This is a genomic window from Candidatus Nitrosopumilus salarius BD31, from assembly GCF_000242875.2.
Lineage (GTDB): Archaea > Thermoproteota > Nitrososphaeria > Nitrososphaerales > Nitrosopumilaceae > Nitrosopumilus > Nitrosopumilus salarius.
The window spans coordinates 1-47481 of sequence record NZ_AEXL02000108.1; the positions used below are offsets into that span (position 1 = coordinate 1).

A 47481-nucleotide genomic window follows, 5' to 3' on the forward strand; every position below is an offset into this window, starting at 1 on the left:
TAGAGGACAATCATCATAGACGTCATTGATTCCATCATTGTCGGAATCAACTACAAATGATTTTGAAACAGAATCAGGACAACCGTCATCGTCTTGGAATTTGTTCCAGGTTTCTGGGCTAGTTGGACATGCATCTATTGCGTCGGGAATTCCATCGTGATCCCTATCACTATTTGAAATATAATCATCTGGGCAACCGTCTAAATCAAGAATTCCATTATAGGTTTCTGGTTGGTTTGGACAATGATCTTTATAATCATTAATTCCATCACCGTCTGAATCTGGAGATCCTTTGTTATCTGCTACATAATCAGGACATCCATCTTCATCTTGGAATTTGTTATAAGTTTCAGGAATCAAAGGACATTTGTCAGAATTATCAGGAATTCCATCAAAGTCTGAATCTCCACCATTAATGAAATCAGGGTAATCAGGACAACCGTCATCATCTTGGAAGCCGTTGTATCGTTCTCTTGTAAGAGGGCATTGATCTACAGAATTTAAAATACCATCAAAGTCTGAATCAAGTTCTGATGGGTTATCTGGACAACCGTCTTGATCTAGATAACGATTCCAAGTTTCTGCAGTATCAGGACATTGATCTAATGAATCTCTAATTCCATCACCGTCTGTATCCATTACAGCTACATCAGGACATCCATCTTGATCTAGATATCCATTCACAGTTTCTGATTCAAGAGGACATTTATCATTTAAATCAGGAATACCGTCACCGTCATAGTCTGGTGTTCCTAATCCAGGTACACTATCAGGACAACCGTCTGTATCTTGGAAACCATTGTAAGTTTCTTTAGCAGTTGGACATTGGTCTAAGTTATCTGGAATACCATCTCTATCTCTGTCAGTGGTAGAAGTAGTATCAGGACAACCGTCTCTATCAAAAACACCATTGAATGTTTCTGGTTGGTTTGGACATAAATCGTAATAATCATTAATTCCATCACCATCAGTATCTGGAATTCCTTTATCGGATGTAACAAAATCAGGACAACCATCTAAATCTTGGAATCTATTGTAAGTTTCTTTTACTTGAGGGCATTGATCAATGCTATTAGGAATTCCATCAAGGTCTGAATCAACATCACTAGAATAAGGAGGAATGTCAGGACAACCGTCATCGTCTTGGAAGCCATTGTATCTTTCTGGATCTAACGGACATGCATCATCAACATCCATTATTCTATCACCATCAGCATCATTTAATGTACCATCAAATGCAGGTATTGAATCAGGACAACCGTCATAATCAGCAAATCTATTGAATGTTTCTGGTTGGTTTGGACATATATCAAATGGATCTGCAATACCATCGCCATCTTTATCACTAAATGTAGTATCTAAAGCAACATCAGGACAACCGTCTGTATCCCTATAACCATTAAAAACTTCTGGTTCTTTTGGACACAAGTCAATTTTATCTTGTATTCCATCATTATCAGTATCAATAAAAGATGAATCCTTAACAGAATCTGGACAACCGTCATCGTCTTGGAATTTATTGTAAGTTTCAGCACTTAATGGACATTTATCTAAATAATCTGGTACACCATCTCTATCTCTATCACCAGAACCATATGTATCAGGGCAACCGTCTATATCATCAATGCCGTTGAATGTTTCTGGTTGGTTTGGACAGTTATCAAATCTATCAATAATTCCATCACCATCTGAATCTGATGCTCCTCCAGAACCGGTTCCTGGAAGTGTATCAGGACATCCATCTTCATCTTGGAATCTGTTGTAACGCTCTTTAAGATTTGGACATTGATCAATATGATCTTCTATTCCATCATAATCTTCATCATACCATGGAACAAAATTTGAAGGACAACCATCTATAGTACTTTCATAATCTTCTTGTAAATTTGGACATTGATCAACTGAATCATCAACACCGTCTTTATCTAAGTCATCAGCAGCAAAAACTGAACTGATGGGCATACTGGTTAAGGTAGCTACAAGCAATAATAGGAATGATAACGAGTGTATTTTTTTCAATGCCTAAAAATACCCCGAGGATCCAGTTATTAAACCTCACTCTGAAATAGACTAAGAATTTCACGAGTTTTAAGAAAAGTTTCCATGTCAGACAAAAATCTCGATCAATTTAAGTAAAACAAATCAAGATTTGAATTCATGAGTTGTTCTGGAGAAACAATTGAAGATGACGATCGTTTAATTCAGATCAGGCCGGCTATATCTGAGCAGTTAAAAAAAGCAAAATATGGTGTTGCGGATCATTCAACCGTAGAACTTTGTCATTGGACAAAAAAATCTTTCAAGCATGAGGGAAGTTGCTACAAACACAAATTTTATGGAATTTCAACTCATCGATGTATGGAGTTTTCTCCAGCTGGAATGCATTGTGAAAATCGATGCGTGTATTGTTGGAGACCAATGGAATTTTACGATTCACTGAAAATGGAAACAGAACATGTTGCAGAACCTAAAGAAATTCTAACAAAGCTGATGGCTGAAAGAAAAAAACTGATTAATGGATACTATGGAGATTCAAGAAACGATAAACAGAGATTAGATGAATCATTATTGCCAAGTCACTATGCAATTTCGCTTTCTGGTGAACCTACAATGTACCCTAAACTACCAGAACTTATCAAATATCTAAATTCTTTAGAGTCAACAAAATCAATTTTTCTTGTAACTAATGGACAAGAGCCAGACATGATTCAAAGATTACAAGATGAGGATGCATTACCAACACAATTGTACTTGTCAACAAATGCTGCAGATTATGATTCGTTTATTAGAATAAACAAGCCAAAATATGATGATTCATGGGAAAGATGGAATAGAACACTTGATATGTTAAAGAATTTGAATACAAGGACAGTTTTAAGAATTACTTTGATTAGGAATTACAATGATCAAAAAGAAGTAATTCCAGCGTTTGCGGAAATGTTTAGAAAAGCAAGTCCTCACTTTATTGAAATAAAATCATATATGCATATTGGACGTTCAACTAATAGGTTAGAGCATTCAAATATGTTAGAAATGGAAGAAGTAAAAAAATTTAGTGAGCAAGTTGCAAAACAAAGTAAAATATTTTCAATAATGGATGAAAGTATTGTTTCAAGAATTTCAATTTTACAAAATAATGAACGATTTATTGATCGTTGGATTTCAACTTATACAAATACCAATTAGAAAATTTTTTCAGTGCCTTGAATCTGTGAGATAATTCATTTTTGTTATTTATTTCAGCAAAAGTTTTTTTTGAATTATGTGGGATAAAGATCGGATCATATCCCCAACCTTTTCCTTTTTGAGATTTTGATATTGTACCATCAAGTTTTGCATCAAAAGATTTTGATATTGTTTTATCGCAATAAGTAATGATTGAAACAAATTTTGCTTTTCTATTATTTTTTAAAAGATTAAGAATTCCTTTGTTTCCAACAGTTTTGAAAACATATGATGAATATGGACCAGGAAAACCTCTAAGTGAATCAATGAATAAACCATCATCTTCAATAATCACAGGTTTTCTAAATTTAGAGTAAGCATCTCTTGCTTTTTTTAATGCAATTTCATGAAGGGAATTAGATTGTATTTCTTCCAAATTCAATTGGAAAAAACCAAGTTTTATCTCAAAAGTATCTAGAATATTTTTCGCTTCTAAATATTTATGATTATTTGATGATACAAAAAATAGATCAAACGACTTCTGCATACCTACCACGACTTTCTATATCTGAAACTAGTTTAGTAATTTTTGTAAAATATTCATTGCCAACTACAGATTTGTATCCAAGTAAGAAATTTTTCCAAGATTGCTTCATAATTTGAGCATGTGCGCTGTTTAGAATTTCTTTAATTAATCTCAAATCAACTGCATGATCTTCTGATTTTATTGTGTTTTGAGATAAACCAAAATCAATGACAAAAACAGTGTTTTTAAATAAAATGAAATTTGAAGTAGTCAAGTCACCATGCATGACACCATGTTTATGCATTGTACCAACTAATTTTCCAATAGTTTTTGATGATTCAATGATTTTGGAATCAGCCAAATCATGAACAGGCTTACCAGGAATTTCCTGCATCATGATAGAGGAGTTGTCCAAGTTTACAAAATACACCAGAGGTGTTGGAATTCCAAACGATTTTACAAAAGATAACATTTGGGATTCCTTTATGGTTCTTTGTTTACGTATTTTTGAATCAAGTATAGGATTACGATAATTTTTCATTTTTCTAATTTTAAGAATTGCTTTAGAATTTTGCCATTTGGTTTCATAAATGTCAGCCTCTGCACCTTTCTTCAATAATTTCATTAACATTATATCCGAAAGAATTCAATAAAAATTAATCATGGATGAAGGGGAAAAAAGAATAAAACAAGAAGATTGCAGTGAAGACAATTTGGGCGCTGGAATTCTCACATTGACAAATAAGAGATTAGCATTTGACAAAACTAGTGCAAGAATCATGGATTTTTCAAAAAATTTTGGAGAGACGATAATAGAGTTTTCACTAGATAAAGTGATAAAAACATGGAAAGAAGGATTATTCATAAAAAAAGTTTGTTTTACTGTAAAAACAGATGAAGGTGAAAAAACTTTCAAGTTTGGAGTCTTTAATACAAAAGATTGGCTAAAAAATATAGATAAGGCAATTTCTGAATTCAATAATCAATTTTAACTGAATCTAATCTCCATGATTGTGTAACAAAAGTATCTTTTAGTAAAGTGCCTTCTTTAACCTGAGATTCCAAAAGTCCAGTCCAACATATTTGGCTGCCGCAATCACCAGCATAACGTAATGGAACCACAAAAAACTTACACCCATGTCTTTTGCATACATCTTTAAGCATTTCAGATAACCTTTTGTTAGCTGCAACACCTCCAACTATCATCAATTCTTTTTTACGTGTAAAAGATAATGCTCGCTCTACTGTTTCACTGATCATTGCAAAAGCAGTTTCTTGAAGTGAGTAGCATGCATCAACTTTACTTTTTTTTGCTACAGTCTTTGTTGCGGACAATAAACCTGAAAAAGAAACATCATTTCCCTTTACAGAATATGGTAATTCAACATAATTTGGAGAAGTAGAGGCCAGTTCCTCGATATTTTTTCCACATGGAGAAGCAAATCCAATTGATCTGCCAAACTGATCAAGAAGCTGACCCAATGTGATGTCTAGGGTTTCACCAAAAACTCTCCATTGCTTGTTAAGAAATGCTAAGAGCATAGTATGTCCTCCAGATACTAAAAGTACCAAAGGATTAGTTGCACCAGTCAGTAATTTTCCTAATTCAATGTGACCAATTGCGTGATTTACAGGATATATAGGAATTTTATAAAATGATGACAGAGATCGTGCAACAACTGCACCAACACGTAAACATGGACCTAATCCAGGACCAGCTGCATATGAAACAATATCTATATCATTGATTTTTGCATTTGCCTCTTGTAGACACTCAGATAATACCAAAGAGCTATTTTCAATATGATGACGTGAAGCTTCTCGTGGATGAATTCCTTCCCCATCTGCGGGACGATAAATTTTTCTAATATCTGAGAGAATTTTTCCTTTTTTTCCCTTTTTTTCAATTATGGCACATGAAAATGTATGAGCTGTACTTTCAATACCCAATCCTAACATGTTATCCCCTACTTAGCGTAGAGATTATTTTAATCACATCCCCGTTCTTTAGTTTTTGATCTCCACTAATCCTTTGTTTGGTTTTACAATCAATTGCATGTAAAAATCCCTTTGCAATATCTGCATGAATTAAGCCTGCCAAATCTTTTGCAGTAGAATCTTGAGGTAGTAATTTTGTATCAGGTAAAACAATGCCATCTTTGTTGGTTAGTTTTGTTTCATCCTCTACAGGATAAACTACAATAAACTTTAGAGAATCAAATACAGCAGTGTTGAGGATTTTTTGAATTCCAGTTGATTGAATTTTAGATAACACTGACTTTACTAAATCAAGTGCTTTTTGTTGTGCTGGTGCAATTTCTTTGCCTTCAACAATTGTAAAGTTTTCATCACCAGGAGAATAGTTAATGATTCCAGCTTTTGTTGCTTTACGTAATAATAATTCAGTTTCAGCACTACAAGGAACAACAGTTTCTGGGATTTTTTTTAGAATTTCAAGATCTTTGCAGAGATCTGCTTTATTTGCTGCGATGATCATAGGTTTTGTATCTTTTCTTAATTCTTTAACAAAAGTTTGAATATCAGATTCTTGCCAGTCTTTAGGATTTTTAGCAACTAGTCCTAATTTTTGCAATATTTCATGTACTTGGTAATCCTTAATTCCCAATCCAGTAAATCGTTTTGCTATACCATCAGTTAGTTTTGCTCTTTTTTGATCTATCTCACGGGTTATCTTATCCCATTCTCTTTTTAGAATATCTGCAAACCATTGATCAAATTCATCTTGAACAAATATAATATCTTCTAAAGGATCATGAGTTCCAACTGGAATTGGTTGTCCTTGAATATCAGTAGCTCCTGCAATGTCAACTACATGAATCAAAACTTCAGCTTGTCTTGCATCATCAAGGAATTGATTACCTAATCCTTTTCCTTCATGAGCACCTGGAACTAATCCTGCAACATCAATGAGTTTTACAGGAATCAAACGTGTACCGTTAACACATAATTCATTTTCATGTTTAATCTTAAAATGCTTACAGGCACAGTCAGCTTTAACAAATGCAACACCCACATTTGGTTCAATTGTTGTAAAAGGAAAGTTACCAGATGCCACTTGTGTTTCAGTGGCTGCAGAGAAAAATGTCGATTTTCCAACATTTGCTTTACCTAGTAAACCAATTTGCAATATTGTAAAAAATCTAATTCTACTTATTAGTATTGAGAAATCATTTAATTCAATTGATAATGATTTGATATGATGTCAATAGTGATTTCTGGAAATCCAGGTACGGGCAAACATACCATTGCACAACAAATTGCTCAAAAGTTGAATTTATCAATTATCGATATTAATCAAGTTGCAAAGAGTGGGGAGTTATTTGAAAAAAATGATGATACTAATGATGTGGATCCTGAAAAACTGAAAAAAATTCTTCAGAATAAAATTTCTGAAAAAAATCTGATTGTTGGTCATTTGGCACCATATGTTTTAGATAAAAGTCAAGTGAAAATAATGATTATTTTAAGAAGAGATCCCTATGAATTGGTCTCAGTCTACAAGAAAAGAAAGTACACGGATAAGAAGATCAAGGAGAATGTCGGAAGTGAAGTATTAGGCATAATTGCACATGATGCGAGAAGTAAATTCCATGAGAAAATGTTTCAAATTAACAACAGCGGGAAAAGCATTGAAGATGAAGTTGAGAAAGTTATGAGTTTAATTTCAGGTGATAAAGCAAGTGAAGAAGTAGATTGGCTTGATTTGGTAACAAAAAATAATGATTTGGAAAAATTTTTTGGTGATTGATTAAATAACGCCTTTTAGTTTGTCTAGTTACTTGTTTGAAATTTCTAAAACGGATCTTGCTGGAAGAATCGGCACATTATACACAAATCATGGAAAAATTGAGACGCCTGCATATGTTCCTGTTATTCATCCTGTTAAACAAACAATCCCATCCAAAAAAATTCAAGAGATAGGATTTGATTTAGTTATTACAAATGCATACATTACAAAAAACAACTATGGTGATGAAGCAATAAAAAAAGGAATTCATCAGATCATAGATTTTGATCGTGGAATCATGACAGATTCTGGAGGATATCAAGTACTAGAATATGGAGATGTCAAAGTACTGCCACCAGAAATGGCAAATTTTGAAAAAGGAATTATGACAGATTTTGCAATTCCACTTGACAAGCCAACAGGATTTGGAATGCCCATTAAAAAAGCAGAAGAGTATGTCAAGCATACTCTCAAAGTTTCTAAACAAACTCTTGAAGAAAGTGAAGATAATGGTCAAATTTGGATTGGTCCAATTCAGGGAGGAGAGCATTTTGATCTAGTTGCAAAATCTACGAAAGGTTTAGTCGAAATGGGTTTTCAAATGCTGGCATTGGGAAGCCCAGTTGAATTTATGGAATCATATGAGTATAGACTATTGGCACAGATGATAGTTGCAGCAAAAAAACAAATGCCACATTCAATTCCTTTACATCTTTTTGGAGCAGGTCACCCACTAACAATACCATTTGCAATAGCTTTGGGATGCGATACATTTGATTCAGCATCATACATGCTTTATGCTAAGCAATTAAGATACATCACAGATGACGGAACACGTTATTTGAAAGATATTTCGGTATTTCCATGCAATTGTGAAATATGTACAAAATACACCCCTGATGAATTTAGACAATTAGAGGAAACTGAAAAGATCAATGAGCTAGCAATTCATAATTTGTATTCAATAAAACTTGAGGTAGATAAGGTAAAACAAGCAATCCATGAAGGGAGATTATGGGAATATGTAATTAAAAAGGCCAGAGCCCATCCAAAATTATTTGAAATGATTGAAGTTATGACTGAAAATTCGGAATTTCTAGGTTTGAGTACACCAAAATTCAAGGAAAAGGCCATCTTCTTATTTAGTAAAGAAGATCAATTTAGACCAGAAGTTCAATCATACCATAACATGGTTAGAAAATTCAAAACAAAGAAGAAGAAACTTGTAATCACAAAAGAATCCAATACAAAACCAGGGTATTTATCTCATCAATATGTCGGATTAAAAAAGAAGTTCAAAGATTTTGACACCATTCAAGTATGCCAATACAATCCACAGTTAGGATTAATGCCGATTGAAATTTCAGACATATTTCCAGCCGCACATCATGAAACGTCTAGAGTTAATTTTGATCCAAAAGAATTTCCAACTTTTGAAAAGACATGGAATGTTTTCTTTAGCAATAATACATTTTCAGAAATACATTATGACAAAAATGATGAATTCCTAAAACACTTTGTAAAAACATTGCCAAAAGAAATCAAGAAAAAATCATTGGTTTAATTAAAAATAAGAAAAAAGAATGTGCTAAAAGATTCAGCTTATAGTGCTGCGTCTTCTGCCCAACCTTTGATGAAGATACCGTTTTTGTGAAGAGGTACTGGTTGTCCAGCTGTGTAATTCATTGGTCTCATCCAAAAGATTGATTTTGTTGGGCATACACCGATGCATGCACCATCAGAAATACATCTTTCTGGGTAGAAAACAAATGCTTTACCTCTCTTCCAGCCTTCAACTGGTTTTACTCTAAGGACATCAGGACCAAGAGTTGTACAGATTTCTACACATAGTGCACATCCGATACATCTTTGTTCATCAATGTCTGGAAGTATTGCTATTGGCATTACAATGATAACTTTGCTTGGTGACTATTTAAACCATGATTGAAATTCATAACTCTGTTATGAAACTGATCTTTGAAAAATTCATGCGCAGAATCCATATTAGAAATTTAAAAAACAAAAAGATAACGTGATTAACACGTTTATTTTCTCATTGCGTCGATTTGACCAGAGGTTACCCAGTCAAGTAGTTCTGCAGATGATGGATTTAGGTCTGCTCTCTGTTTCATCAGATTGTTAACCCAGATCCAGTTTAATTGGTTTAGGAGTGGTTTGTTTGCTTCGTCACCAGCACGTGTTTTAGCGACGACGGCTTGATCTTGTTGTCCTAACCATTCTTGGAAGCTTCTTCCCATGAGGATCGAATCTTAGCTTACACTAATTAAAGCTTTTGTAGATTCCATAATAGGCATAATGATCGGGTAAACTCTAAGAAGGTATTAAGGGAGTTGAAAATTTATTTTAATTCTTGGATGTTAAAGTTTTAGGAGCTGCAAATGAAGTTGGCAGATCTGGTTTTTTAGTTAATTGTAATGGGACAAAACTACTACTTGATTATGGAGTTTTATTTGGAAGAAGGGGCTCACCACCTCAATACCCCCTTCATGTAAAACCAAAAGATTTGGATGCAATCATCATTACTCATGCTCATTTAGATCATTCAGGAAATGTCCCATCGCTTTTTGTCAGTGGCAATACAGATGTTTATGCTACACCCCCAACATTTGATTTATCAAAATTATTGATTGAAGATATGTTAAAAATTGAAAAAAATTCCCATCCATTTGATCTGCCTGAGGTAAACAATATGATGAAAAATGCAAAGGAGATAGGATATAAACAAAAAGTCACCAAAGGTAATGCAACTTTTGAATTAAGAGAGTCAGGACATGTGATAGGAGGAAGTACAGTCTTGGTAGAATCAGAGAAAAAACGACTTTTCTATACTGGCGATATTAAAACACACGGCTCCAGAATGCTACGAGAGATGGATTTGGACGTGGGAGAAATTGATTTACTAATCACTGAGAGTACATATGCCAAAACTGAACAAAAGCCAAGAAAGGAATCTGAAGCTGAATTAATAGAATTTGCAAATGAAGTAATGGATAGAAAAGGGATATTATTTATCCCATCATTTTCAGTTGAACGCTCTCAAGAGATTGCATGTATTTTAAGAAGTTCAAATTTCAAACATAAGATCATCATGGATGGAATGGCATTAAAAGTAAATGAGATTATGTTTAGACATCCGGATTACCTAAGAGATCCGGAAGTGTTTTCAGATGCCATAAAGCATGCAACCTCAATTAGAGAACATTCAGAAAGAAAACGCGCAATGGAAGAGCCTTGTGTTGTAATTTCACCAGCTGGAATGTTGGTTGGGGGGAACGCAGTTTATTATTTACAACAATTATCATTTGACAGTAAAAATGGAATAGCGCTAGTTTCATATCAAGGAGAAGGTACACCAGGCAGAAAATTGCTTGATACAGGCACAGTTTCAACTAGAGGTAAAGATCTCAACGTTACTGCAGAGGTAAAGCAATTTGAATTCTCAGGGCATGCAGATAGGAAGGAATTATTTGATATGATTAAAAATATCAAGGGAAATCCAAAAGTTTGGGCGGTACATGGAGACACTGAATCATGTGAGATGTTTGCACAAGAAATTCACGAGAAATTTGGTTTAGAAACATATGCACCTAAAGTTAATGATGAAATAACCATCTAAGATGCAAAAAAGTTTTACAATAAATGTTGAAAATTCAATAAATAGTGGCCAAGTGTTTCTTTGGAAAGAAAATGATCAGTATTGGTATGGTGTAAACGGTCAAGATATTCTTAGAGTGGATAAATTAGGAAAAATCAAATCCTATCAAAATTCCAAAACAGATTTTTTTAGAAAAAAAGATAACATGGAGAAAATAATAAGTTCAATTTCAAGAGACAGCACAACTAAAGAAGCAGTAAAAAAGTATATAGGACTTCGATTACTTGATCAAGATCCTTTTCAATGCTTGATTTCATTTATTGTATCATCAAACTCTAACATTCAAAAAATAAAAACAAGTTTAGAAAAAATATCAAAAAAATTTGGAACTAAAGTGCAGTTTGAAAATCAAGAATTCTTTTTGTTTCCAAAACCAGAAAAGTTAGCCAAAGCATCAATAAATGAAATTACAGATTGTGGTGTTGGGTATCGTGCAAAATTTATCAAAGAAGCAGCAAACATGAGTTTTTTGAAAGAAATTGATTTTGAATACCTAAAAAAATCTAATTATCATGACGCTAAAGAAAATATTTGTCTAGTACCAGGAGTGGGAAACAAGGTAGCTGATTGCATATTGTTGTTTTCTTTGAACAAGTTAGAGGCATTCCCATTAGATAGATGGATGATAAGAATTTTAGAAAAATATTATTCAGTTCAATTTCAAATTACAACTAAAACAATTACAGATAAGCAATATGATCTTCTTCATGAAAAAATTGTAAAACACTATGGACAGTATGCCGGGTATGCACAACAATTTCTCTTCAAAATGGAAAGAGAGAATTACAAAAAGAAGTGGCTGTAAACCCTTAAAATGGTAATTAATTGCTAGGTTTTTGGGCCTATAGCTCAGCATGGATAGAGTGTTGGACTTCTAATCCAATGGCCAAGGGATCGAAGCCCTTTGGGCCCATTTAACAAAATTATTTATTTCAAGTTACATGTGATTTTTTGTGAAAGACATAGAATTCAAACTAAATTCAACTGACATTCATCCAAATTCCGAAATCAAGGGATTAATTTCTGTATCATATCCAGGAAGATATGACGGAGTAGTAATTAACACTCAAATTTTAGATTCAAATGAGCATATAGTCTACAAAGGATATAATGGAAAGAAAATATCACAGAATGTTTCAAGACTATTTATCAATAAAGATGCAATGCCTGAAAATAAAGCAGAGTTTACTGCATTAATAAAATTTGAACCAAAGCAAGAACACGAAATTAAATTCAGAGCATCAATTATCGAACAGCATAAAGAAATTGAAAGTCAGATAATTTTTGCAAAGTATTCAGTCTAGAACTTGTTTAGCTCAATAGTGATTTTTCCTGTCATCCATGGATGTGGTTGACAATGATATGGAATCTCTTGAGTCTGAGTAAATAGGAATTCATATGTCTCACCAGGCTTTATAACGCCTGGAGAACCAAACTCTCCACTATATGCATCAGAATATGGCACATCGGGAGTTACTGTATGTGCAGTATCATCGTTATTTTGCCAAATTACTTTGTTATCAATCTCTAATTGTACAGATGCCTTATTTGGAACATAGTTTTGATTTCCTTCAATAACTGCACCGGGAGCAATTTCAATAACAAAGTCTTTTTCAGGATGTAAGATGTGCTCAGATACAGATGGTTTTGCCAGAGATTCTGGAAGATAAAATGAAGTGTAAAAAACTACAGATGCAGACATGCCAATTATTAGTGCAATCATTCCAATTCCATACGCGTGGCTTGATGTAGGGGCACTCATAATTTTTTTGCCTCGCTCAAGTTATTATAAAGTTTGTTAAGGAATTGTGAGATCATGGTTTGTTAAGATCTCCAGAACCAATATTTGGATTAACATTTGCATCAACTCCCAAATCAGCTTGAGTTTTTGGGACAGAAACTTCTGGAGCTAATTCTTTTGGTGTTGATTTTTCTTCTGAAGTTGCATCTCCTTCGGGGGTTTTGCCTTGTTGAGTAGAAACTTCAGGTTCCATTAGTTTTGGCTTTTCATCCGAAACAGGAACTGGTACGGGTGGAGGGGCATTCTTTTGCTGACTCATGGCATATCTGTACACATGGAAGAATGCTGCAAATACAAGTAGAATTATTCCAACAAAGAATAATGACACGTTCTTCATTCCAGTAAGAGCTGCGTTATATGCTGCAATATTTAGGAATACTTGGAATGCAAGTAATGCAACAAGTAACCAATTAATCCATTTTTCAGTAAGATTGATACTAGCTACCTTCTTTGGACCAGTGCTTTTGGCAAGCTTGGCTTTTCTTTCTGCCTCATTTGCAAGTTTGATCATCATGTAACTAAATCCAAATCCTAATGGTACCATTAAGATCATTGTAGAGTAGAAGAATATTGGATCAATTACCAAACGTTCTACTAATGGCTTTGCAATGTCAGGTGAAATATAGAATCCCCAGTAAGTTGTAACCATAATTTGAGCAAGACTAGTAATTCCAAATGCAGTCATAAATGGTCTGTCTCTCCATGAGAATTTCTTGTATCTGTCAATAAACGGAACCAGTACAAACGATATGAGGAAAATCAACGGCCACAGTAATCCTGTAACAAATTTGTCATACTGTGTCCTCATGAATGCGTAGATTCCTGTAAGATACCATTCAGGAACAGTCACACCAGGCGGAACCGTGGGTTCAAACTTGAATCCCAGATCAATTGGAAACACACCACCGGTAATCAGAATTGCACCACCAATTGCCATTACCATTGGTACATCAAATACTAAAAATCTTGGGAAGTGCACTGCCATCAACCCAAGCATTACAATTGGCAAGAGGAATACATGTTGTGCGTAGAATCTTAATACAAAGTCCGAAAATCCACTACCTAATGCAGCATCACGAATTGTTGGCCCAGCTACCGGGATGGACGTAGTTAATGATGCCGCAATACTAATTGCAAGTTCTGCTCTTTCACTAAAAATCACATCGTATCCAGTAAACGCTTCAAGAATAGTAACTACACCAAGAATGACACCAGTCATCCACAAAACTTCATTTCTAATTTTGTATCTTCCACTAAAGTATTGATAATACATGTGAAGAACTGCTAATAGCACCATTGCATTTGATCCATGATAGTGAATATTTCTAATGTGGAAACCAAATGGTACTTCATCGTTAATGAATTGAACACTATCCCAGGCTCTATCCAAAATCGGTTGATAGTAAAACATGAGTAATGCCCCTGAAACTCCAAGAATGATAAAGACAATGAAGGTAAGCATTCCTAAGAATCCAAATGGACTTACAAATCTTGCAGGAAATGAAAACTTGATTGCAGTAAAGATTGTTCTGTCTATGCCATCCCAAAGCCAGTAAAGAAACGCAACTGCGCCAGTTCTTCTTTTAAGCGAAACGGCCATATCCAATTACTCCATTTTCATTTGCGGTAAACTTTGGTGGTAAAATAAATACAAATCCATCAGAATCAATTTCAAAAGTTAATTGTGCTAAAGTGTTTGAAGGTGCAGCTTGCACTGATGCAGGGCCTACAAAAGCTGTTCCAGTAACTGGATCATACATACTACCATGACAAGGACATTCACCTCTTTTTCTTCCTTCATCTGGCCAATACTTCCACAGACACCAAAGATGAAGACACACCATACTATATGCTCGAATAGCAGATGCATCATTTTTTCCACCTCCTAACTCTTCAGGAAGTCTGATGAACTGCCATTTACGAAATGCTTCTGCATCAAGTGCCGCATCACCAGTTGAAGGATATGTGATAACTTCAGCATGATTAGCTGGAAAAGTATTGATATTGGCCTGAGTGCCATCAGGTAAAATTACTGGAACTTTTTCAAGAGATGCAGAGTTTGGGTTTGGCATATAATTTCCAAATGGGACAAATGGTGCAAAAGCCAGTCCAGTACCAGCAGCACCCATCAATTTCAGAAAGTCTCTTCGGGATAATCCACTAGACTTTTTTGTCCCTAGTTCTGACATTCAAGCTGTCGTACTCGCCAAATTGCTTATAAACCTTGTTTAGTTATTTAGGTGGTTTTTGTCTAATGATAAAAATGAAAGCAATTCCGATCGCAATTCCTATGACCACACCAATTGCAATACCGTTACCAAATGATGAATCAGGATATGTAATGACTTCATCAACTTTGGGCGGGGTTTTTGTTTCATTGATAATTGTGATATCTTCTTCAGTATTTGTGACAGTATTAGATGGAGTGATTTTAGTCTCCTCATCTATATGAATATCTGAAATCATTTCTGGTGAGATGTTTGTGAATTTAGCAGCTAGTGTAATTGGTTCAGTTATTGAATCACCTCCAAACAAAGTTGAATGTGTTAATAGTGTGTATGTCCCTGTTTGATTAATTGGAATGTAAAGTACTGTTGATGTGTCATCTTTATTTTTAACTGGATAGAATCCTCCACCCTGACTAAAAATTGAATTGCCTAACCAATCAAGTGAAGCCCAATCAAGAAAATGACCAAACACTCCAGATGGAACATTAGTTTGTATTATTTTTCCTGTAGGATCCATTACAAAGACAGATAAGTTTGTGTCATCACTAGTCCATGAAATTTCAATTGCAGCAGAGTTAATAGATTCATTTTGAATATCAAAATAATATTGTCTCCAGTCTCCTGCCATGTATCTATTAGCCATGTCAAAGGCACCTTTAGTGTATCCATTTCCATAAATAACATCACTACCTTGTACACCTTTAATTAAAATTGTAGAATCGTTTTCAATTACTGGTTGTTTGACTGCAAAAGATATCGGAGCATTAACAGTGTGCCTATCACTTTTAAAATTCAAGAATCCTTGATAAACTCCAGTTTGATAATCATCAGGTACAATTAATGTTACATCAACTGTAGCAATTTCTTTTGGAGGAACAGAAATAATTTCTGATTCTGACCATACTATAGGCCATTTTTCTTTTTCATAATAGCTTGAAGAGATTGTATAATCCATCGAAGTTGAATTTTGTTTTGTGTCACCTAACCAGTAAGAATATCTAGTTGGAACTGGATAAACTCCTACAAGTGGAATGCCTTTAAATTGTTCAGCAGGTTCTGAAACTCTTAATTCTTGAACAGTTCCCCATGAACCAGCTCTATTTACCAGAGATAATTCATCACTGGTAATTTTTGTATCGTTGTTGTTGTCAATCCAATCATACAGATACAATGAAGCAATTTTGATGTCATCTGCATATACATCAGATGTATTATTCATAAAATCACTAAATTGAAAATTTAGATTTAGAATCATTAATGAAGATTCATCAGGTATTGGTTTGTCTTTATTAAAAAAATCACCAAGTTTGGAACTTGAATTAACGTCAGATAAGTTTACATAATTTGGAATGAATTTATCAGTTTCATTCAATATAGAATCATGTTGGCGTAGAATCGTCGTTCCATTGAATTGTGTATTAGATATCAGAGACAAAGTTTGAGGCATCACACTAATTGATAAAGTATCATTAGTAGGATTTTTAATTGTAAATACGGTAGTAGTTCTTTCACCGGGTAGTAATTGTCCAGCAAACCAACTAGTCATAGGAAATGAATGTGTTGGTAGTTGAAATTTTTCAAATCCTATTGCCGTTGAATTTATCTGTTCAATAGACGGGTTGAGAATTTTTTTGATATTATTATAGGAATCGTCATTATACACAATGAAAACACCATCTTCACCATGAACGAAATTTAATGCAGATTCAATATTTGTCAAACCAGAGCCTTGAGTAAATGGATCACTGTTTAGATCTGTGGCAGTAGACATTAGAATATTTTTGATCAAAAAAGGATCATAGTCTTGTGATTGTTTTTTCATTTCTTCAATCAATATTGCAGCACTTCCAGAAACTAGTGGTGCTGCCATACTAGTTCCACCAAATAATGAAAACGATTCGTCTTTGGAATCCTTTTTAGTTTTCAATACACTTGAAGGCGTAAAACCGTGAGCACCAATACTCATTACATCAGGTTTTGGATCTCCAATTGAACTTGGACCCCTACTGGAAAAATCAACTACATCATTTGAGTGATTGGTTGTATTTCCAAATCTTGGCTGGTCTTTGAATGGACCATATCCAACAAATACATTGTTAGTAGTAGCCCCAACAGAAATTCCAAATGGTGATGCATTTGGCAATCCAATTGTTCCATATCCATGTCCAGAATTTCCAGCACTTGAAACAATTGTCACGCCAGGATAAGCATCATCCAAAGAATTTGGAGTTGTCAGTACACTAAGAACCATAGACAGTATATCCATTCCAGGAGATGTCTTAAAAGAAGGAAAATTTGATACGCCCCAGCTATTAGAAATGATATCAACACGCGGTTTGCCAGAAAACTTCCAAGTATGATCTTTGTTTTCAAATCCTGCAGACCATAACCATCCATATACAGTATCACCTAACCATAATGCTTTTACAGGTACAATTTTTGCATCAGGAGCTACACCAGTAATTGTATATCTTTTTGAATTATTGTAAATGTCATATGTCTCTTGACCACGTGAAGTAATTGATGCAGTACTTGACGTGCCATGTCCCATAAAATCAGTCATCAACCCAAAGAATTCACCATCTGAATCAAATGCTGGCAATAGTGTTCCATTTATTGCATTTAATGTATCATCGATGTCAGTAGAATTATTTCTAATTACTCCATATACATCAAGAACTTGTGCTCCAAATGTTCCTGCACTGTAATCATTTTTTCCATCATTATTGGAATCATAAACAAGAAATTCTTTTCCGCTGCCTAACACAATTGGTTTTTCATCAGTAAAATCAAAATCATAGTTTGGTTTTTGCCCTGACTTTAAATCAAATCTTGTATAATCTTCCCAAGATGTACTCATATCAGGAATCATAGTATCATATACTCCAGGTGTAAATGAATCAACAACTAAAACAGGAACTACTTGTATTCTAGCCATTGGTCCTTCTAATCCTCCTTGATAGATTACCCCAAGATGGTATATTCCACTTTTTGATTTTATGTAATCTTTATTGCTATTTCCAATTTTCATATCATGATCTAGTGTACCATTAAAAATTACAGAGTTTCCAAGTTGAGGGAAAAATGAATTATAGATGGGAATTTTACTGCCTTTACCACCTTGAGATACATCTAGGAATACGCCATCTCTTGTAACATATGCAGATGATGTCATGTGAGAGGGTATTGGTTTGCTATAATTTCTAATAATTTCGTTATCATCAATATATGCAAAGAAGGTTGCATTAGTTAGAACAATTCCTTGCCCATCAGGGTCAAGCATGATAGGATGATTGGCTTTATCTCTTGCAACTGAATGCTGAATATCTGGATTTGAGAAATCAACACCAGTATCGACGATTGCAATTACGGTGCCATTTCCTGTTGCGTTAAATTTTTTCTTAGCCATATTTGATCCAGTAATATCACCAATTCGCGAAACATCTGAAATCTCATTATCGGATAAATGAAAATCTAATTTAGAATCTTCAATGATGTAATAACCCTGTGAAGCCAAATTTGATGCAGAGTTTTCAGAAAGAACAGATACATAAAAAAATCCATTATCAGATTTAATCCCATATATTGAACTAGTTTTTAAAAAATCATTATTCTGTAAATCATTTCCAAAAATTAGATATCTTTTAAAATCATTTTCAGTAAAAAAGTTTGAATCAATTTCTACAATACCAGAATCAAAAATTAATGGATTTTGAACTTCATTTGTAGTCAAATCACCAGAAATAAATCCATATGAATTAGTAACGGTTGATGAAAGAAGAATTACAAAAAAGAAGATAGCCGCTTTGGGCATTAGTTAGTTTTCTTTTCTAGTGTTATTATAACTATCTTCTTCGTGCAAGAATTGCAATCTGGAGTGCAACAATAATTCCTATTGAAGCTATAATTGGAAATAATAAAGAATTGAGTTGATTCGAAGCTTCACTGATAAATTCTACAGATGTTGAAATTGTGTCAGTGCTTTGATCAATATTAGAACTTGCCTGTTCCAAAGTAGTTCCAAATCCTTCAATTTCTAATTTCAGAGTATCAAGCTCACTTGATGTTTCATCTAAGATAGAATTTAATTTAATTATTTGCTGAGAGATTCCACCAAGATCTTGACTTAGAACGTTAGTTGCAGCTGAACCGTGAGATGTAGTTCCTTGACTAAATGCAACTACATGAAATACATGAGTCCCTTCTTCTCGCGGAGTATAATCAACATAATACAGTCCTTGATGAAGAGTCTTAAAAGAACTAGATAATGGAACAGAAATACCGGATGGTAAATGAACATGTGTTGTACCTAATAATTTAGAAGGATCGTCTCCAACCAATAATCCATCACTAGTTATTTGTACAAATACTCTAATTGGCTGATTAATTGCTGCAGTTTCAGGTGCAAACACCAATGTATTTACAGTTCTTTCTATGGGTACGTCTACTAGATCAGTTGTAGCAGAGAACTTTACATCAATTTTTTTAGATATGCCATTTTGCTCAGTGCTAATTACTTCAACAGTATATGTTCCATATGGGAAATTTGTTGAGGGGTTTGGCCATTTTAATAAATCATAATCAAACGAACCATCAGAATCAGTAGTTATCTGATCAAATTTTGAAATTGTTTCATCTGGAGCAAAAAGTCGGATGATCAAATTTTCATTTGGTAATCCTTTGCCATAAACTTGCAAGTTATGTTCAGGAGAATACACTTTGCTGTTTGTAAACAAATCTAATTCTGAAAATGAATCAGAGACATTTACAATTAAAAAAACAATCAAAAAAGAAAATAGTATTTGAAATTTCATTTTAACTTATTGTTAATGTTCTCCTAGATATTGCTTCTGGAAATTTATCTATAACTTACGTTAAGTGTGATTCAAAAAAAAGAAAAAAAGGGTAATGTGAACTAGTTTTATCTTACAGTTATCGTTGTGGATACTGGTGGTGATAATGCCGTAGGATTATCAACAGACTCCCAAACAAATGCAGTTGCACTATAAGTGCCTGCTTCAGTTGGAATCCATGATAATGCTGGGCTGAATGATTGACCAGCAGATAGTGAACCTGTAATCCATGCTAGTGAGACTGTAACACCGTTACCATCCTGAATCTGTACCAAGTATGCAAATTGTTGCTCTCTATCCTGACCATTTGCTAAGTCAGCACTGATTTGCACCTGTTGGTCAACGGAAACAGTATCTAAACTGTTACCGAATGCATCAACTGTTCTCAAGTTAGCAGCTGGTGCTCTCTCGAGTGGTGGTACAACAGTACCGATTAGGGAAGTGGCAGTGATATCAAGTTCATCTGCAGTTGTGTATGGATTAGGTAGTGTATTGTCTTCATATGATGCAGTGACAGTGTCACCTTCTGAAACTCTGAGTCTGTGACCAGAAGATTCATCGGTAGTTGTGAAGAACACAGTACCTTCGAATATTCCAGTTGCCTCATTAGTTTCAGTCACAGTAAGATCAATACCTCCGGCGTCGGAGTCAGACCAGGTGTCAACATCGAAGTTGTCAACTGATTCTGGATCTAAGTTCATGTCTGGGTCAATAACTCTTACAACACCTGTTCCGCTTGCTGGATAGCTTGCTTCAAGCCACTGAACTTCACCAATGTTCCATCTGATAAGTGCTGAACCGACTACAGTTTCATCCTCTGAGAATTCAAAGGAGACAGTAAGTCCGTCATCATCATCAGTTTCTAGGTATCCATCGGTTGGACCACCACCAGTTGCTGGTGTGGTTCTTGGATTAGTATCATCACCTGTTACGCCATCTGCATCGTGAGCAAATCCTGTTAGGATTACTTCACCAGTGAAGATGCCGGTGTCAGTACCAGTTTCGACGAGTTTGTAGTTCTTAAGATTGTGTCCTCTGGTTGAGACCTTTATTGGGTCTTTATCAGTATCTCCAATCTCATCAACTAAGTTACTGTCAAAGTTGTGATCTGGTGCGACAATGGTAATGTATACTTTATCAGTCCATGTGTAAACTTTTTGGTCAAGCTCTACAGTTGCTCCGAAGTTTGAAGTGAATATTGTCAAGTTGACATCTTCATCTTCATCTCCTACATAGTCAGATCCGGATGGACCCCAGTCCGTATACTCGAGGACAATTTCTTCTCCTCTTTCTAGGTTATCACCATCTAATACAGAAGGAATCTCGACGACTATCTGGAAGATACCAGTAGAGTCACCTGTTTCTCTAAAGTTAAGTGGTTCTGGGTCGAATGCTGCTCCTTGTCCGTCTGCGTCACCCATGGTGACGGTTGCGGCATCAGAGTCCCATTCAATCAAGTCCAAGTCATATGTCTCAGCCTGATCATTGTCCAAATCTAAGTCTGGTTCAATGAGGGTCAAGATCATGTCGGATCCAATAATATACACAGATTTGTCAGATTGTAATACACCGTTTCTTAGGTCAAAAGTAGCAGAGTCTGTTACAGTATTGACATCACCTGATGCATCAGCTGGGTCAGTGTATTCTACTTGGAGAATATCTCCTTGTAAGATACAATAATTGCCAGATGATGCGGCTACGTCAAATCTGTCTGTTACTGGGTTATTACCATTATCGGCAACGCCGTTAAGTGGAATAAAGTTATCAGTAACAGGACATGTGGTACTTTCTGGACCGTCGGTATATCTAATTAAGATGTCAGATTCAAATATTCCTGCATCTGGTGCGATTTCGTTCATTGGACCAAATTGTCTGGCTCCTTGTGGGTACTTTGTACCAGCATCAATTCTACCATTCAAAGCGGCATCACCACCTGCATAGCCTAGTACGACTGAGTTAGCACCTCTGATAACAGAGAGTTTCACTGGTCCTACTGGAGTTGTACCTGTAGTGTTTTGTGCAATGAGATCTTCACCACTTGCGGATGTATCAAAGTCTGGATCATTAACTCTAACGTGGACAGTTAAGCCTCCTTTTGCCAAGAACTCACCTGATTGCAATCCAGCAGTAGAACGGCTGGTACCTGCGGTATCCATACCGGTCTGGTGGATTGGGAAGAGAGATCTTCCAGATGGAGTGGTTGCTGTATTGGAGTCAAATCTAGCCGGAGTACCAAATGGTACTGGATAGACTGTTCTGTCTAGACTGACTGAACCAGTGTTAGCACGAACTCCTGCGCTATCACCGACTTCGATGACTTCACCAGATGCATCTCTAAAGTCAACATAGTTGACTTCAATGTCGAGACCGGTGACAGATTCAGAGCTTGTTGCTCCAGATCTACACCATGCAGTTGGGATTTGGAAGTCGCCAACAAAGATACCAGTTTCGGTTCCGGTTTCAATTAATGTGAAACCAGTTGCACCTAAACCGGCGTCAATTCCTGAGGCTAAGCCACAAGAGTTGGCTGCTGTCCAACGTTCGTCATCAAAGGTGACATCTAGTAATCTACCAAGTTGTTCACCGTTAGATAATGCAATAGAGGTACCGCCAGATGTGGAGTTTCCACTTCCTACAGCATCTCTATTTTCATCGTTTGCGGTTGTAACTACGGTATAGATATCAATAAGATCAGAGTCTACGTTAAGATCTAAGTCTTCTAGTGTGATTGTAACTGTGTCAGCATTCTTGTAAGAGCTTTGGTCAAATGAAACAACACCTGAATGTGATGGAGCTTCTGCTTGATCAGCAACTTGTGTAACAACACCATCGGCACCTAAGTCGTTATAGTTGACTCTTGGTGAATCCTCATCTGTCAAATCTTCAATTACAATGAAACTTGGGTCATTGGCAATTGGAGAGAGGCCTAGATAAGTATCTTCGTCGAGGATGTTTAGTTGGTTGATCATGATGTATTCCAAGCTACCTTCAAAGGTACTTGTATTATCACCTGTTTCTTCAGCTTCAATTCTGATTAATTGGTTAGCAATTCTTTCGCTTGCTTCCAAGCCATCATTTGTGAAACCAAATGAGAAAAAGTCAGCAACGATTGCTTCTTTAGCATCTGGAGTGAATCCAGATGATTGGGCAATCAATAAACCGACATTGTTATTCTCAATAGCAGAGCCCTGTACAAACAATTGATTGTTAATTGAAGATCTGACTGTAAGGTCTCCACCTAAGGAACTTAGGCTTTGAACATCTACATCATCAGCAATCAATATAGCACCAAGTCCAGTCTTTGTAACGTTACCTGCGCCAGAAGCTCCTGTATCAATAATGATTTCAGAAGTGCTGTTTAGTAACCATACATCAACGGTTCCAGTGGATGACAAACCTCTAACATCTAAGTTAAGGAAGTTAAATCCATGGAAGTCGCCTGTGGAATTGGCATTATTAATTGATTTTCTTAGTTCTCCAATTGTTGTTTCAAAGTCGATGACTGTAGCGTTAACATTAGATGATGTAGTTGCAGTGATGATTGCTCGTTCACTGAATTTTTCTACACTAACTGTTGATGTTACGTTATCAAATCTTGCTGAGGTTGATCCTTGTGTCCATACTTGGCCAGCGGATACACCTGTTGCAGTAAAGTTGGTATAAGCAACTTGTGCTGCAGTTGAAGAGCCTGTACCTGCTTCACCAATAGTAAATGGATCTCCAGTTGTTAAGGCTGGGATTAATTGTACATTGGTATCAAACAAGTCTAAGTCTTCATCAGCGCGACTGTTTTTGTTTGCATCACCATCTACAATGATTACTGGAATCTCTTCACCAGAGTTCCATTCATCATCTGTTGGTTGTATATCGACTGTTGCAAAGCTAAATCCTACAAGTACTGTTACTGGGCTTTCATTGTAATCAATAGATGCAGAGGTTCCCCTTGCTGCATTGCTAGTGATTTTAAGCACTGATGTATCTGATTCATCATATGTACCAAATACACCACTGTTTGGACCTTGTTCTGTGATTGTTACAGGAACTGAGCCAGTACCTAATTGTGCTGTTGCAGCTGTTACGCCAAATGCGGTTGCATTGTTGACAGAAGCAGTTGTGTTCAGTTGTGTTAGGATTGAATCATCGTTGTCCTGGATTGTAAGAACTGGGTTAGCTGCGTTTTGTACATTTGGATTAACCAATAATCTACAATTATCTTCACACATAAGTGATGATAATTTAGAGTTAATGTTAATTGCTGCACCGCCGCTGCCACCATTTTCATTGAACACTTGGTAGTGAGGACCAACACTTGTAGTGTTAGCTGCTCTAGTACCAAATGTCCAAGAGTCTTCATCAGTTGGGTCAATGTTTAGCCATAGATCAGTAATAGTTGCGTGAATTTGTGCATTCTGAGGATACTTGGCTCTATCTAAAGATACGCTGGCAAATTGATCAACAGTGTCAAAAGTAAGTGTTGTTGATTGAACACCACCACCTTTTGCATACTGTACGACAACGTTACCACCTGCACTTAGAGAATAGAGTTGAATGAAAGGCCATACTTCTTTGTCAATACCAATTTGTCCAACATAAGTTGCGTTAGGGAAAGACACTACGTCTTTCTGTTCACGGATGACATTTTGATTGTCACCTGCTGTAAAGTCAGCAGTACATGCTGCTGTAAGTGCACCACCTGTTGCTGAACCTGTAGCTGTACCACCTGTAACACCTGCGCCTACTGCGATACCAACGGAGTCGGTAACAGTAACTGCTGCTGATGCACCTGGTGGAGCTAGATCTGTAGTATTGTCACAGAATGTACCAAAGTCGAGACCTGCACCACTTGTTGTAGCGGTAGAGTCTGCGATTTGGGCTTGGTCTCTATCAGCAAAGTAACCATACCAGTTACCATCAACGGCTTGAACCATTCTCAGGGTCTTGCCGTTTACTGTAACGTCTGGTTCACCTTTTGCTTGATCAGTATCATTAATATCAGAATCAATCACGACGACCTCAATTACTTGAGGTCCTGACATGTAGTTATCAAACTGTGAGTTTTCTGCGGAAACAAATAGGTTAGCGTTGGCTGCAAATGCTGCTGGCATCATAGATGGAGCAACAATTGTCATACCACCGGCTAACATAATTGTCATTAATGTAAGACTAGTTATTTTACGTCCTATTTCGTTATTCATGTTATTGGTTTTTTTCACTAAAATTTGTATTTAAGGCTAATGGACAATTTGTCCACAATTATGACATTTTTTGTGATTATTTCATTATTTTTTAATAAATTATCTATATTCTATATTTTCATTGATAAAAATTATAAATATCATTATGATTATTAAATTGATCCAAATATTTTACATTATTTTTATAGATTTATGTAATTTTTACAGACTAGATTAAGCCTTGATTTCCTTTCCCAAGAGACTTTTGTATAATTCAATGGCCTCAGGTTCATCCTTTGGTCCAACTATTACGGCAGAACCCTTCTTCATAAAGCTTACAGATAATTCATTAGTTCTCATGGATAATCCCAAGTCCCCCTGATTTTCAATAATGAATCCTTTTTGCTTTGCTATACTAGTTACAGCATTTACATCAACATCAAATGTTTCAGTGGGTGTAATGGAATAAGTTCTCTTTCCTCTGTTTCTACCACATAGTTCTTCTAAAATTAGTTCTTTTCTTGGAATAACATCAAGTTTTCCTGTTCCACAAATCGGACACTCTTCAGCTCTGAATGTTCTAGTGCTGTTAAAATCAAGATTTTCCAAATCAATATGTAAGATTCTCTCAGACAGACTTGGTTTTTTTCCAATTATTATTTTTACAGCTTCTGCAACTTCTATTCCACCAACAATTGAAAGTATTGATGGGTGCACTCCTTCAATACTACATGTTGGCATTGTATCTTCATCCAATTCAGGAAACATACAATAGTAACATGCAGATTCTTTGGGCAATATAGTGAACGCTTGTCCTGAAACTCCAACTGCAGCTCCTGTAACAAATGGAATTCCAAACTTCACACATGCTTTGTTTAATGCATATCTAGCATTAACGCTATCAAGTGCATCAATCACAACGTCACATCCTTCAACTACTTCGAGTGCAGTATAATCATTAACGGATATTGCTAGAGATTCTATTTTACAGTCAGGGTTTAGTTTTTGTAATTTTTTTGCAGCTACTTCAACTTTAACTTGACCAACATCATCTTCATCAAACATTGTCTGTCTATGTAAATTTGATAGTTCAATTACATCTCTATCAACAATACGCAAAGTTCCAACACCCATTGCAGCCAGTCTTGATGTTATGGGATTGCCCAAACCACCAGTTCCAACAACACATACTTTGGAATTTTTTAGTTTTAATTGTCCTTGATAACCAATCTCTTCAAGCATAACTTGTCGTGAAAATCTATCAAGTTCTTTTGTAGATAATTCTTCTGAACCACCAGCTACTGCAGGTAAGATATACACTTCATCTCCATCTTTAAGAATAGTGTCCATACCACTAGAAAATTTTGCATTCTTTCCGTTAATGTAGATATTTATCAATGAACGTGGGGTTCCATCACCTTCCAAAACTCGCCTCTTAAAATCATCACCCATCATATTAGAGATTTTTACAAATGCATCTTGTAGCGAGTCCGCAGAAATTTCTGTTTTTTTCTCACCGCCACTTTGATTGAGTACAGATGGAATAGTAAATACGATGTTTGCCATTAGTTTACTACCGCCGAGATTTCAGATATGTCTGCTTTCATTACTGTGGGTTTTTTCAAAACTTCCATTATAGCCTCTGTTGCTTTCAAACCATTACCAGTTACATAACACACTACTTTGTCATTTGCATCAATCTTCCCTTGTTCCACCATTTTCTGAAGCACAGACACTGATACCCCACCAGCTGGTTCTGTGAATATTCCTTCAGTTTGTGCAAGGAGTAAAATTGCATCAAGAATTTCTTTGTTATTACATTCTTCTGCAAATCCATTGTATTGAGCTAAACGTTTCAAAACATATCTGCCATCACCAGGATCACCTATAGCTAAACTTTTTGCTATAGTATCAGGATTCTCAACTGGAATTACTTCTTTAGAATTTTTCTTGAACGCATCAACAATAGGAGCACATCCATGTGGTTGTGCTGCGATCATGTGCATGTTGGATACATCATTTAACAATGACACAGTTTCTAATTCCTCAAATCCTTTGCAAATTGCATTAAGCATTGCGCCACTACCTACTGGAACTATCAACTGATCAGGCACTTGCCATCCAAGCTGTTCTGCAACTTCAAATGAAAATGTTTTAGAGCCTTCCACATAATGAGAGCGCATGTTGATATTTACTATGCCAATTCCCTTACTATCACCAATTTGAGCTGCAATTCTGTTTGCATCATCATAGGTTCCATCAACTGCGATGTAATTTGCACCATATGATAATGCCTGTGCAATTTTTGCCATTTCGATATTACTTGGTGCAAATACATGACATGGCAATCCAGCCTTTGCTGCATGTGCTGCAGTGGCTGATGCTAAATTACCAGTAGACGCGCAACCAACAGATGAGAGTCTAAATTCCTTAGCTTTTGATATTGCGACACCTGCAGGTCTGTCTTTGAATGAAAATGTTGGATTTACAGAGTCATTTTTTATGTAAAGATTGTTTAGTCCTAATTTTTTTCCAAGATTATCAGCCTTAATGAGAGGAGTCATTCCTGTACCAATGCTTACAATGTTTGATTTATCTTCTATCGGTAATAATTCAAAATATCTCCAATAGGTATGCACACGATTAGAGAATGTATCTTTTGTAATTGTAGGAAAGTTATATTTTACATCCAGGGGTCCAAAACACTCATCACAAACATATTTGAAGGCAGTATCATAGTCTTTTTTGCATTCTCTGCATTGGAGTGAGGTTCTAGTCAAGATCAATTTTTCCTTTAATAAGATAGATAAAAAATCCTAATATCAAGTTAAGTGTTACTTAATTCAACTCAATAAAAATATAGTGTGAATCATCTTTGACAGTACAAAATAGGAAATTAATGTATATTTTTCAAGGAAAAATTTGGAAAATCTAAATAATTATGAATATTTCAAAAATGAGAAGGTTTTTAGAGATTTTTAAAAAATTATCAGCATGAACAAGGGCATAATAATTGGAATTATTGCAGTTATAGGGGTTTTAGTTGTTTTAGGAGTTGTACTTTCATTTGAAAAATCAGATACTATGGAAGTAGAAGATGTATTGAATAAAGAAATAACACCAGAGGAGGAGACAACACCAGAAATTCAGGACAAATTAGATGAGATTGAAAAGATCAATCTAGAAAATGAATACTCGCCAAAGCCAAGAGAATGGATTACATCAGGACCATTTCAAATTGATCGAAGTGAATATCTTTTGGGCGAGAAAATTTTTGTACTGATAGGTGGACTAAACTATGATGAAAAAGGACAAATTGTTTTTCTCAGACCATTAAACAGTACACATTATTCTGTTTATTGGACAATTCCATTTGATGGTGCGAAGAAACCAGCATTTAATTATTATTTGCAACCACAACTATCAAAAAGTAATGGATATTGTACAGTAGACGATTTTATTGGTGATTGGAGAGTTGTTTTTAGGGGCACTGATTATCCAAATTTAGAATTTAAAATAACTAAAGATATTCTTCCCGGTGAAGAAAGTAATTACCAATCAGTATGTTAATTTATTATTCCAAATTATTGTGAAAACAAACTTTCTCACCAGTATGGCAAGCAGGACCTGCTGGTTCAACAAGATAGATGATTGCATCTGAATCACAATCAACTAGGATTTCTTTTATTTTTTGAGTATTACCAGATTCTTCTCCTTTCATCCAAAGCTTATTTCGTGAACGACTCCAAAACCAAGTATTGCCGGTTTTTTTTGCTAACTCCAATGATTCTTTATTTGAATATGCCAAGGTCAAAACATCTTTGGTATTTGCATCCTGAACAATTACTGGAACTAAACCTCCACTTTTATCAAAATCTATATCATCAATGGATTTATTCATATTTTAAATTCAAAAATTAGCTATTATAATCTTACAGGAATTTTTTTTTCTTTAAGATACAATTTTACACCATTTACTCCATGAGTTGCATAGTGAAAAATTGAGGCAGCCAAAGCAGCATCAACGTTAGATTTTACAAATACGTCAACCATATCATCAGGTTTTCCACATCCACCAGAAGCAATTACAGGGATTGAGACAGATTCAACAATAGATTTTGTCAATAATATGTCATAGCCATCTTTGGTTCCATCTTTATCAATGCTGGTAAGTAGAATCTCACCAGCACCAAGTTCATCTGCTTTTTTTGCCCAAAATATAGCATCAATTCCAGTTCCTTCTTTTCCACCATAAATGAAAACTTCATACCAAAAATCTTTACCATCTTCAGAAAAAATTTTAACATCTTCTTTGAGTGAGTAATTTCTTTTAGCATCAATTGCAACTACAACACATTGCCTTCCAAATAATTCCATTAACTGTGTTATCACTTGAGGATTTTTTATTGCACCAGTGTTGATTCCAACTTTGTCAGCTCCGTTTAGAAGAATATTCCTAGCATCATCAAGAGAATTAACCCCACCACCAACAGTAAATGGGATGTCAATAACTGATGCAATTTTTCTTACTAAATCTTTAATTGTTTTTCTTTTTTCATCAGATGCGGTGATATCCAAAAATACCAATTCGTCTGCTCCTTCATTGCTATATTTTTCAGCCAGTTCAACAGGATCACCAGCATCTTTTATTGATTCAAAGTGGAGTCCCTTCACAACTCTGCCATTTTTAACGTCAAGACATGGAATAATTCTTTTAGTAAGTGTCATGCTATCTTCTTTGCCTCTTGTATTGTAATTTTATTTTCATATAGGGCTTTTCCCAAAATTACTCCAAATGCATTTTTTTCTTTTACACATATTACATCATCAATATTTGAGATACCACCACTTGCGATAATATTGGTTTTCTTCATATTACATGCTTGCTCCAAAAATTCTAAATCAGGACCCTGCATCGTTCCATCACGATTTACATTTGTAAGTAAAAATTCAGTAAAACCCATTTCCAAAAACTCTTTGATGGAATCAATTAGTTTTATTCCAGTTCCATCTTGCCATCCATGAATGACTATCTCACCGTCTTTGTGATCAACAGAGATTACAATTTTTTCATGCCCTAATGATACAAGCAATTTTTTTAGTAATTCTTTGTCTTTGAATGCCAAAGTTCCAATTACTATTCTGTTTGCAATTTTTGCTACATCTAAAACCAGCGATTCAGCTCGTAGTCCACCAGCTACCTCAACTGGGATTGATATTTCCTCAAGAATTTTCTTAATTATAGATAAATTCGAGCCTAGTCCCAAGGTTGCATCAAGATCCACAATATGGAGAATATCTGCGCCATCTGCTTCCCATTTTTTGGCAATTTGTACAGGATCATCACTGTATACTGTCTTCTGTTTTGGATCTCCCTTGTACAATCTAACCACTTGCCCATTCATAAGATCAATTGCAGGAATTATCTTCATCTTTTACACACATCAAGAAAGTTATTTATCATAATTTTTCCAACAGAGCCAGACTTTTCTGGATGAAATTGTGTTCCAAAGAAGTTGTCCTGCTCAACTACTGCTGGAACTTTGATACCATAATCTGCTTCTGCAGTAATTATATCATTAGAGTTAGGCTTTACACGATAAGAGTGAACAAAGTAAACCCAAGCACCATTATCCACTCCTTGCAAAATTTTACCAGGTCTTTTAATCTCAAGATCATTCCATCCCATGTGAGGAACTTTCATGGAATCAGGAAGAATTATCACCTCGCCATTCATTATTTTCAGACCTTTCTCTTTTCCTTCTTGGCTTTTTTCAAAGAACATCTCCATTCCAAGACAAATTCCTAATACAGGTGTACCATCTTTAACATATTCTTTGAATTTTATTTTTGAAGATTCTGTAATGCTTTTGACTGCAGGATCAAAGTTTCCAACACCAGGAAGTAGTAATCCAGAATATCCATTAGGCTTGTCAAAATTAGTTATAACATCAACTGTAGCTCCTGCTTTTTCAAGAGATGTTTTTAGGCTGAAAATATTTCCAGCACCATAATCAAAAATTGCAACACTAGTCATTACATTGAACCTTTAGTGCTTGGAATGCCTTTTTGTTTTTTGTCATATGATGATGCTGATCTAAATGCAACTGCGAGTGATTTTATTGCAGCTTCGACTTTGTGATGATCATTTTCGCCATACTTTACAGTAAGGTGAATGCAGCTATTCAGATTTTGCAAGAGTGATTGGAAAAAGTGTTCCAGATCTTCTTTGGAGATGTCTTCAATCTTGTTTCTCTTAATCAATAGAGTCAACTTTGAGAAAGGACGCTTTACCAAATCAATTGTAGCTTCAGCCAAAGACTCATCCATTGGAACTGACGCATAGCTAAATCTCGTGATGCCACTTCGAGCTCCCAATGCTTTGTCAATTGCCAAACCTATTGTGATTGCAGTGTCCTCAATTAGGTGGTGTTCTATTCCGTCATTTGATTTTGCATTGACTTTAAGATCCATCATGCTGTGGGTACCAAATGACACTATCAGGTGATCAAGGAAGTTAATGCCAGTTTTGATGCTTGTTTTGCCATTTCCGTCCAAATTTACAGTAACTTCTACGCCTGTTTCCTTGGTATTTCGTTTAATAGATGCCTTTCGTGGTTTCATATTTCTCACAGGTTATCTAATCTGAATTATTCTAAATTTAAGACCTTCGGAATCAGATGAATTGAATCAAGTACCAGAACAGCGCCATTTTTCTCAAATAATTCTAGTTTTTCTTGAGGATTTTTGCTAGTTCCAATTATTCCACAAAAAGTTGTTTGGTGACCTAAATCAGATACTTTTTTTGCCATGATAAAGTCCTCCATTGAATCCCCAACATACAAAGTTGATACGCTGTTCATCCCTTGAATGGAATCCAATAGTCGCTTCGGATTAGGTTTTGCAAGTTCTCGTGGCTCATCTTCCAAGAAAGCAGAGTTGTTCAAATCAAATTCATTTAACAACTCCTTCATGGAGTAACTTACAGACTCTTTTCCACGACCTGTAACCATTCCAATTTTTGAATCAAACTTTTTTTGTAATGTTTGAATTAATTTTTCATTTAAGATAACATCGTCTTGCTCAATTAAACCCGGTTCAGTAAATTTAGATGTATTTCCAAATAATTTTTCATATAATTTTGGTCCATAAAATAGCTGATCAAATATTTTATACAGAGGATTTTCATGGTGGGTTCCAGGATATGATAACTTTTCTTTGATGTCAGAGATATCAACTATATCTTTAAGATATTTTTCTACAGATACAATGCCAGTAGAATCAGCATGATTAATCACATCAAAGATAAAGTCAGTTTGATCTTTTTGCAATTTTTTTGCAGCAAATAGAGAGATAATTGCAGCGTATGCTAAATCAACCTCATCATTGAAACCACCAGTTGACTTGAATCCATCAATTATTTTAAAATCAACATCTATAGCATCATTGATTTTTGCAATATTCTCCAACACATATTGAGTTGTTTTAATGATTGCCAAGTCATACGATTGTGTAATATCAATTAAGACACCATCGCAGTCAAAGATTATGGCGTCCAATTTTTTTATTGTATCAACGCAGGAATCATCAACATAGATTCCATCAGATCTTTTTGTCAGAGTCATCCCAATAAATCACGGATAGCCAGTAAGAATTTTGAGTTCATCTCTTTTGTTCCAATAGTTACTCGAAGACATCCCTCATGGTTTCCAATTTTTCCCAACTTGCGAATGGATATTCCTTGTTCTGCAAGTGCTGCATAGACCCGTTTGTAGGATCCTTGAGCGTCAAAAAGCACAAAATTAGCCTCAGAATCAAAGACATGAAAGGAGTCGTATTTTTGCAACGACTCTATGATTCTTTTTCTCTCAACTTTGATATTGTTTACAGCATCTTTCATAACATTTGATTTTTCCAAAGCCTCAATTCCAGATTCAATAGTAATTGTACTTAGAGGGTATGGGTATTGCAATATATTCATAAATACATCAGTAAATTTCTTGCTTGCAATAAAATACCCCAATCTTAGTCCAGCTAAACCAAATGATTTTGAGAGAGTTTGAACAACAATAAGATTTTCTTGAGTTTTCACCATACTTGCAAGAGAGTATTTTCCAAATTCTCCATATGCCTCATCAATAATCACAAGACCATCAAAAGATTTGACAAGCTTTTGCAATTCATTTTTTGAAAACTGAAATCCTGTGGGATTGTTTGGAGAGTCAAGATAAAGAATGTCTGCATTTTTAGATTGTTTTTCAAAATCCTTAATATCTAATTTCATATCATTTGAAAATGGAAGTGCAATTAATGGTATGTCATAGAGTTTACATCGTTCTTCAAAGAATCCAAATGTGGGATTTGATGTAAGAACCTTGGTTTGCTTTGATGCAAAATTTGACAATATCAAATCCAAGATTTGATCAGAGCCATTACCAACACCAATCATAGACGAAGGCATTTTGACAAATTTAGATATCATGTCTATTAATCGCTCTACACCACCAAGTGGGTATTGTCTTACATCAGAATTCTTTCTTGCAGATGAGATAATGTCACTTTGAAATTGTTTTGGAATTACATAGTTTTCATTAGAATCAAGCTTTACAGCATCTAAAATAAGTTCAGGTTTCTGATATCCACCGATGAAGGAAAATTTGTTTATCTTTTCATCAAACCAGAATTTTTTCATTTCAATCTACCTTTTACTGCTTCATAGTGATTAGTTAGTCCTTCAGATTCAGTCAGAACTTGAAGATGTTTTGAAATTTTAGACAGTGATGATTTAGAGCAGGTTACCTGAGTACTTATCTTGATAAAGTCCAATACTGAAAGCGAACCACGAATTTTTCCAAAGCCATTGGTTGGAAGAATATGATTTGAGCCTAGAACATAGTCACTAGCAGATGAAGGAGTGTTATTTCCAAGCAAAACTAGTCCAGGACTGGTAATTTTAGAGGATAGGGATTCAAGATCTTTTGTCATTATTTGTAGATGTTCGGGAGCTAGAATGTTTGCAAGTTTTACCATATCAGATTTGGTTTTACAGATTGCAATAAAACCATTATTTTTTAGACTCGTTTTAACAAAATTTCCTCTCTGAATTTTTGTTATAAACTCTGAGATAATTTTATCAACTGATTTTGCAAGTTTACTCGAAGTTGTTATCAAATAACAAAATGTGTCATTGCTATGTTCTGCTTGAGATATTAAATCCAATGCAATGAATCTAGGATTTGCAGAATCATCTGCAATAATTCCCAATTCAGTAGGACCTGCAAGCATATCAATTCCAGTAACTTCGCTGATCAGGGATTTTGCAGTAGTTACAAATGCACCGCCAGGACCAACAATTTTATCAACTTTGGAGATGCTCCTAGTACCATATGATAGTGCAGCAATAGATTGTGCCCCGCCTGTTTTGTAAATTTCATCAGCACCGCAAATATCAGCAGTGACAATTGTCAGAGGATCAATTTGTCCATCCGAGTTTGGAGGAGATACAACTACAATTCTTTTAACACCTGCAATCTTAGCTGGAACCACAGACATTATTACAGAGCTTGGGTATCTTGCCAATCCGCCTGGAATATAACACCCAACGCTTTGAATTGGAACAAATTTTTTAGAGATTTTTATTCCATTGTTGTTAATTGTTTTATTTTTTAACAATGATTTAATTGTAGACTCTGTCTTTGTAAGTCTAGATTTTGCAAAACGTAATGCATCAAGCTCATCCTTGGATACTTTGGAGTACGCGTTTTTTATTTCATTTTTAGATACTTGTAATGATGAAAGATTTACACCGCTGAATTTTTTCTCATATTTGCGAATTGCAACATCGCCATTTTTTTGAACATTTTGCAGGATAGATTCAACTATAGTTTTGTTATTTTGAGGCTGTTTTGGGGTAATGTTTGCTGCAAATTTTTCAACATTAGTTACTTTGATTGTTCTCATCAATTCTCTTCATCACGCTTGATCTCCTCAAGCTCGAGTATTTGTCGTGGTTCATGAACTACAAGACCTTGGGCAATCTTTCTGAGTTTAGGAATAAGTTTGTGAAATTCCTCTTTTTTTATGACGGTGTTAATTCCAAACCATCCCTCTTCACTTAGTGGGCTTATGGTAGGTTTTTTGAGTGAAGGCATCTGTGACAAAAGTTTTTTCAGGTTTTTCTCTTCCACATTGAGGTAAATGTGTAGATATTTTTTGCCATGTACTGCACCTCTCATAAGAGTAACGATATCAAAGATTTTTTCGCGCTTTTTTGGATCTTTTAATGATTTTTTATTTACTATCAAATGTGCTGTAGATGTAAGCACCTCATCTACAATTTTCAGTTTGTTTTGTTTAAGAGTAGTACCAGTTTCAGTTACATCCATTATTGCATCAACATCTTCAGGGGGTTTTGCCTCTGTTGCTCCAAAGGACAAATGAATTTGAACACTTTTGTTAGTTCCCAATCGAACCCAGGGAGTAACAATAAGCGGATCTTTAGATCCATAATATTTTTTATAAGACTTGCATTGTTTTAGAAACTTTGATGCAGTTGTAAGATACTCTGAAGAAATACGAAGTGTTTTCTTCTTTTTACCATAATCTGCTATCATATCGTCGAGATTTTTGTAATGATATTTGTCAGGGAAAGCAATAACCAACCTGATTTTTCCATATTCTAAATCTAAAATTGCTTCAACATCAGAATTTGTTTCACCTACCCAATCTTTTCCAGTAATACCCACATCATACAGTCCTTCTGCAACCAAGGTTGGAATCTCTTGAGGTCGAAGCATTTTCACTACTATACTTGGATCATCAAGGTATACACGATATGTTCTATCTTTTCTATTTACTTTAGTCCAAGATCTTTCCAGAAGTTTGAAAGTAGCTACTTCCAGACTTCCTTTAGGAATAGCAAATTTTACTTCAGACATTTTCAATTTTTTCACTTTTTATCTATATAATCGCATGTTTAAATTTGCTCAAGTAATTCTTTAGCCATATCAAGTGAAATTTTCTTTTCTTCAATCATTTTTTGGACAATTTCATCAATTTGATCAGGTGTGGCGCCAGCAGCTGCTGCAAGATTTCTTGCATGTAAACGCATGTGTCCTTTCTGAATTCCTTCAGTTGCAAGAGCTCGTATGGCACTATAATTTTGAGCCAAACCAGCAGCGGTAATAATACAAGACAATTCCTGTGCAGATATAGCCCCAAGAATCTTTGTGCAAACTTTAGCCACAGGATGAACATTTGCAATTCCACCCACAATTCCAACAGAAAGAGGAATCTCCAATGTTCCAACTAAATTACCGTCACTATCTTTACTCCATTTACTAAGTGAGCGATATTGTCCAGATTTTGCAGCATATGCGTTTGCCGCAGCTTCAATAGCCCTACTATCCTGACCAACTGCATTTGCAACAGCAACAATCCCATTCATGATGCCTTTGTTGTGAGTAACTGCTCTATACACATCATTATCAGCAAATTCAAACGCCTTGATGATATTATCAACTACATCTTCACCTCCCACGGCTTCTTTTTCAAACACTGCTTTTGCTTTTGCAATTCTTCGAGTTGAATAATTAGATAAAATACGTAGGAGTGATCTTCCTCCTGTAATCTTTTCAATTAATGGAGATATAGCTTCACACATCGTATTTGTAACATTTGCACCCATTGCATCTCCTACATCAATTAAGAGTTCTACAATTAACATCTTGCCAGATGGTGTATCGATTTCTTTACAAGAGATCTCTTTTGCACCTTTTCCCATTTTGGATAAAGTGTTGCTTTTGGAATTAGCCAATTCAAGAATTTCATTTGAAGATGATTTAATTTGTAAAATTGCAGATGAAATATCAACTACATCCAATATTTGTACTTGGCCAATGCTGTATGATTCATCTGCAGAAACTTCAAATCCACCTTTTATTCTAGCAATTTTTGCTCCTTTGGATGCAGCTGCAATTACAGATGGTTCTTCAATAACCATTGGTATGAGATAGTCTTTTCCATTAATTTTGAAATTTGTTGCAATTCCTAAAGGAAGTGAAAATGTACCAATGGCGTTTTCTACCATTTTATCTGCTTTATCAAAAGAGATTCCACCATTTTCATTTTCTAAAATACTAATTTCGTCATCAGATAGATTTGAAAAATTGGCAACGATATCCAATCTATCTTTTCTTGCTTTTTCAAAGAACTTTGAAATTGACGAATCAGGCATTTTATTTCAATATCCTCAATAGTTTATCATCCGTACCATCTGGAAAACCTTTTCCATCGGTATTTGAAGTAATTACATAGATGCTTCCATCTGGGCCTTGCACTACATCACGAACTCGTCCAATACCACTAAGAATAGATTTTTGTGAACTTAATCCCTCTGCAAAATCTAATTGGTAAAGATTAGCAGCTCGCATTGAGGCCATGATAAATGGAGATTCAAAATCAAGTGTATCGCCAGAATAAAACAAAATGCCTCCTGGCTCTATACTTGGATCATAACAAAGAAGGGCATTTTCAAATTTTTTATCACCAGAACATTGTTGTTCAGGCCATCCATAGTTTTTTCCTGCTTGAATTAGATTAATCTCATCATTTTTTTCAGGTCCAAATTCTGCAACATACAAATTTCCATCATCATCCCAAGTCATCCCTTGAGGATTTCTAAATCCCAAAGAATACACAGGTGAATTAGAAAATGGATTATCATCAGGGATTGTTCCATCATCATTTAGTCTTAAAATTTTTCCTGATAAGGAATTAAGGTCTTGAGGAAGATGAGATGAATCAGAAACAGTACCTGTTCCCACATACAACTTACCATCAGGTCCAAATTTTATAAAACCACCATTACTAAAAGAAGAACCAGGGATTTTATCAAATATGGTTTGAGCGTCTTTTAGTTTATTTTCAGATTCAGTAATTCTTAGAATTTTGTTCCACAAATTTCCATCCTCATCATAAGTCAAAAATACATAGATGTAATGATTATTAGAAAAATCTGGATGTAGTGTAATTCCTAGCAATCCACCATCAAAGACATTAGCAGATCTTAATGATGCCAATGGTGATTCTAACAATATACCGTCTTGGATAACTCTAATGAATCCATCTTTTTCTGTAACAAATATTCTATCCTCAGAAACAGCTATTGCACGTGGTTTGTCAAGATTTTCAGCTATTATGGAAACAAAATCACTTTTAGTGTTTGAATAAGGATCAGGTAATGAAATTGGATCCGATGGTGAAGTTAAAACAAATATTGAAAAAACTACAGCGATTGCAATTGCAATGATTTGAATTTTCTTATCCACGAAAAGACAATCTTTTCAAATCATATTAATTACTTTCAAGAATTTGATAAAGCGTATATACCGCTGAACTTCATTTATGTTCAGCGGGGTGGGGAAGCCAGACTATTTAGGGCTAAGTCATCCCGGCGGGCTCATAACCCGCAGTTCAGTAGTTCAAATCTACTCCCCGCTACTTTTCATAAACACAAAACCAGGGAAGAGATTTGTCGAATCTTGTTGTTTTGTTAATAGTTCCAATTCTTTGCAAAGGTCTGGTTAGATGTCTATGAGCAGATATTTTTGGAATATACAGTTGTTTTTTGATTTTTCTTGGAACTTCAATTGTTGTTTTTTTAGAAGATTTTTTTCCACATCGAATACACTGAAATCCCTGATTTTGTCCTTTTGACTTCATTTTTTTATTACATTTTTTGCATAATGGATTTGATAATTCAATGTGTTTTTCCAATTCAATAACATCAAGAAACTCCAAATTAATTATTCGGGGGAAATTTTTTGAGGCTTTTCTAACTCCTCCCCCTACACAAATTTTATCTCCTACTATCAAATTTAATGCGATTGTAGAAAGTCCGGTTGGCTTGTAAATTGCACACCAAAACTCATGATTCTGAGAGAGAATTTTAAAAAAAACATGACCGCCTTTGACAATTTTCGGAGAATTTGATATGATCCCAGTTATTCTTCCGGAGGAATAGGGTTTCATGTTTTCAAAACTCAGTTCGTTTTTCAAGTGATCACCAGTTCCCTGATTAGATTTGAAGATCATGTAACCATCTAGTTTTTCATCACTTTTCAAAATCTTTGTTGCATAAACTAGTGAATCTATGTTTTCTCCTCGGACTCCATAGAAAACTGGATCAGGGCCGTGGGGGGTAATTAGAATTCGTCCTTTCTTTGTATCAAAACTGTTGTAGGTGTATGGAAAAGTTTTCTCCTGCATAGTTTTCACACTATCACTTGAGATTTTTCTTTCTTTTCCAAACTTTGATTTTTTTCGATAACTCAAAAGCTCCAACGTGTGATCATCAAAAGCATATCCGATTGCACCGATTGCACCAACTAATCCCTGTCCATTTCCTTGGTAAAAAATCTCTAGATTATTTTTTTTAGCAAATCTTTTTGCATTGTTTCTGTTGATTAATTGCCACAATGCAAGATTACTAAAATTAACAAAATCAGAAGGAATGATATCACTTTCAAAAAATACCAGTCCCGGATTTGCACCATTTTTTACATCAGAGTATTTTGAGACAAGATTTTTAATTTGATTTTTTATTTTGGAGGGGTTTTCAGTCTTTATTTTGAATGAAACTGCACCATTACCTCTAGTTTTCCATGGGATATTAGGATTGAATCTAATCAATCTTGGAAAATCAAGAAATTGAGTTTTTTGTTTTTGAAGTAAATCTACAATTTTGTAGGCTAGAAATGTAGTACACATTCCTTTGGGAGAATCAGTATCATCAAATCCAACATTAAGAATGGTATCTTTGCCCATAATTCATTTTCAAAACTCTGACATTTTTAGTTGTTGTACGGTGCAGTTGATTTAAATTAATAACACTGTATTCCAAGCTAAATTGATCGTAATAGACGAAGAGAGAATTTTCAAAGAGATTGAAGATAAAAATCCAGCATCAGTTTCGCTAAATGGGCCTGATGGTATTTTACCCCAAGTTCAAGAGACCGCCATAAGAATATCAAAAAAATTTGGAATTCCAGCTTATGTGTTAGCAGATACAACGTGGGGGACATGTGATCTTAATACCAATGGTGCAAAAATTCTTGGTGCAGAAATTTTATTCAACATAGGCCATACAATCAATACCGAATCATTAGAAAAAAATTTGGTTCTAATTGATGCATATGATGATGTAGAGTTTGACAGTGTTGCAAAAAAATGCACAGATGTATTAAAAGGAAAAACAATTTCTCTAGTCACAGACAGTCAGCATTTACATCAAGTTGATAAAGTTGAAAAAATTTTGACAGAAGGTGGTATTATAGTCAAAATTGGAAAGGGGAAAGGACAGTTAAATGATGGACAAGTATTTGGTTGTGAGTTTTATCCTGCAACAGCACTAAAAAAAGAAGTGGATGCCTATGTATTTTTGGGACAAAGTAATTTTCATGCAGCAGGAATTGCATTATCAACAAATTTACCAACTTATGTTTTAGATCCTTATTTTAATGAAGTACGAGAGGTTACAGAGTTTGCCCAGAAATTAAAAAAGAAGGCGACTCTTGCAATTTACAAAGCAGCTGATGCAAAAACGTTTGGAGTTATTGTAGGATTGAAAGAAGGACAGCTATCCAAAGTCTTTGCCTTAAAAATTAAAAAAGAGTTGGAAAAAGAGGGAAAAGAGGTTCAACTGTTTGCACTAACTGACATTACAAATGAGAGATTAAGAAATCTAAAAGGGATAGATGCCTTTGTGCAAGTAGCATGTCCTAGAATTTCTACAGATAATCAGTTTGACAAACCAGTTTTATCTAGCCCTCAGGCAAATGCTCTTCTCAGAATTTTACGAAATGAGAGCATTGAGGAATATCTAGAAATTCCACATTGGTTGTAATCACGATACTAATTTTTGGAATCTAGAATTATTAGATAATCCTTCAAATGATTTAGATTTTTTTGCTTTAACTTTGTATTGCACTCCCTGAGAAATTGCATGCTCTAGTAGATCAAGTGCCTCATCACTTTTTGAGAGCATCACACAGCTGCAGGATTTATCAAACAAAACATCACCATTATCAGGATAGTCACTCAATATTCTATCACAGCATAGTACAGATTGCTCATATCTTCCCAAAGAAAACAAGATTCGCTCTTTGTGGTATAGTGCGATGTTATATTTTGGATTCATCTCTAAGATTTTATCACATAACAATAATGCATCAGTAAAGTTCCCTTGTTTACGAAAACACGATATTTTGTTAACTAAAACCGAAAGATCATCAGGACTGATTTGCAGAGCCATGTCATAGCACTTGATGGCATTATCAAAATCTTTGAGTTTGCTTAGAGCATACCCTTTGTTGTTAAGGGAGCTAATGTGGTGAGGATTATCGTCTAGGATTTTATCATAGTATGTTATTGCATCTTTTAATTTTCCTTGCAGAAACAATCTATTTCCTTCATCTAAAATTGAGTTTGTTTTAGGATCGGTCATCTAGTCAGATCCTGGTTTCATCAAGATTTTTCCAAAAAGTCCTTTGCCTTTGAGCATTTTTGTGTGAGCTTCTGCTGCTTTATCTAATGGATATACTGAATCAATTATAGATTTTATTTTTCCTTGAGACATCCAATAGAGACCTTGCTCTAATTCGGCTCTTGTTCCTTGAGTTGAGCCTAAAATGTTAATCCCTTTAAAGAAAATATGCCGTAAATCTGTTTTTGCATCATAACCAGTAGTTGCACCAGTTGTTACAATTGTTCCTCCATAATTTAACAAAGTAAGCTCTTTGTTCCAATGAGAGCCACCAATGTGTTCAAAAATTACATCAACACCAGGAACATCACCATATTTTGGAATTTTTTTTGCAATTGATCTTACTTCTTTGTGCCAGTCTTCTTTTCTATGGTCTATTACATAATCAGCTCCCAACTCCAATAATTTATTTAGTTTGTCAGGACTAGCAGTAGCAATTACAGTGCATCCAAAAAGTTTTGCAATTTGAATTCCATAATTTCCAACACCTGAACTCCCACCCATTATCAAAACTAATTGTCCAGGTTGAATTTTTGCTCTACCAACAAGCATATGCCAAGAGGTCAACAAAGTCATAGATGCGGCAGCGGCTTGATCATATGATACACCATCTGGGATCTTTACAACATTTACTTCTGGTAAATGTGTAAATTCACAATATCCACCCCATAATGGACCAGTTTCAAAACCCCAAATAGCTCGCTTTCTACAATCATATTCCTTTCCACTAGTACATGCTTTGCAGACTCTACATGACATGTTTCCATGGGAAACTACTCTGTCACCTATTTTGATATTTTTTACATCACTACCAATGGCAGTTACTTCACCTGCGGCATCAGTTCCAGAAATATGAGGTAGTGGGATTGCCAAAGGCTTACCTCTCATTCCCCAAATATCATCATAATTGAGTGCCGCTACTTTTACTTTGAAAACTACCTCGTGAGGTTTTGGTTCAGGTAAGGGGATATCCTTAATTTTTAAAATTTTAGAAAAATCATCATCAACAGTATATTCATCATACACCAAAGCTTTCATGATTGTTTTCAAGTTTTTAGTGATATATGATTTATCAAGACTTTACAGACCACAAACAATTATAATCATAAAAACAAAAATCCAACCATGTCTGAAAATGCCGTGTTTCCAGGTGACAAATTAGCATCAATTGAGGAATATGAGGCCGGATTCAACACCTTTGATGATGGTGATATGGTTCGTGCGGCGACGGTGGGAGAAAGTGTCCTTGACAAGGAAACACGAACTGCAAGCATCAAACATCCAAAAATGCTTTCTATTCCCAGAGTAGGAGATATTGTAATTGGAACAGTAGCGGCTGTTATGTCATCAATGATTGCAGTATCAATTGATTACATTAATGGAAAACCCACAACATCCAAAGTTGAATGTGTGTGTTCTACGCGAAATATGCGAATAAGAAATGTAGCATTGGTTAACGATATAGTCACATTAAAAATTATCAGTCATCTTAACGGTACAATTCATGCAGTAATTGATGAACCACATCTAGGGGTTTTATACACAAAATGTAGAAAATGTGGTGGCAAAGTGATAACCATGCGTGATGCTATAAAATGTACAGAGTGTTCATGGATTGATGAAAGAAAACTTTCTACAAACTTTGGTCACATGGATTTCATCAATCTGAGTGACTAAGAAATGATTAATGTTACGTTCCAAGGCGAACGGGGTGCATATAGTGAAGCTGCTGCAAGATCATTTTTTAATGAAGAAATTCAAACAGTACCTCTTGCTTCATTTGCAGAAGTATTAGAAAACACATCTAATGATAAATCAGAATATGCAATTTTACCTGTGGAGAATTCATTAGAAGGAAGTGTTGGTGAAAGTTATGATTTGTTATATTCAACATCTCTTAATGCAATAGGTGAGATATATCAGAGAATTGAGCATTGCTTAATTGGGATTGGCAAATTAGAAGAAATTAATTCAGTTTATTCTCATCCGCAAGCTCTTGGTCAATGTAGAAGGTTTATCGAAGAACACAACATGAAAACAATTCCATCATATGATACGGCAGGAAGTGTAAAAATTGTAAAAGAATTAAACAGAAAAGATTGTGCAAGCATAGCCAGTAAAGATGCAGCAAGAATATACGAAATGCCAATTATTTCAGAAAACATTGCAAACAATCTAAATAATTACACACGATTTTTGATCCTATCAAAAACAAACAGTCCTGAAACAGGCAGGGATAAAACATCAATAATATTTTCAATAAAACATGAGCCAGGCTCACTATACAGAATAATAGAGAATTTTTACAAAAATAACGTCAATCTTACAAAGATAGAATCAAGACCAACAAAATCAAACACATGGGAGTACAATTTCTATGTAGATTTTGAAGGACATCAAAACAATCCTAAAATTTCAGAAATGCTAGAAAAAATAAAACAAGAAACACTCTTCATGAAAGTTTTGGGTTCATATCCATCTGCAAAATTAAGCTAAAATCCTTTCGGTTTTCGTAGAGTAAAACCCATACTAAATCCAATGATTACCATTCCAGAGGTAATCACCATGAGATCAAAGGTAAACCATATCGGATCAGAACTTCTAATCAAAACCCCAGTAATTAATAATTCTGAATTACCAGTATTTTTAATGAGAATTTTTGTTTCGCCATCTGCAACATGAACCCAATCTAAAGTTAATTCATCTTTGTAAGAAGTCATGTTTGGAATTTGTAAACCAGTACTTGGGCTTTCAAGCTTGAGATCAAAAGAATCGCCTGTGATTTGCATATGTTGTGGTGTATGGTTAGGTGCAGGAATTGTATAAGGTATAGAGTCACCAACTGCTAGTGAATAATTCTCATTAATAGTAATTGTTCCAATATGTGTAATTAGTGAATATCCACCAATTGCAATTATTGCACTTCCAACTATCAACCCAATGATAGTTCTTTTGGAAAGCATACTTGAATGATTTTGGATACTGCTTAAAAAATTACCGGAAAGACATATGAAATTAATAATGAAGTGGTTTTAGTTAAAATCCCCACATTGGGAATATGTACAAAAAATTACTGATGATTGCCAAAAGAAACGCTGCGAATATCAAGAAACGTATGGTTTTATTTGGAATTTTATAGATGATGGTCGTTAGTCCCACCCCCATTACTGGTAAAAAATAGATCATGTAATATGCAAAAGTATCTCTTAGTGCATCTATTATCAAATATGGGACAAAGAAAACAAATCCAGAAAATATGAAGGTTATGTCTTTGGGAATTTGTATTTTATTTTTAATTCTCTGAAATATTGTATAGCCCATGAGTATAATGCAACTCCAAAAACCAAAATGCCACCAAGTATAGTTGATTATTGATTGAACCCATAAAGTTGAATATTCTTTTTGATGTCTCTCTATCCCTTCTTCATCTATGTACGTCTTATCATATCCATATGTAATATTATGAACGGTTTTACCACTTGGAATTGGGAGAAATGATGCAATGAATTCATTTGTGGCAACTTCCTGCTGTGTATAATATCCCTTTGTAAATATAACCTGTAAATGATGTATTGGGTCTGTCACTTGAGATACATAGTTAAACTGTTCGACTGGTTTTTGATATATTTCAGTAGTACTCCTCAAGATATCAAATCGCATGACACCTGGTTCAAAGTTTTCATTTACTGCAAAGTATTCCGGATATCTTGTAGAGTATTCCAAAACAGTTATGGTGTTGTCATAAATCGCTAGAGGAATCAAAAACGATGCTGCCATTATTAACAAAAAAATTAGCGGAGTTTTGATGAACTTAAAACGATATGTTGGTATATTCTTGACTGCTATAATGAGTTCCTCTTTGTTATTGAGAACATGATAGATTACAATGAACATAACAAAAAATATTGCTGTTTCTTTGATTAGTGCGGATAATCCTATGAGTAATGCTGCAAAATAGTATTTTTGTTTAAAATATAGATAAATTGAGAAAAAACCTATTGCCATAACTGGCATGTCTCTTAACATCAATGAGGACGATACAAAGATCACAGGACTGAACGCCATAATTATGCTGGTTATAATTGCAATTTTTTTGGTTGATACTTGTTCAATTACTTTATTAGAAAAATACAAAAAAACCATTCCAAATATGACTATTGGAAATCTCCAAGATGCCCAGTTGTCCCCAAACACATAGACAAACGGAGAGACAATAAAGGATAATCCCGGAAGTTGGTATGGCGAATGATCAATTCCCAGCATGAACCATCTCATAAAAGTTGTAAAAAATACTTCATCCAACACCTCAAAGTTTGGGTGAGATATTACAAACATGTGGATTGAAAAGGATGTAAAAATAATATGGATAATGTTAATCTTTTGTAATTTTTTAGATATGAGCTGTAAAATTTCCAATAAATTCAATTTTGAAATTACTCATATTAACTTTAAATCATATCTTGAATGATTATCAAATTTTTACATATGAATTAGACTTTGCCTTTTTACTGATAGTTGATAAACTTGGTATTTGGATCAAGATCCCAAATAGCAGATCATCATATAATTGAGTATAAAGTTAGATAACCAATACAAAATGAGCGTGGTTAAATTATCTACATTAAAGAAACATCGTGTGGTTGGCTTTCTGCAAATCCAGCTCTAGACATTTTAATAAACTCAGCATTTTCTTGCATTTGGGGAATTGTATGAGCACCACAATAACTTAAACCAGAACGAACACCGCCTGTAAGTTGTTTTAAAATATCAGTAACAGTTCCCTTGTAAGGAACCATAGCTTCTACACCTTCTGCAACATAATCATTAAGATCGTCATCCAGTGAAATTGAGCCTGTCTCTTTGGATTTTCGACCAATAGAAGCAGCTAAAGAAGCCATTCCTCTGTAAACTTTGAATCGTTTACCATTTTTGGTTAAAACAGTTCCGGGGGATTCATCAGTTCCTCCCAGCATACTCCCTACCATTACTGACGACGCACCAGCAGCTAAAGCTTTTGTTGCATCGCCAGAAGTTCTAGTACCACCATCAGAAATTATTGGAATGCCATAATCCTTTCCGATTTTTGCACAGTCCATTACTGCAGTTAATTGTGGAACGCCAGAACCTGTAATTACCCTAGTAATACAAATTGAACCAGAACCAACCCCAACCTTTACTGCATCTACTCCTGCTTTGATCAAGTCTTCAGCACCGTGAGCAGTTGCAATATTTCCTGCAATTAATTCACAATCAGGAAATGCTTTTTTGATATTACGAACTGTACTCATGGCATTTTCACTATGTCCATGGGCTATGTCTACAACAAGTACATCAACGCCTGATTCTAAAAGGGCTTCACTTCTTTCCAAAAAGTCACCTTTTACTCCAACTGCAGCACCAACTAATGGTCGCCCTTTCTTATCTTTAGATGCATTTGGAAAATCTGCGTTATTTGTAATGTCCTTAGTTGTAATCAATCCTTTGATCATTCCTGAATCATCAACGATTGGTAATTTTTCAATTCTATGTTTGTGAAGAATTTCCTTAGATTCATCTAATGTAACCCCTAGTTTTGCAGTAACTACATCTTTAGTCATAACATCTTGTATTTTGAGATGTGGATCTGCAAAAAGTAAGTCTCTCTCAGTGATTATTCCAACCAATTTTGAATTAGAATCAACTACCAAAAGGCCAGAAATTTCTTTGTCTCCTGCATAATCTATAGCATCTTGTACAGATTTGTTTGAAGATATAGAATAAGGGTTTT

Annotated in this window: 43 protein-coding genes and 2 tRNA genes; 13 read left to right on the forward strand and 32 right to left on the reverse strand. The window is 35.0% G+C overall.

Annotated elements, in window-relative coordinates:
* Nucleotides 1–1962: thrombospondin type 3 repeat-containing protein (locus tag BD31_RS06060; protein ID WP_008300062.1), on the reverse strand; the 1962-nt coding region annotated here is incomplete at its 3' end.
* 195 nt (nucleotides 1963–2157) lie between these two features.
* Between BD31_RS06060 and twy1 the strand changes: the two genes are divergently transcribed.
* Nucleotides 2158–3186 (forward strand): 4-demethylwyosine synthase TYW1, encoded by a 1029-nt coding sequence (twy1, locus tag BD31_RS06065; RefSeq protein ID WP_008300102.1) that lies wholly within the window; start codon nucleotides 2158–2160, stop codon nucleotides 3184–3186.
* Here the strand turns inward: twy1 and rdgB are convergent.
* Nucleotides 3146–3712, reverse strand: a complete 567-nt coding sequence (gene rdgB, locus BD31_RS06070; protein ID WP_008300100.1) for an RdgB/HAM1 family non-canonical purine NTP pyrophosphatase — start codon at nucleotides 3710–3712, stop codon at nucleotides 3146–3148. The genes twy1 and rdgB overlap by 41 nt on opposite strands.
* A complete protein-coding gene (locus tag BD31_RS06075; RefSeq protein WP_008300103.1) occupies nucleotides 3696–4316 on the reverse strand; it encodes a KEOPS complex kinase/ATPase Bud32 in 621 nt (206 codons plus the stop codon). The genes rdgB and BD31_RS06075 overlap by 17 nt, the downstream gene beginning before the upstream one ends.
* Nucleotides 4317–4353: 37 nt before the next feature.
* Here BD31_RS06075 and BD31_RS06080 point away from each other — a divergent pair, with 37 nt between their 5' ends.
* Nucleotides 4354–4683 (forward strand): hypothetical protein, encoded by a 330-nt coding sequence (locus BD31_RS06080; RefSeq protein ID WP_008300028.1) that lies wholly within the window; start codon nucleotides 4354–4356, stop codon nucleotides 4681–4683.
* Here BD31_RS06080 and kae1 read toward each other — a convergent pair.
* Complete coding sequence (gene kae1, locus BD31_RS06085; RefSeq protein WP_008300013.1) at nucleotides 4667–5650, reverse strand: KEOPS complex N(6)-L-threonylcarbamoyladenine synthase Kae1; 984 nt, start codon at nucleotides 5648–5650, stop codon at nucleotides 4667–4669. The genes BD31_RS06080 and kae1 overlap by 17 nt on opposite strands.
* A 1-nt stretch (nucleotide 5651) precedes the next feature.
* Nucleotides 5652–6839 carry a redox-regulated ATPase YchF gene (locus BD31_RS06090; protein WP_008300091.1) on the reverse strand — a complete coding sequence of 396 codons (1188 nt, stop codon included), beginning with the start codon at nucleotides 6837–6839 and terminating at the stop codon, nucleotides 5652–5654.
* Between the two features lie 72 nt (nucleotides 6840–6911).
* Between BD31_RS06090 and BD31_RS06095 the strand changes: the two genes are divergently transcribed.
* Nucleotides 6912–7460 carry an adenylate kinase family protein gene (locus BD31_RS06095; RefSeq protein WP_048097516.1) on the forward strand — a complete coding sequence of 183 codons (549 nt, stop codon included), beginning with the start codon at nucleotides 6912–6914 and terminating at the stop codon, nucleotides 7458–7460.
* A gap of 31 nt (nucleotides 7461–7491) precedes the next feature.
* A complete protein-coding gene (gene tgtA, locus BD31_RS06100) occupies nucleotides 7492–9003 on the forward strand; it encodes a tRNA guanosine(15) transglycosylase TgtA (RefSeq protein ID WP_008300045.1) in 1512 nt (503 codons plus the stop codon).
* Nucleotides 9004–9041: 38 nt separating this feature from the next.
* Here the strand turns inward: tgtA and BD31_RS06105 are convergent, their stop codons facing one another.
* A complete protein-coding gene (locus BD31_RS06105; RefSeq protein WP_007403030.1) occupies nucleotides 9042–9344 on the reverse strand; it encodes an ATP-binding protein in 303 nt (100 codons plus the stop codon).
* 140 nt (nucleotides 9345–9484) lie between these two features.
* Nucleotides 9485–9697 carry a hypothetical protein gene (locus tag BD31_RS06110; RefSeq protein WP_008300067.1) on the reverse strand — a complete coding sequence of 71 codons (213 nt, stop codon included), beginning with the start codon at nucleotides 9695–9697 and terminating at the stop codon, nucleotides 9485–9487.
* A gap of 113 nt (nucleotides 9698–9810) precedes the next feature.
* On the opposite strand from BD31_RS06110, the gene BD31_RS06115 reads away from it, so the two are divergent.
* The 4 genes from BD31_RS06115 (at nucleotide 9811) to BD31_RS06130 (ending at nucleotide 12419) form a co-directional block, all read left to right on the forward strand.
* Nucleotides 9811–11076, forward strand: coding sequence for an MBL fold metallo-hydrolase (locus tag BD31_RS06115; RefSeq protein ID WP_008300030.1), 1266 nt, complete (start codon nucleotides 9811–9813; stop codon nucleotides 11074–11076).
* 1 nt (nucleotide 11077) lies between these two features.
* Nucleotides 11078–11920, forward strand: a complete 843-nt coding sequence (locus tag BD31_RS06120) for a DNA glycosylase (protein WP_008300049.1) — start codon at nucleotides 11078–11080, stop codon at nucleotides 11918–11920.
* A gap of 33 nt (nucleotides 11921–11953) precedes the next feature.
* Nucleotides 11954–12028 (forward strand) — tRNA-Arg (locus tag BD31_RS06125).
* Nucleotides 12029–12068: 40 nt separating this feature from the next.
* Nucleotides 12069–12419 carry a hypothetical protein gene (locus tag BD31_RS06130; protein ID WP_008300055.1) on the forward strand — a complete coding sequence of 117 codons (351 nt, stop codon included), beginning with the start codon at nucleotides 12069–12071 and terminating at the stop codon, nucleotides 12417–12419.
* On the opposite strand, the gene BD31_RS06135 is transcribed toward BD31_RS06130, so the two are convergent.
* The 8 genes from BD31_RS06135 to BD31_RS06170 form a co-directional block, all read right to left on the reverse strand.
* Nucleotides 12416–12877 (reverse strand): cupredoxin domain-containing protein, encoded by a 462-nt coding sequence (locus BD31_RS06135; RefSeq protein ID WP_048097517.1) that lies wholly within the window; start codon nucleotides 12875–12877, stop codon nucleotides 12416–12418. The genes BD31_RS06130 and BD31_RS06135 overlap by 4 nt on opposite strands.
* Nucleotides 12878–12929: 52 nt before the next feature.
* Entirely contained in the window at nucleotides 12930–14516 is a 1587-nt protein-coding gene (locus tag BD31_RS06140; protein ID WP_048097518.1) for a cytochrome b, read from the reverse strand.
* Entirely contained in the window at nucleotides 14500–15105 is a 606-nt protein-coding gene (locus BD31_RS06145) for a Rieske (2Fe-2S) protein (protein ID WP_048097519.1), read from the reverse strand. Before BD31_RS06145 ends, BD31_RS06140 begins: the two co-directional genes overlap by 17 nt.
* Nucleotides 15106–15148: 43 nt before the next feature.
* Nucleotides 15149–18958, reverse strand: a complete 3810-nt coding sequence (locus BD31_RS06150; RefSeq protein ID WP_008300011.1) for a S8 family serine peptidase — start codon at nucleotides 18956–18958, stop codon at nucleotides 15149–15151.
* A gap of 31 nt (nucleotides 18959–18989) precedes the next feature.
* Nucleotides 18990–19958: a methyl-accepting chemotaxis protein gene (locus BD31_RS06155; RefSeq protein WP_008300022.1), complete on the reverse strand. Its 969-nt coding sequence runs from the start codon at nucleotides 19956–19958 to the stop codon at nucleotides 18990–18992.
* Nucleotides 19959–20065: 107 nt separating this feature from the next.
* Nucleotides 20066–25192 carry a hypothetical protein gene (locus BD31_RS06160; RefSeq protein WP_048097520.1) on the reverse strand — a complete coding sequence of 1709 codons (5127 nt, stop codon included), beginning with the start codon at nucleotides 25190–25192 and terminating at the stop codon, nucleotides 20066–20068.
* A gap of 213 nt (nucleotides 25193–25405) precedes the next feature.
* Nucleotides 25406–26737: a ThiF family adenylyltransferase gene (locus BD31_RS06165; RefSeq protein WP_008300020.1), complete on the reverse strand. Its 1332-nt coding sequence runs from the start codon at nucleotides 26735–26737 to the stop codon at nucleotides 25406–25408.
* The gene (locus tag BD31_RS06170) at nucleotides 26737–27951 is read right to left on the reverse strand and encodes a threonine synthase (protein WP_008300082.1); all 1215 of its coding nucleotides are present in this window, start codon (nucleotides 27949–27951) and stop codon (nucleotides 26737–26739) included. The genes BD31_RS06165 and BD31_RS06170 overlap by 1 nt, the downstream gene beginning before the upstream one ends.
* Before the next feature lie 214 nt (nucleotides 27952–28165).
* Between BD31_RS06170 and BD31_RS06175 the strand changes: the two genes are divergently transcribed.
* Nucleotides 28166–28741: a hypothetical protein gene (locus BD31_RS06175; protein WP_008300058.1), complete on the forward strand. Its 576-nt coding sequence runs from the start codon at nucleotides 28166–28168 to the stop codon at nucleotides 28739–28741.
* A 4-nt stretch (nucleotides 28742–28745) separates the two neighbouring features.
* On the opposite strand, the gene hisI is transcribed toward BD31_RS06175, so the two are convergent.
* Genes hisI through BD31_RS06230 form a run of 11 tightly spaced genes read right to left on the reverse strand, consistent with a single transcriptional unit; the run spans nucleotide 28746 to nucleotide 38499 of the window.
* Entirely contained in the window at nucleotides 28746–29072 is a 327-nt protein-coding gene (gene hisI / locus BD31_RS06180) for a phosphoribosyl-AMP cyclohydrolase (protein ID WP_008300070.1), read from the reverse strand.
* 23 nt (nucleotides 29073–29095) lie between these two features.
* Entirely contained in the window at nucleotides 29096–29899 is an 804-nt protein-coding gene (gene hisF, locus BD31_RS06185; RefSeq protein WP_008300018.1) for an imidazole glycerol phosphate synthase subunit HisF, read from the reverse strand.
* Complete coding sequence (hisA, locus tag BD31_RS06190; RefSeq protein ID WP_008300016.1) at nucleotides 29896–30603, reverse strand: 1-(5-phosphoribosyl)-5-[(5-phosphoribosylamino)methylideneamino]imidazole-4-carboxamide isomerase; 708 nt, start codon at nucleotides 30601–30603, stop codon at nucleotides 29896–29898. The genes hisF and hisA overlap by 4 nt, the downstream gene beginning before the upstream one ends.
* Nucleotides 30600–31208, reverse strand: a complete 609-nt coding sequence (gene hisH, locus BD31_RS06195) for an imidazole glycerol phosphate synthase subunit HisH (RefSeq protein ID WP_008300066.1) — start codon at nucleotides 31206–31208, stop codon at nucleotides 30600–30602. The genes hisA and hisH overlap by 4 nt, the downstream gene beginning before the upstream one ends.
* The gene (locus BD31_RS06200) at nucleotides 31208–31795 is read right to left on the reverse strand and encodes an imidazoleglycerol-phosphate dehydratase (protein WP_048097521.1); all 588 of its coding nucleotides are present in this window, start codon (nucleotides 31793–31795) and stop codon (nucleotides 31208–31210) included. Before BD31_RS06200 ends, hisH begins: the two co-directional genes overlap by 1 nt.
* 26 nt (nucleotides 31796–31821) lie before the next feature.
* The gene (locus tag BD31_RS06205) at nucleotides 31822–32796 is read right to left on the reverse strand and encodes an HAD family hydrolase (protein WP_008300097.1); all 975 of its coding nucleotides are present in this window, start codon (nucleotides 32794–32796) and stop codon (nucleotides 31822–31824) included.
* Entirely contained in the window at nucleotides 32793–33863 is a 1071-nt protein-coding gene (hisC, locus tag BD31_RS06210) for a histidinol-phosphate transaminase (RefSeq protein WP_008300047.1), read from the reverse strand. The genes BD31_RS06205 and hisC overlap by 4 nt, the downstream gene beginning before the upstream one ends.
* The gene (gene hisD, locus BD31_RS06215; protein ID WP_008300053.1) at nucleotides 33860–35131 is read right to left on the reverse strand and encodes a histidinol dehydrogenase; all 1272 of its coding nucleotides are present in this window, start codon (nucleotides 35129–35131) and stop codon (nucleotides 33860–33862) included. Before hisD ends, hisC begins: the two co-directional genes overlap by 4 nt.
* Nucleotides 35131–36108, reverse strand: coding sequence for an ATP phosphoribosyltransferase (gene hisG / locus BD31_RS06220; RefSeq protein WP_048097522.1), 978 nt, complete (start codon nucleotides 36106–36108; stop codon nucleotides 35131–35133). The genes hisD and hisG overlap by 1 nt, the downstream gene beginning before the upstream one ends.
* A 38-nt stretch (nucleotides 36109–36146) precedes the next feature.
* Nucleotides 36147–37406, reverse strand: a complete 1260-nt coding sequence (locus BD31_RS06225; protein ID WP_008300034.1) for a hydroxymethylglutaryl-CoA reductase, degradative — start codon at nucleotides 37404–37406, stop codon at nucleotides 36147–36149.
* Between the two features lies 1 nt (nucleotide 37407).
* Nucleotides 37408–38499, reverse strand: a complete 1092-nt coding sequence (locus BD31_RS06230; RefSeq protein WP_008300027.1) for a PQQ-dependent sugar dehydrogenase — start codon at nucleotides 38497–38499, stop codon at nucleotides 37408–37410.
* 82 nt (nucleotides 38500–38581) lie between these two features.
* Here BD31_RS06230 and BD31_RS10085 point away from each other — a divergent pair.
* A tRNA-Met gene (locus tag BD31_RS10085) sits at nucleotides 38582–38671 on the forward strand.
* Here BD31_RS10085 and BD31_RS06235 read toward each other — a convergent pair.
* Nucleotides 38669–39997, reverse strand: a complete 1329-nt coding sequence (locus tag BD31_RS06235) for a tRNA(Ile)(2)-agmatinylcytidine synthase (RefSeq protein WP_008300099.1) — start codon at nucleotides 39995–39997, stop codon at nucleotides 38669–38671. The two genes, BD31_RS10085 and BD31_RS06235, sit on opposite strands and share 3 nt — an antisense overlap.
* 82 nt (nucleotides 39998–40079) lie before the next feature.
* On the opposite strand from BD31_RS06235, the gene dph2 reads away from it, so the two are divergent.
* On the forward strand, nucleotides 40080–41075 hold the full coding sequence (gene dph2, locus BD31_RS06240) for a diphthamide biosynthesis enzyme Dph2 (RefSeq protein WP_008300086.1): 996 nt from the start codon (nucleotides 40080–40082) through the stop codon (nucleotides 41073–41075).
* Here the strand turns inward: dph2 and BD31_RS06245 are convergent, their stop codons facing one another.
* Both BD31_RS06245 and BD31_RS06250 read right to left on the reverse strand, forming a co-directional pair.
* A complete protein-coding gene (locus tag BD31_RS06245) occupies nucleotides 41076–41675 on the reverse strand; it encodes a tetratricopeptide repeat protein (protein WP_008300079.1) in 600 nt (199 codons plus the stop codon).
* Nucleotides 41676–42752, reverse strand: a complete 1077-nt coding sequence (locus BD31_RS06250) for a zinc-binding dehydrogenase (protein WP_008300077.1) — start codon at nucleotides 42750–42752, stop codon at nucleotides 41676–41678.
* 87 nt (nucleotides 42753–42839) lie between these two features.
* Between BD31_RS06250 and BD31_RS06255 the strand changes: the two genes are divergently transcribed.
* Together BD31_RS06255 and pheA are read left to right on the forward strand one after the other, a co-directional pair.
* On the forward strand, nucleotides 42840–43391 hold the full coding sequence (locus BD31_RS06255) for an exosome complex RNA-binding protein Csl4 (protein ID WP_008300074.1): 552 nt from the start codon (nucleotides 42840–42842) through the stop codon (nucleotides 43389–43391).
* A gap of 3 nt (nucleotides 43392–43394) precedes the next feature.
* Nucleotides 43395–44210: a prephenate dehydratase gene (gene pheA / locus BD31_RS06260; protein ID WP_008300024.1), complete on the forward strand. Its 816-nt coding sequence runs from the start codon at nucleotides 43395–43397 to the stop codon at nucleotides 44208–44210.
* On the opposite strand, the gene BD31_RS06265 is transcribed toward pheA, so the two are convergent.
* From BD31_RS06265 to guaB, 3 genes are all read right to left on the reverse strand, one after another.
* Complete coding sequence (locus BD31_RS06265; protein WP_008300094.1) at nucleotides 44207–44677, reverse strand: hypothetical protein; 471 nt, start codon at nucleotides 44675–44677, stop codon at nucleotides 44207–44209. The two genes, pheA and BD31_RS06265, sit on opposite strands and share 4 nt — an antisense overlap.
* A gap of 73 nt (nucleotides 44678–44750) precedes the next feature.
* The gene (locus BD31_RS06270) at nucleotides 44751–46130 is read right to left on the reverse strand and encodes a glycosyltransferase family 39 protein (protein ID WP_008300064.1); all 1380 of its coding nucleotides are present in this window, start codon (nucleotides 46128–46130) and stop codon (nucleotides 44751–44753) included.
* A gap of 200 nt (nucleotides 46131–46330) precedes the next feature.
* On the reverse strand, nucleotides 46331–47481 hold a 1151-nt coding region (gene guaB / locus BD31_RS06275; RefSeq protein WP_008300032.1), incomplete at its 5' end, for an IMP dehydrogenase.

Excerpts from the sequence above, each read along its gene's own strand:
- twy1 (WP_008300102.1), top strand. The coding sequence starts at position 2,158 with ATGAGTTGTTCTGGAGAAACAATTGAAGATGACGATCGTTTAATTCAG.
- rdgB (WP_008300100.1), bottom strand. The coding sequence starts at position 3,712 with ATGCAGAAGTCGTTTGATCTATTTTTTGTATCATCAAATAATCATAAA.
- BD31_RS06075 (WP_008300103.1), bottom strand. The coding sequence starts at position 4,316 with ATGAAATTATTGAAGAAAGGTGCAGAGGCTGACATTTATGAAACCAAA.
- BD31_RS06080 (WP_008300028.1), top strand. The coding sequence starts at position 4,354 with ATGGATGAAGGGGAAAAAAGAATAAAACAAGAAGATTGCAGTGAAGAC.
- kae1 (WP_008300013.1), bottom strand. The coding sequence starts at position 5,650 with ATGTTAGGATTGGGTATTGAAAGTACAGCTCATACATTTTCATGTGCC.
- BD31_RS06095 (WP_048097516.1), top strand. The coding sequence starts at position 6,912 with ATGTCAATAGTGATTTCTGGAAATCCAGGTACGGGCAAACATACCATT.
- BD31_RS06105 (WP_007403030.1), bottom strand. The coding sequence starts at position 9,344 with ATGCCAATAGCAATACTTCCAGACATTGATGAACAAAGATGTATCGGA.
- BD31_RS06110 (WP_008300067.1), bottom strand. The coding sequence starts at position 9,697 with ATGGGAAGAAGCTTCCAAGAATGGTTAGGACAACAAGATCAAGCCGTC.
- BD31_RS06120 (WP_008300049.1), top strand. The coding sequence starts at position 11,078 with ATGCAAAAAAGTTTTACAATAAATGTTGAAAATTCAATAAATAGTGGC.
- BD31_RS06135 (WP_048097517.1), bottom strand. The coding sequence starts at position 12,877 with ATGAGTGCCCCTACATCAAGCCACGCGTATGGAATTGGAATGATTGCA.
- BD31_RS06140 (WP_048097518.1), bottom strand. The coding sequence starts at position 14,516 with ATGGCCGTTTCGCTTAAAAGAAGAACTGGCGCAGTTGCGTTTCTTTAC.
- BD31_RS06145 (WP_048097519.1), bottom strand. The coding sequence starts at position 15,105 with ATGTCAGAACTAGGGACAAAAAAGTCTAGTGGATTATCCCGAAGAGAC.
- BD31_RS06150 (WP_008300011.1), bottom strand. The coding sequence starts at position 18,958 with ATGCCCAAAGCGGCTATCTTCTTTTTTGTAATTCTTCTTTCATCAACC.
- BD31_RS06155 (WP_008300022.1), bottom strand. The coding sequence starts at position 19,958 with ATGAAATTTCAAATACTATTTTCTTTTTTGATTGTTTTTTTAATTGTA.
- BD31_RS06160 (WP_048097520.1), bottom strand. The coding sequence starts at position 25,192 with ATGAATAACGAAATAGGACGTAAAATAACTAGTCTTACATTAATGACA.
- BD31_RS06165 (WP_008300020.1), bottom strand. The coding sequence starts at position 26,737 with ATGGCAAACATCGTATTTACTATTCCATCTGTACTCAATCAAAGTGGC.
- BD31_RS06175 (WP_008300058.1), top strand. The coding sequence starts at position 28,166 with ATGAACAAGGGCATAATAATTGGAATTATTGCAGTTATAGGGGTTTTA.
- hisI (WP_008300070.1), bottom strand. The coding sequence starts at position 29,072 with ATGAATAAATCCATTGATGATATAGATTTTGATAAAAGTGGAGGTTTA.
- hisF (WP_008300018.1), bottom strand. The coding sequence starts at position 29,899 with ATGACACTTACTAAAAGAATTATTCCATGTCTTGACGTTAAAAATGGC.
- hisA (WP_008300016.1), bottom strand. The coding sequence starts at position 30,603 with ATGAAGATAATTCCTGCAATTGATCTTATGAATGGGCAAGTGGTTAGA.
- hisH (WP_008300066.1), bottom strand. The coding sequence starts at position 31,208 with ATGACTAGTGTTGCAATTTTTGATTATGGTGCTGGAAATATTTTCAGC.
- BD31_RS06200 (WP_048097521.1), bottom strand. The coding sequence starts at position 31,795 with ATGAAACCACGAAAGGCATCTATTAAACGAAATACCAAGGAAACAGGC.
- BD31_RS06205 (WP_008300097.1), bottom strand. The coding sequence starts at position 32,796 with ATGACTCTGACAAAAAGATCTGATGGAATCTATGTTGATGATTCCTGC.
- hisC (WP_008300047.1), bottom strand. The coding sequence starts at position 33,863 with ATGAAAAAATTCTGGTTTGATGAAAAGATAAACAAATTTTCCTTCATC.
- hisD (WP_008300053.1), bottom strand. The coding sequence starts at position 35,131 with ATGAGAACAATCAAAGTAACTAATGTTGAAAAATTTGCAGCAAACATT.
- hisG (WP_048097522.1), bottom strand. The coding sequence starts at position 36,108 with ATGTCTGAAGTAAAATTTGCTATTCCTAAAGGAAGTCTGGAAGTAGCT.
- BD31_RS06225 (WP_008300034.1), bottom strand. The coding sequence starts at position 37,406 with ATGCCTGATTCGTCAATTTCAAAGTTCTTTGAAAAAGCAAGAAAAGAT.
- BD31_RS06235 (WP_008300099.1), bottom strand. The coding sequence starts at position 39,997 with ATGGGCAAAGATACCATTCTTAATGTTGGATTTGATGATACTGATTCT.
- BD31_RS06245 (WP_008300079.1), bottom strand. The coding sequence starts at position 41,675 with ATGACCGATCCTAAAACAAACTCAATTTTAGATGAAGGAAATAGATTG.
- BD31_RS06250 (WP_008300077.1), bottom strand. The coding sequence starts at position 42,752 with ATGAAAGCTTTGGTGTATGATGAATATACTGTTGATGATGATTTTTCT.
- BD31_RS06255 (WP_008300074.1), top strand. The coding sequence starts at position 42,840 with ATGTCTGAAAATGCCGTGTTTCCAGGTGACAAATTAGCATCAATTGAG.
- pheA (WP_008300024.1), top strand. The coding sequence starts at position 43,395 with ATGATTAATGTTACGTTCCAAGGCGAACGGGGTGCATATAGTGAAGCT.
- BD31_RS06265 (WP_008300094.1), bottom strand. The coding sequence starts at position 44,677 with ATGCTTTCCAAAAGAACTATCATTGGGTTGATAGTTGGAAGTGCAATA.